The following is a 57,671-nucleotide window of genomic DNA, read 5'->3' as shown; positions in this document are numbered from 1 at the left end:
GTACCTTTAACTACTGAAGAACTTACAGATTATGTAAAGAAGGATAGTCTCCAAGAACTAAAAAGTTCTAAGAAATATCTGGATTCTGTAGATACTGCTCAAAATAAGTTTTCTATTTCCGATTTGCTTTTTGGCTATAGCTATGGAAACTCTTATAAAAAGCAGCGATTTAATATCTCGTCGCCATTGTTTGGAACTCATTACAACACAGTTCAGGGATATAACACCTCTTTAGATGTCTCTTATAGAAAGAATCTGGATGATAATTTCGGGAAATATTGGAGAATCTATTCTAAGATGAATTATGGTTTTAGTGATGATCGTTTTAGAATAAAAGCAGGTTTTCAGAAGAAGTTCAACAATATTTCCAAACCTATTTTAAATATAGAAGCAGGAGTAGAAACTACGCAAATAAATCCTACGCTTCCAATTTCTGAAAGAATAAATGATATTAGCAGTTTGTTCTTCGAACGAAATTATTTGAAATTATACGAAAAACAGTTTGCTGAAATCTCCTATCAGCAAGAGCTTTTTAACGGATTTCGTTTATTTACAGATGTTAGCTATCAGCAACGAAACGCATTATTTAATACCAGTGATAATTCCTGGATAAATCAAGATGATGTTGCATACACTTCCAATAATCCGTTGCAACCGGAGAATTTCGGGAGTGTGCCGTTCATAGATCATCATATTTTCAAAATCAATATATCCGGAAGAATAGATTTTGCACAGAAATATTTGAGTTATCCGGATAGCAAGGTAAATGTTGCTTCTAACAAATTTCCAACTTTATGGCTAGCTTACGAAAAAGGTTTTGGAAGTGATATTTCTGATTATAGTTTCGATCAAGTTCGCGCAGCTCTTACCCAAAACATAAAACTAGGTAATAAAGGGAATTTTGGATATACACTAAAGGGTGGTGCTTTTTTGAATGATAATGAGATAGCATATTTAGATTACCAGCACTTTAACGGCAATCAGACCCGAATTAGAAGCGGTAGTTATCTGAATAAATTCAATTTATTGCCTTATTATAGGCTTAGCACCAAAAACAACTATTTGGAAATGCACGCCGAGCAGGATTTTCAAGGCTGGATCCTTGGGAAACTTCCTTTAATAAATAAACTGAATTATAATTTAATTCTTGGAGCACATGCGCTGTCTATAGAAAATAACAAAGCCTACACAGAGTTTTCTGTGGGGATAGACAATTTAGGATTTGGGAAATATAGGTTATTGAGACTGGACTATGTAGTCTCTAATTATCAAGGAAAAACAGAAGCTGCTTTTATTTTCGGACTTAAATTCTTGGGGATATTTGAGTAAGAAAGATTTTCTTTGAGATTCTTCAATCCATTTCATTCCTTTCAGAATGACAACAAATGACATTTGTCATTCCGACGAAGGAGGAATCTCTGAATGAAAAACTTTATTCTGGGATTCTTCAATCCATTTCATTCCTTTCAGAATGACAGCAAAAGAGACTTTTCATTCCGACGAAGGAGGAATCTCTGAATAAAAAACTTTATTCTGGGATTCTTCACTCCATTTCATTCCTTTCAGAATGACAACACAAGAAACTTGTCATTCCGACGAAGGAGGAATCTCATAAAACAGTAAATGAATATAAAAAAATAAAGACCCAGAAACAATTCCGATAGCTATCGGAACAGGGTGACGAGGTAAAATTGAGACACAAAACCCTCAATGAGGATTTAATTTTTATCCTCCAAAAGAGGAACAAATCTAAAATCACCAAATTCCTTTTTCTCGAATTCCTTAGCAGACTTTCTTACAAAAAGTGTCATTACCTGCACATTTTCACCTACCGGGATCACTAAGCGTCCACCTATTTTTAATTGAGCTAGTAATGGATTTGGAACATAAGGTGCACCGGCGGTCACTATAATCTTATCATAAGGTGCATACTCTTCTAATCCCTTGTACCCATCTCCAAAACTCAAATATTTGGGTCTGTAGCCAATTTTAGCTAAGAATACCTTGGTTTTTCTGTACAATTCTCGCTGGCGTTCTATGCTATAAACCTTAGCCCCTAATTCACATAAAACGGCGGTTTGATAGCCACTTCCTGTACCAATTTCCAGAACGCTATCGCCCTTTTTGATCTCTAATAATTCGGTTTGAAAAGCTACAGTATAAGGTTGAGAAATAGTTTGATCTGCAGCTATGGGAAATGCCTTATCTTGATAGGCATGATCTTCAAAACTACTATCCATAAAGAGGTGTCTAGGGATCTTATTTATTGCAGCCAAAACTTTCTTATCTTTTACTCCTTTTGCCTCTACAATTGCTGCCAATTGTTGCCTTTTCCCCTTATGTCTAAATGTATCCTTCAACTTAATAAATTCCAATTATCGCATAAAATTAAACAATCTAAGCCAAGGCTTCAAGCTAAGTTTTAATTATTATTTAACGATTGTACTAAATCATTTACACTCAAAATGGTATTGGCTTTATGCGAAGAAATGCTATTTTTGTTGAAAACGTAAAAACATGCTAAAAGCTGGTGTATTTGGTGCAGGACATTTGGGGAAGATCCATTTAAAACTGCTCCAACAATCTTCGGAATATGAATTAATAGGGTTCTATGACGGAGATAAGCAAAGAGCCAAAGAGATAGAAGACGAATTTGGATATAAAAGTTTCGATTCTGCTGAAGCTCTTATAGAAGCTGTAGACATGATAGATGTAGTAACCCCTACTATTACTCATTTTGAAACCGCTAAAAAAGCAATCACTGCGGGAAAACATCTTTTTGTAGAAAAACCTATCACCTCCACTTATGAAGAAGCTGAAGAATTGATCAGTTTGGCTAAAAAACATAAGGTTAAAGGGCAGGTTGGTCATGTAGAACGTTTTAATCCCGCATTTACTGCGGTTAAAGATAAAATTGGACAGCCGATGTTTATAGAGGCACATAGATTGGCAGAGTTCAATCCGCGCGGTACAGATGTGCCGGTGGTGTTGGATCTTATGATTCATGATATAGATGTGATCTTGAGTGTTGTAAAATCTAAGGTGAAAAATGTATCTGCCAGTGGTGTTTCGGTAATTAGTGAAACCCCGGATATTGCCAATGCCAGGATTCAATTCGAAAATGGATGTGTTGCCAATTTAACTGCAAGCCGAATCTCTCTTAAGAATATGAGAAAAGCGCGCTTCTTTCAGCGTGATGCTTATATTTCAGTAGATTTTCTTGAGCGTAAATGCGAAGTGGTTAAGATGAAGGATGCGCCTAAAGAACCAGATGACTTTGCTATGATCCTTCAGAATGCTGAAGGAGTGAAAAAACAGATCTATTTTGAGAATCCTACTATAGATACCAACAACGCCATTTTAGACGAGTTGGAATCTTTTGCACAAGCAATAAAAAATAATACAGAGCCTATTGTAAGTCTAGAACAAGGAGCTGAAGCCTTGAAAGTTGCAAACATGGTGATAGAAAGTTTTAAAAAATAAAAAATATAGTATGAAAAATATAGCAGTAATTGGAGCAGGAACAATGGGTAACGGAATTGCCCATACTTTTGCACAAAGCAGATACCAAGTAAATTTAATAGATATTTCTAAGGAAAGTCTTCAAAAAGGATTGGATACTATTTCTAAGAATTTGGATAGAATGCTTGCCAAAGAAAAGATTACAGAGGCTGATAAAAAAGCAACTTTAAAAAATATTAAGACCTTCATCGATATCCCTTCAGGAGTAAAAAATGTTTCTTTAGTAGTAGAAGCTGCTACAGAAAATGAAGATCTTAAATTGAAGATCTTCGAACAATTAGATTCTAATTGTGATGAAGATACTATTCTTGCTACTAACACTTCGTCGATCTCTATTACACAGATCGCATCAAAGATCTCTAATCCATCTCGAGTAATTGGAATGCATTTTATGAATCCGGTGCCGGTGATGAAATTGGTTGAGATCATAAGAGGATACAATACCAGTGATAAGGTTACTAAAACCATAATGAATCTTTCAGAGAAACTTGGAAAGAGCCCTGTAGAGGTTAATGATTATCCTGGTTTTGTGGCAAATAGAATTCTTATGCCAATGATCAACGAAGCTATTGAGACCTTATACACTGGAGTTGCTGGCGTTTATGAGATAGATACCGTGATGAAGCTGGGAATGGCTCATCCAATGGGACCATTACAGTTAGCAGATTTTATAGGATTGGATGTGTGTCATTCTATCCTTGAGGTGATGTACAAAGGTTTCAAAAATCCTAAATATGCGGCTTGTCCTTTATTAACAAATATGGTACGTGCAGGGAAACTCGGAGTAAAATCTGGGGAAGGTTTCTATGATTATTCTGAAAACAGAAAAGCGGAAAAAGTTTCAAACCAATTCAGCTAAAACACTAGTGGCTTAAAAGCTAAGCGGCATTTAAAAATGCTCGCATTATAATTTCTGAAACTAAAAATTAATTGGCGAAAATAGTTCCGTTTAAAGCAGTAAGGCCTACTAAAGATAAGGCAGGAATGGTTGCATCCAGACCCTACGAGGATTATAGTGTGGGGGAATTAAAGGCCCAGCTGGAATACAATCCTTTTTCTTTCCTACATATCATAAATCCCGGCTATAAATTTCAGCACGAAATTACCGGTGAGAAACGCTTTCAGCTGGTAAAGAATAGATATCTGGAATTCAAAGAAGAAGAGATCTTTATTCAGGACCCTTCTGCTTGCTATTATTTTTATAAAATAGTCACCAGAACAAAAATGTTCTCCGGAATTATTGCAGCAGCGAGCGTACAAGATTATGAAGATAATCTCATAAAAAGGCATGAAGACACCATAGCCTATCGGGAGAACCTTTTCAAGGATTATTTAAAAGTAGTAGGTTTTAATACAGAGCCGGTGCTCCTCGCCTATCCAGATTCAGAAGTTATAGACAACCTGATGAAGAAAGTGATGCAGGGAGAACCAGAATATGAGTTTTCTACTTATAATAAGGAAACACATTATTTATGGAAGATCTGTGAACCAGAGTCTGTTAATCAGATAAAATCTGAATTTGAATCTATGCCTACACTTTATATAGCAGATGGTCACCATAGAAGCGCTTCTTCATATTTACTCGCTAAAGAATCTAAGGATGCAAATCCGAATCATACCGGAAACGAGCCTTATAATTACTTTATGAGCTTTCTTATTTCTGAAAGCAAACTACAGATCTACGAATATAATAGATTGATCAAAGATCTAAACGGTTTAAGCAAGGAGGAGTTTTTAATGCAACTGGATCTTTGGTTTAGAATAGAAAGCAGAGGATTAGAAGTATATACTCCTAGTAAAAAGCATCAATTTAATATGTATCTGGATGGGGAATTTTATTCTTTATATCTGCGGAAAACAAATTACGAATTCACTGATTCCTTGAGTAGTTTAGATACATATATCTTGTATCAGAAGGTATTAAAACCTATTTTAAATATTCAGGATCTCCGTGATGATGACAGGATTGCCTACATCCATGGAAGAAATGATCTTATAGAGATCAAGACTCAGGTAGATAATGGTAATTTCGCTGTGGGATTTGGCATGTTGCCTTTAACAATAGATGAAATAAAAAAGGTGGCAGACGAAGGCTTGACAATGCCTCCAAAAAGCACATATATAGAACCTAAACTAAGAAGTGGATTAACGGTTTATGAATTTTAGAACCAATAATTCTTTACAGGATATTAATTACTTAAATTAGAGAATGGAAATTTCCAAAAACATTAAAAAATATAAAGAAGAACTTGGAGAAAAAGTAGCCTTAGTTGCGATTTCCAAAACCAAACCTAACAGTGACCTCCTGGAAGCATACGAGGCAGGGCAGCGTATATTTGGAGAGAATAAGATCCAGGAAATGACAGACAAGTGGGAAAGCCTTCCAAAAGACATAGAATGGCATATGGTTGGGCATGTACAACGCAATAAAGTGAAATACATGGCACCATTTGTGAGTTTAATACATGCCGTTGATAGCCTTAAATTATTAAAAGAAATCAATAAGGAAGCAGAAAAAAATGAGAGAACTATCTCTTGTTTGCTTCAGATTAAAATTGCTGATGAAGAATCTAAATTCGGTCTAGAAGCAGAAGAAGCAAAGGAAATCTTAGCTTCAGATGAAATATTGGAATTGAAGAATATTCAAATAACAGGATTAATGGGATTGGCTACTTACTCTGACGATGAAGCAAAAGTAAGAGGGGAATTCGATTATTTAAGATCTGTTTACATTGACCTCAAGAAAAAGCAACCCCAATTTGAGGTGCTTTCTATGGGGATGAGTGGCGACTATCAAATAGCAGTAACCTGCGGAAGTAATATGGTGCGAATTGGAAGCGCAATATTTGGAGAACGAAGTTATAATTAAGAAGAAAGAGAATTTTTGTACGCAATATTAGACATAGAAACTACCGGTGGTAAGTATAATGAAGAAGGAATTACAGAAATAGCCATTTACAAATTTGATGGTTCTAAAGTAGTAGATCAATTTATTAGTCTTGTTAACCCAGAACAACCCATTCAACCTTTTGTAGTTGGGCTTACGGGTATTAATAATGACATGCTTCGCAATGCTCCCAAATTTTACGAGTTAGCCAAGCGAATTGTAGAAATTACTACAGGCTGTATTATCGTTGCCCATAACTCCAAATTCGATCACAGAATACTAAGATTGGAATTTCGCCGACTAGGTTTCGATTTTGAGCGAAAAACTCTTTGTACCGTAGAATTATCCAAAAAACTAATCCCTGGACAAGCATCTTATAGTTTAGGAAAACTCGTGAAGTCTTTAGGAATCCCTTTAAGCGATAGGCACAGAGCAAATGGAGATGCACAAGCAACTGTAAAGTTGTTTAAAATGCTAATGGCAAAAGATCTGGAAAAAGAGATCCTTAAAGCCTCCGTTAGAAATGAACCTTCCAAACAAATAGATACTAAACTCATTCAGATCATAGATGGATTACCATCTATCACTGGGGTTTACTATTTACATAATGATGAAGGTGAGATCATTTACATTGGTAAAAGTAAGAATATAAGAAAGCGTATCAATCAGCATTTTACTAACGATCAACATAAGTCTAAAGAAGTTCAGAAGGAAGTAGCCTCCGTAAGTTTTGAAGCTACCGGAAATGAATTGATCGCTCTGCTGAAGGAAAATGAAGAGATCAAACAGATTAAACCCAAATACAACAAAGCACTAAAAAAGAATATTTTTAATTATGCCTTGTACCATTTTGTAGATGATAATGGGTATATCAATCTAAAGATCGCAAGATCTGATGCTCGTAAAAAAAGCATTACTACTTTCACAAACTTGCAACAAGCAAAATCTGTACTTCATAACATAGTAGAAAAACATCAGCTTTGCCAGAAGCTAACAGGTTTACACTTGGGAAACGGAAATTGCTTCAGCTACACTATAAAAACTTGTAAAGGTGCTTGTATAAAGGTAGAAACTCCGGAAGAATATAATTTACGTGTATTGGAAGTAATAGCCCTACATAGTTTCCATAATCAAAATATGCTGGTGATAGACCGAGGTAGGGAAATAGATGAAAAAAGTGCGCTTTTGGTAGAAGAAGGAGAGTTTAAAGGAATAGGTTTTTTTAACTTAAACCATCAAATGAATAATTTAGATATTGCACGTTCTATCATCACTCCTATGACCAATGATAGAGATGCTAGGCATATCATCCAGAGTTACTTAAGAAAGAATAGCAAATTAAAGATTATTCAATTTGCTACTCAAGATACTGGAATTTAATACCAATCAATCTTTTTTTTTATTTTTACAATTCTCGGTTTTATTTCTTAATCGTAGAAAATAGCTAACTTTAGAAACAATTAAAAATCTGCTTATTTGGAAAAAATTAACTTCGATAAAGATCATGCTGCCTGGAGAGTAAAGCTTTACCACATTATTTATGGTGCCGACACTCGTTTAGGAAAGTTGTTCGATATTGTGTTATTGGTATTAATCGTACTTAGTATTATCCTAGTAATGCTGGAAAGTGTAGCCAGTTATAATATTAAATTTCACGACCAATTCTATATTGCAGAATGGATAATTACTATTTTCTTCAGTATAGAATATATTCTAAGGATTATTAGCATAAATAAACCTACCAAATATATTTTCAGTTTTTATGGAGTTGTAGATCTTCTTTCTACCATCCCATCTTACATCATCTTTTTTGTGGGAGGAAGTAATATGTTCTTGGCAGTACGAGCCTTGCGTTTACTTAGAGTTTTTAGAATCCTGAAAGTCACTAGATATATTGGGGAATCACAAAAGTTAATAAGTGCTTTAAAAGACAGCAGGGCCAAAATTAGTATCTTTCTATTTGCCGTTCTTATAATTTGCATTATTACAGGTACGTTGATGTATTTGGTGGAAGGTCCGGAGAATGGCTTTACAAATATACCTTTAAGCATCTACTGGTGTATAGTTACTCTTACTACGGTTGGCTTTGGAGATATACATCCTTTAACTCCTTTAGGAAGATTTATCGCTTCGTTTATAATGATTGTAGGTTATGGAGTGATCGCTGTTCCTACGGGAATTGTTGGAGCAGAAATTTCTAAGGACATGAGTAAAGGGGTTGGATTAAAACCTTATAAATGTAAGAACTGTGGAGAAAAAGAGCATAAAGTTTCATCTGAATTTTGTCATAATTGTGGTAAAAAATTAAATGAAAACTAAACTTCTTATTAGTGTTGTTGGGCCAACAGCCATTGGAAAGACATCTTTAAGCATTAAACTTGCCCAAGCTTTTGGTACAGAGATCCTTTCTGCAGATTCCAGACAATTCTATAAAGAAATTCCTATTGGCACTGCCGCTCCCAGCAAAAAAGAACTGGCTGCAGCACCGCATCATTTTATCCACAATAGATCTATTGAAGAGGATTATTCTGTTGGCGATTATGAGCGGGAGGCGATAGAAAAGCTAGACAAACTTTTTAAAGAGCATGAGCTGCTCGTATTAGTTGGCGGCAGCGGACTTTATATTAAAAGTTTAATAGAAGGCCTAGATAATTTTCCAGAGATAGATCAAGAAATTAGAGAACAGCTAAACGACAGGCTTATAAATGAAGGTTTAGAACCTTTAAAAACACAGCTGAAACAACTGGATCCAGAATATTACAATAAGATAGATCATAGTAACCCACATAGAGTAATTCGCGCTTTAGAAGTTTGTATAGGTTCAGGAAAAACCTTTTCCTCTTTTTTAAATCAGCCTAAACCTACCAGGGGTTTTAAAACAATTTCAATTGGTCTTACCGCTCCGAGAGAAGAAATATACGAGCGTATTAATCAAAGAGTAGATATTATGATGGATGAAGGTTTGCTGGAGGAAGCACAAGAATTGTATCCAAAACGCAGGTTGAATGCCTTAAATACGGTAGGCTACAAAGAATTATTTTCTTTTTTTGAGGGCAGGATAGATCTCGAAACTGCTGTAGAAGAGATAAAGATGAATTCGCGTAGATATGCCAAAAGGCAGTTGACGTGGTTTAGAAAAAATGAAGATACTACTTGGTTTAATTATAAAACCCCTTTCTCTGAAATTGAAAATTTCATTAAGTCTGAAATTCATGCGAAATATAGGTAGGCGGAAATTGCTTAAAGCAAATTTTAATGTCATCCCGACAACAGGAGGGATCTCGTTTATTGTTTTTGGTAAGAAAATCCTATTTACAAACATAGGATGACATCTTTTTTTTGTCATCCCGACGACAGGAGGGATCTCATATATTGTTTTGAATAAGAAAATCCCTCGACAGGCTACCATTGACCCACTAACGTGATATCAAGAGATTCTTCACTGCGCTACTCTTCGTTCAGAATGACATCTTTTTTTTGTCATCCCGACGCAGGAGGGATCTCGTTTTTTGTTTATGATAAGAAAATCCCTCGACAGGCTACCATTGACCCATTAAAGCGATATCAAAGAGATTCTTCACTGCGCTACTCTACGTTCAGAATGACATCTTTTTTTTGTCATCCCGACGACAGGAGGGATCTCGTATATTGCTTTGAATAAGAAAATCCTTCGACAGGTTCAGGATGACGCATTACAGTGATATCTGCTTAAAGCTAATCTATTATCACTCTCTTAATTTTCATTCCTTCTGAAGTAAATAATTTTAGAACATACACGGCATTTTGCACTCCGGTAAGATCCATGCGGTATTGAAGATCTGTTTCAGAAAAATCTTTGAATAGAATCATCCTTCCACGAAAATCAAAAACTTCTACTCGCTGGATAGTTACTCCTGCAGGCGTTGCAAACTGAAATGATCCTGATGTAGGATTTGGATAGATAAAGATAAACTCTACCTCTGGTCCCGGATTGATATTACAATCCCCCGTAACAGTAACTGTCGCGGTTGTGCTAGTGAAATTACCACTAGCGTCTGTTGCAGTAAAAATCACCGTGTTCTCCCCTAGTTCTTTACATCCAAAAGTTAGTTGACTTAGACTAAAGCTCAAATTCTCGCAATTATCTGAAGAGCCATCATCCAGCATCTCTGGAGTAATAGTTACAGATCTAAATTCATTTAAAGCTACACTAATGTCTTTAACTCTAAGTATAGGTGAAGAAACATCCTTTACTATCACTTTTACCTCACATGTGTCCTGAATCTCATTGTTAGAATAAGAAAGTGTAACTGTATTCTCTCCCAGATCTTCACAACTAAAAACCTCCTTGTTTATCGAAAACTGAATATCTATAGGTCTGGCAAGGAATAGGACCTCTGCATTTAATGAAGCAGTTCCACTTTCATCTAACTCCAAAGTCACTGATTCTTTACAAATGACGGTATTATCGGTAATTGCTGTTACGGTTATAGTCACAGTTGCTACATTAGAATTTTCTGAGCCATCGTTGGCTACATACTTAAAATTATCTACTCCTGTAAACCCAGTATTTGGAGTATAAGTGAAAGAACCATTTGGATTTAAAACCAGTGTACCATTTAAAACATCTACATCTAAAACCGCAGTTATAACATCGTCTTCTGGATCTGTATCGTTAGAAAGTACTCCATCAGAAGCTGATCGTATTAGTGCCGTTTCAAAAGGCGTGGAATACGTATCAGGATTTGCAACAGGAGCTTCATTCACTTTTTCTCCAACGATGATTGTTACTCGAACAATTGCCGAGTCGAACTGACCATCGTTTGCATGATAAGTGAAAAAGTCTTCGCCCTCAAAACCAGCATTTGGAGTATAACTAAAAGAACCATTTGGATTTAAAGACAGTGTACCATTTAAAACATCTATATCTAAGACTGCCGTTAAAGCATCGTCCTCAGGATCTGTATCGTTAGAAAGTACTCCATCAGAAGCTGATCGTATTAGTGCCGTTTCAAAGGGGTTGGAATACGTATCAGGATTTGCAACAGGAGCTTCATTCACTTTTTCTCCAACGGTGATTGTTACCCTAACTATTTGAGAATCAAACTCACCATCATTTGCATTATAAATAAAAAAATCGTCTCCACTAAAATTAGCATCTGGAGTATAACTAAAAGAACCATCTGGATCTAAAATAAGTGTGCCAAAGGAAACATCGGTATCTAAAATTGCAGTTATAACATCGCCGTCTGGATCTGTATCGTTAGAAAGTAATCCTTCAGAAGCTGATCGTAATAGTTTTGTTTCGAATGGTGTAAAATAAAATTCAGGATATGCAACTGGAGCCTCATTCACTTTTTCTCCAACGGTAATTGTTACCCGAACAATTGCCGAGTCGAACTCACCATCATTTGCATGATATGTGAAAAAGTCCTCGCCATCAAAACCAGCATTTGGAGTATAACTAAAAGAACCATTTGGATTTAAAACCAGTGTACCATTTAAAACATCTACATCTAAAACCGCAGTTATAACATCGTCTTCTGGATCTGTATCGTTAGAAAGTACTCCATCAGAAGCTGATCGTATTAGTACTGTTTGAAATGGAGTGGAATAAGAATCAGGAGTTGAAACAGGAGCCTCATTCACTTTTTCTCCAACGGTAATTGTTACCCGAACAATTGCCGAGTCGAACTCACCATCATTTGCATGATATGTGAAAAAGTCCTCGCCATCAAAACCAGCATTTGGAGTATAACTAAAAGAACCATTTGGATTTAAAGACAGTGTCCCATTTAAAACATCTACATCTAAAACCGCCGTTAAAGCATCGTCCTCAGGATCTGTATCATTAGAAAGAACTCCTTCAGAAGCTGATCGTATTAATTCTGTTTCAAAGGGCGTGGAATACGTATCAGGATTTGCAACAGGAGCAGTGTTAACTTCATCCTCTATAACAACTTGGAAAGTACAAGAAGCAAAATTCCCGGCATCATCGGTTGCTGTTATCGTAATTGTTGTTGTTTCAGTAATTAAATCTTCCATGGCAGGATTCTGCACCAGGGCAAGATCCGTATCGCAATTATCTGTAAATGCAGCAAGATTTCGGTAGTCGGGCAATATAAATGACCCAGCTGTTAAGCTTTCCATCTGATCTTCTGGGCAAGAAACTATAATAGGCTTTTCGGTGTCAAAAGAAGGAGTTCTTCTATATATCTCTAATTCAAATTCCAGTTTAGGAGAAAATAAAGAGCCGCTTAAATCGGTATTGTCAACAAACATTCTATCTCCACATGAATAAAAAGCTAAGTCAATAGGCAATTCCAAATGGTCTTTAAAATAAGGGGATTGTAAATTTTGATTTCTGTCGTAAATTCTTATTCCAAATTCTCTATTTTCAACACCTGCCCTTATTTTACTATATAATTGGAATGCCTCAAAAGTCCCCAAAGATTCAAAATTCAGAAGTTTTTCGAAATCAAGCTTATTCGAATAATCAATTACATGGATAAAATCATAATCATCTACAACAACACTTCCAGGCGATCCCATCCCAGCTAAGGTTGTGAGGTAATTATATGAATTATTAAAAACTATGACCTCCCCATTATTTGCAGTATGACTTATATAAATATTTTTTTGAGAATCGACTCCTATTCTATAGGGCTGCTCTAAAGGATGAGAAGAAGTTCCTTCAAACGTTTTTATGAGTGTTCTACTATTATTATAAACCCGTAATTCGCTGCTTATCGTAGTCTCAGCACCTGATCCATCATTATAAATAACCACATAAATATTATCGTCATTATCTAAAGTTAAACCTAAGGGACGGAAATATGATGTCAGTATTCTATCTGTCTGTACTCCTAGAGGATTAAAAATCTTAACTTTTCCATTATCCGTAAATGGAGCTTGATCTTCATAATCTATCACATAGATATTATCATTACTATCTAAAGCTATATCTAGAGGATCATTGAGTTGATTGGATTGAATTATTTTTTTAATAAATATCCCTTCGGAATCATATTTTAAAACCCCATCCCCAAAGGTTAAGCGATACACATTGCCGTTAGAATCGGTATCAATCGCAATCGTTAATCCGCTATTTTCAGCTTGAGTTACAGTCCCAAATGGAACTGCTTTCAACCATTCATAGCTAGGTGTAACTGTAGATTGCCCCACCACTCCCCATGAAGAAAAAAGCATTAAAAACAACACGCCAAAAAATAGTATGAAATTCTTCCCAAGGTGAGTACCTTGAGTCAGCTGAACCCATAAAATGTTAGCGTAGTTATGTTTCATATCTATTGCTTGGGAATTACAAATATAATGCCGATTCCCATATATTATTGTGCTTGCCGGTTAACTTTAAAATACAAAAGGACTGTATAAAAGATGTATTGCAAATATTAGGTGTAAAATTTTAGGAAAAATTCCTGAAATTAAAAACCCAATAGGTACCTACTTTCTTTTATACAGTCCCTTTAAGAAACTGAATTTTCTTCTGTTTAGGCTTCGCCCTCTTTATTCTTAACTACCAATCTAAATCCTTCCCCGTGAATGTTTAAGATCTCCACATTCTCGTCTACTTTTAGATACTTACGAAGTTTAGCGATATACACATCCATACTTCTGGATGTGAAATAATTATCGTCTCTCCATATCTTGGTAAGTGCCAATTCTCTTGGCATAAGATCGTTCTCATGCAATGCCAACAATCTTAATAGTTCGTTCTCTTTAGGAGATAATTTAATAGGCTCTTTATCCTTATAAGTTAAGAATCTTAACTTAGAATTTAAATGCAAACCACCAATCTGGAATTCAAATTGTTTACTGTCTGCAACACTATCTGTAGCTTTACGCTGCATAATAGCTTTAATCTTCATAAGAAGCACTTCACTATCAAAAGGTTTGTTCAGGTAATCATCTGCCCCTACTTTGTATCCTTTTAATACATCTTCCTTCATCGCTTTTGCGGTTAAAAAAATAATAGGCACGTCTTCATTCTTATCTCTAATTTCTTTTGCAAGAGTAAATCCATCTTTATAAGGCATCATTACATCTAGGATACAAAGATCGAAATCGTCTTTTTTAAACTTCTCAAAACCTTCCATCCCATTTTTAGCATGTGTAACTTCGTAGTCGTTCATTGCTAAATAATCCTTTAGTACCGTTCCAAAATTTGGATCGTCCTCTACTAATAAAATTTTCTTGTTTTCAGTTTCCATATATTATGTTATTAATGGTAATTTAATTATAAATGTACTTCCTTTTCCACGTTCGCTCTCCACATGAATGGTAGCATGATGGTCGTCGAGGATTCTTTTTACATATGCAAGACCTAAACCATGGCCTTTTATATTATGAATATCTCCGGTATGTTCCCGGTAAAATTTTTCAAATATTTTTTTCTGAACCGCTTTGCTCATTCCAGAACCTTGGTCTCTGATCTTCAAAATTATGGAATTTCTAACGTTTTCAGTATAAATATCTATTTTAGGCTTATCTACAGAGTATTTTATAGCATTATCTAAGACATTTACGATCACATTTGTTAAATGATCTTCATTTCCTAAAACCGAAGATTTCAAAGCTCCAAAATGGTTTTTAACATAGCCACTTCTATCTTCCACGATCAACTCTACGTGTGTCAGCGCGTCTTCCACTAATTCATGAAGTTGTAAGCGTTCCTTTTTAAGGTCCAGCTCGTTCTTCTCTAACTTTGAGATCTGCAATACATTTTCTACTTGTGCATTCATTCTCTTATTTTCATCCCTAATCATTTGCAGGTATCTCGCAACCTTGCTTTGATCATTAGCTACTTTCGGATTCTTGATCGCATCTAATGCTAAATTTATAGTCGCAATAGGCGTTTTAAACTCATGCGTCATATTATTTATAAAATCGGTCTTAATCTGCGAGATTTGTCGTTGCTTAATTAATTGCGATAAAGCACTGGAATAGGCAATCACAATAATAAGAGTAAATACTATAGACAAAGCTGCCATTAATATAACAGAAGAAAGTACCACTTCCTTCTTTTCAGTAAAATTAACCAATAGCTGATAATTGCTTTTTCCCGATATATTTACAAATAATGGAACCGAATAAGTTGCAGGGGAATCGAGTATGAAATTATCTGAATGAACTTTAGTCGCTAGGGAATTGGCATAAACGCCATATTCAAAACCAGACTTCAAATTATAATTTTGCAGTTTCTCTTTCAAGGATTTTTCTACCAATTGTTTAGAAAGTCTCTTATGAATTGGTATTTTAGAGGTAAATTCAGAAATATAGGCACTTAACATGTCTTTCTCTACCTCCTCCATTCTCATTAAGCGATCTAAACGTTCCTCTGCAGATATACTCCCGGAAACCTTATCTTTATTCAAAAAATCGTTTACCCTATTGTTTATTAGCTTAGCAAGCTGTATACTATCTGAAGTAGAAACCAAAAAATCAGAAGATTCTTTATGGTTTGTTTCTAACATCTTGTGATAATCTTTATTTGCATTCTCCCCATACTCATTTAAACCGAAATATTGTTCCAGATTGTCACTGTTCAATTTTAATGCTGTGCTATCCTCAAAATCAAAATTAAACCAAAAAGCTTCTAATTCCTTGTTTTGAAGTTCTCTAGAAACATTAATAAGCACCTGTTTAGCATTATAAGAAAACTGCTCTTCCTTATCATCTACGGTGCTTTTTATCCAATACCCCTGAACGAAAATTATTCCAATGAGCGATAAACTCATAAGCACAACAAGGAGGAAGAATAATCGTTTATTCATGCCTCAAAAGTAAGATTTTAACATTTAGAGAATCACCCCTTTAACCAAATGTTAACAAAACTGCGGCTAATTTTTACCAGTGTTTATCAGAATTTCATGAAGATTTCGCACTTGCTCTTTTGTTGAAGCGAGATTTTTATTAATTATCTCGAAATTACATAATTTTCGTTTTTCCTCATCGCTCCATTGATGCTTCATTCTCGCTTCAATTTCTTCTAAAGAACTTTTATCTCGAGCCTGTAATCTTTTAATGCGTTCTTCCATAGGAGCAGTAACTAAAACTACAAGATCACATTTTTTATAGCCTCCAGTTTCAAAGAGAATTGCGGCTTCGTAGATTACGTAAGTGCTGTCTTGTTTGTTTTTCCATTTAAGAAAATCTGAACCAACAGCTGGATGCACAATTTCGTTTAATTGCTGAAGTTTTTCTGGGGAATCAAAAACTTGATCTGATATATATTTTCTCTCTAAATTCCCATCCTTATAGGCCTGTTCCCCAAACAATGAGCAGATCTTAGCCTTAACCTCTGGATTGGTATTCATTAAAGTTTTCCCAGCATCATCAGCAATATAGATAGGCACTCCTAATTCTTTAAAAAAGTTAGCTACAGTGGTTTTCCCACTACCCATCCCACCGGTAAGTCCTACAATCCTCATCTTTTAATTACAAATTGGATTTTTTTCTCGTTAAGTCGAATGTTATTTACTTGTGTTGGTTCTTCTAGAATTTGAGCTATCAGAAATCCGTCACTGTCCTTTGCATTCTTAAAGTCTACAGCAACTAAAAATGACGAGGAGTCAATTTTTTCAAAATCTTTTAAACTCACCTGGTAATAAATAACAACATCTTTAGGAAAGATAACAACATTGGTTCCCTCTGGCACATTCAGTAGCTTTATAGGGATCTCCACTTTCCCTTCTGTAAATTTTTCGGTTCTAACAGAATAATTTACCTCTTCTTGATATAATGAAACCTCCTTGAGGTTCCCAGTTTCCAGTTTCACCTTCCCCTTAACATCATTACTAATATTATTGATCTTTAAAGATTTGGTCTTTATCATTTTTAGCGTATCCAAAATGGTAGCGGCTCCACTTACCATTATAGAATCTGGCTGTAGTTTTATTTCTTCTAATGCTGAATAACCTACCGCAAAACTGAGATCTATGGAGGATAAAATAGCTACTTTTTTAACCGCTCGCTGCTCAAAGCTTATTTTTATATTCTTCTGAAGAAAAACAACTTTTTCATAATCTAGATCTAACTGAGATAAAATAGCTGCTTTTTGTAGCTCAAGATCATAGACCAAAGATTTTCCTTCTTCGCTGGCATCACTAATATCTATGGTGATTTTCTGAGGAAACACTCTGTTCCATGCAATATAAAAACCGCGGTCCCTAATTCTAAGATCCAGTGTTTTTGGAGTATCTCCTACCAGGATTTTATCCTTGGGAAGATTGGTATAGATAATAGGCATTTCTATCACCTCTGTATATTCCTTGGAAAATTGAACAACCACCCATATCACTGCAGAAAATCCAAGAAAAAATGAGAAGGTCTTTAAAGGCCCTCTTTTAATCCATGGTTTTTTGTCTTTTAATTTAGTTTTCATTTGTAAAAAATAGAGTTGGGAATGCTTCCTGAGGTTGCATTTTTAAAAATTTCAGTTTCCAAATAGAGTTTAAAAATCCCACTCCATATCCTAAGAACTGAATGAATGTTGCTATTATTGCAGCAATTCCAATATAACCACTTTTATTTTTTATTCCGGCATCTATTCCAATTATTAAAAAATAGAGCAGATAAAGCCATATTAAAAAAGAAAATCCTAGCAGCCATAAAATAACAGCAAAAACAAATCCAGAAATAAACAAAGTGGGAAACCAAAAAGTGATCTTAGCCGATTGGGGGTGCCAAGAATTTAAAATTGGACGTACCATCCCAAACTTATTCACCTGCGTATAGAATTTATTCCAATCTATTCTTCGTTTGTGAAAGACTACTGCTTTGGGAATAAGGATGGTTTTTAAACCTTCTTTAAGTAACCGCAATGCAAGATCTGGATCTTCCCCAGGGTGTATCAATCCAAAACCACCAGATTCTAAAAATGCTTTTTTAGATAAGCCCATATTAAAACTTCGCGGCTGGAATTTATTTACTGCTTGTTTGCTCCCGCGAATTCCTCCTGTAGTTAATAAGGAAGTCATCGAGTAATTGATCGCTTTTTGAAGATCTGTAAAACTTTCGTGTGCCGCATCTGGGCCACCAAAACAATCGTAATAATTTGTAGATAAAAAAGAATCTACTTCTTGCAAATAATTTTTCGGGAGTATTACATCTGAATCTAAAATAAGGAAATAGTTCCCTTTAGCCAGCTTCATTCCATAATTTCTGGAATCTCCGGGGCCAGTATTCTCTTTGTAATAATAACTGATATTCAATTTGTCTTTGAAGTCTTCTAGTACTTCTTCCGAAGAAATACTAGAACCATCTTCCACAACCACTATTTCAAAACTGCCATCAAAATCCAATTCCTTCATGCTTTCCAGCAACTCTCGGATCTCATCTGGCCTATTGAAAACAGGGATTATAAAGGAATATTCTAATTGCATTTCTTAAAATTACAAACTTAAGTAAAATGATATTTCAATTAAGATTACAAAAAAACTGTCCAAAAGTAATGACTAACGTCAAGCTGAACTTGTTTCAGCTTCTAATTAAGATCCTGAAACTCCCGAAGCCTCGGGACAGGATGACACACAGCAAATACCTTCTGGACAGCTCCTTAATATTATTATGAGAAAACTTAATCCATATCCTTCGTAAAAGTTTCCATTACTTGCTGGCTTACACCCATATTAGAGAATCCACCATCATTGTAAAGATTTTGAAGAGTTACTCTTTTGGTAAGATCTGAGAATAATGAAATCGTGTAATTAGCACAATCTATAGCAGTCGCATTTCCAAGAGGCGACATTTTCTCGGCATACGCGATAAAACCATCAAATCCTTTTACTCCTTGTCCAGCTGTAGTTGGGGTTGGAGATTGAGAAATAGTATTTACTCTTACTTTTTTATCCTTTCCGAAGAAATATCCAAAACTACGTGCGATAGATTCTAAATATGCTTTGTTATCTGCCATGTCATTGTAATCCGGGAACACACGTTGTGCTGCCATATACGTTAATGCCACAATACTCCCCCACTCATTCATTGCATCTTTTTTGTAAAGCGCTTGCATTGTCTTATGGAAAGAAACCGCAGAAACATCCCAACCTTTGGTAGTAAAATCATAATTCATATCTGTATAATGATTTCCTTTTCTCACATTTACAGACATCCCTATAGAATGTAATACAAAATCTAATTTCCCACCCAAGATCTCTTGAGCTTTATCTACTAAATTTTCAAGATCTTCTACTTTCGTAGCATCTGCAGGTATAATTTGAGAATTCGTTTTTTCAGCAAGCTGATTAATGCTTCCCATTCTCATAGCAATTGGTGCATTGGTAAGCACAAAAATTCCTCCCTCTTCATGAACCCGCTCAGCAGTTTTCCAGGCGATAGAATTTTCATCTAAAGCTCCAAAAATAATTCCTCTTTTCCCTTTAAGTAGATTGTATGACATGTATGTTGTTTTTTTTGAGTTGTATTAGCTGGCAAATATAACAAACTTGAATTAATTTAGAAGGGCTTTTGCATGTGCCATCGCCGATTCACTTTTAGTGTTCCCACCAAGCATCATTGCAAGTTCTTCTATCCTATCTTCTGTTGCAAGTTCTTCAATTTTTGTAACGGTAGTTTCGCCGATATCTTCCTTGAATATTTTAAAATGTTTGCTTCCCTTCCCTGCAATTTGTGGTAAATGGGTGATCGCAATTACTTGCATACTCAAGCCCATTTTCTGAAGGATATCTCCCATTTTTTGTGCGATATCTCCAGAAACCCCTGTGTCTATCTCATCAAAAACGATAGTTGGCAACTTACTTTGCGTAGCAAGAATACTTTTCACTGCCAACATGATTCGTGAAAGTTCACCCCCAGAAGCTGCTTTTTTAAGATCATTAAAATCTCCTCCTTTATTTGCAGACAGATACCAATTTAAAATATCTTGCCCATTAGCAAAGAATTCTGATTGTTGTTTAAGCTCAATTTTTAATCGTGCATTTGGCATTCCAAGTTCTGCTACAATTCTTTCTACCGTAGTAATAAAGTCTGGAATGATCTTTTTACGGTTATTATATATATCTAAAGAAATTCTTTCCAATTCCTTTCTGCTTTTTAAAAGATCTTGCTGTAGCTTTTCAAGATCTGCATCGGCATTTTCTGTAAGTGCTACTTTTTCATTTAAGGTATTCGTGATCTCTATTAGTTCCTCTACACTCCCCGCCGCATGTTTCTTCTGTAAATTATGAATGAGTTGCAATTTCGAGTTTACTTGTTCCAATTCCTCAGGATTGGCTTCTACCCGCTCTAAAGAATTCTCCAACTCTTGCGCTACATCGTCCAGTTCTATAATTACACTCTCAATTCTCTCCTGAAGTGCAGCATAGTTCGCTGAAAATTTGGAGATCTTAGAAAGATTTGTTTTCACTTCTTTAAGCCCAAACAGGCTTCCTATTTCCTCTTGCTGGATCTGGTTTACCGCAAAACTTAAATGCTCTGTGAGTGTTTCCACATTACTAAGCTCTTCATATCGTTCTTCCAGCTCCTCTTGCTCTCCAGCCTTAAGTTTCGCTTCTTGCAGTTCATTCAGTAAAAAAAGATTGTAATCATGCTCTTTTAGGGCTTGAGACTGATCTTCTTTTAAAACGCTTAGTTGCAGTTGTAGTTTTTTATGCTCCTTTAATCCTTTTTTATATTTCTGAAGAACTTCTTGATTCTTAGCCAGGGTATCCAACACCTGAAACTGGTATTGGTTTTCCCCTAAACTTAAGGTTTGGTGTTGCCCATGAATATCTATTAAAAAGTCTCCCAATTTTACAAGAACTGGTAAGGTAACAGGAGTATCATTTATAAAAGCCCTGGATTTACCTGAAGCTAAAATCTCTCTTCTAATGATAGTATGCTCCTCAAAATCCAGATCTTCGGCTTCGAAAAACCTTTTCAAAGAGTAATTGGAAATATCAAAAATGCCTTCTATGATGCATTTATTCTTTTCATTTCTTATGGCGCTATAATCTGCCCTTTTTCCCAGCAAAAGGCCTAAAGCCCCAAGCATAATAGATTTTCCGGCACCGGTTTCTCCGGTTATTATGGTAAAGCCCTGCTGAAGATTGATTTTTATATCTTCAATTAAGGCGTAATTTTTTATGGATAATTCGGTAAGCAAGGTGTTATAATTTTGAAGCTAAAGATACGTGAGAATTTCTTCGGAATCAAAAGGGAAATTGCTAGAATTGAAGCTTGCTCCAGTTTTCTGCATATAAAGGAGCTATTTCGTTCAAAGCCTTTTTTAATTCAGTAACCGGAACACTTGGACCGCCACTAAAAACCTGTTCTAATTCCTGAGCTTTAGCATCAAAGAAAACTCTCATTAATAAAGAGTTTGGCCGGCTCTCACTCATCTTCTGTAGATTTAAAATTGAAGCTGCAACAGCTTGTTTTCCTTTTGCCACATCTTTATGCATGGTATCTAAACCTAATCTATGATATTGATACAAAGTTGTTCTATAGCCTAAAAAAGCATTAGACAAAAGATCTGCATTTAATCTATATCTGGAACGTGTTCCATCAGATCCTCTCCAACCAGAAGAATTCCCCTGCTGTGCGGTGGTCACTATTCTGTTTGCTTCTTCATAAAAAGGAGTTCCACCCTCTAATTCAAATGTATCTGCATCTAAGCCTAATATGGTATAAACATAATAAGAGATCACAGAAACCAGGTTCGAAGAATAAGTATTCTCGCTATAATTTAATGGTTCGAATTCACGGTAAGTAAATGTGAATTGTTCGTCGTTAAAATTGAAAACCGGAGAAATTAAAGAAGACCCGAAGACCGGTCTTGAAGATTGCACTTGGATAGTTCCAATAAAAGATTCATTATCGAAACTAGAAATATTTATAAAAACACTGCAATTAATGCGTTCCTGACTTTGGTAAGATGCTCCTGTCCAAGTCGTCTGGTTCAGAAATTCTGACAAAGAAGTTTGCAGGGTTTTAAAAACCGTTAAATTACTTTGCCCGGTCTGTTCTGCATTTACAATTACCTCACAATTAAGTTCCTGTGCGCTCGCAATAGACACATAAAAGAACAAACCTAGTATCAAAATTAATTTACTCATGGAATAAAGATATAACTTCCTTTAATATATCCTGTGCAACTTCAGATTTAGACTTTAACTGGAAATTTTTAATTTCAGTTTTAGAAATTATACTGATCTTGTTTGTGTCCTTTGCAAAGCCGGCGCCAGTATCTTGAAGAGAATTGAGCACGATAAAGTCTAAATTCTTTCTTTCTAGTTTAGATTTTGCGTTCTCTACTTCATTATTAGTTTCTAAAGCAAAACCAATCAGTTTTTGGTGCTGTTTAATTTTACCTAAAGAGGCTAAAATATCTTGAGTAGGAATCAACTCGATGTTCAAACTAGATTCCTTCTTTTTTATTTTTTGATCTATGACTTCCTTCGGCTTATAATCTGAAACTGCTGCTGCCGCAATAACAACATCTTGCTGTACAAAATAAGTATGTGCTGCCTCGTACATTTCCTGAGCACTAGTAACTCGAATAAGCTGAACACTGGAAGACTCCAATTGTAAATAAGTAGGCCCGCTTATAAGAATTACCTGTGCTCCTAATTTTGCAGCTTCCTTGGCAAGCTCAAATCCCATTTTTCCACTGGAATGATTTCCTATAAATCTTACAGGATCTATAGCTTCGTAGGTTGGTCCTGCAGTAATAAGTATTTTTTTATTCCGAAGAGGTAATTGCGATAAAAGGTCTTTTTCCAGAAAAGACACTATATTCTCTGGTTCTGCCATTCTACCTTCTCCCACCAAGCCACTTGCAAGTTCCCCAGATTCTGCTGGGATCATTATATTTTCGTAGGATCGTAAAGTTTCTAAGCTAGTTTTGGTTGCAGGATGCAAGTACATATCCAGATCCATTGCCGGTGCAAAATAAACCGGACATTTAGCTGAAAGATATGCTGCCAGTAAAATGTTATCACTGGCGCCTAAAGCCATTTTAGATAAGGTGTTGGCTGTGGCAGGGGCTATAAGCATAAAATCGGCCCAAAGGCCGAGTTCTACGTGATTGTTCCAAGTGGTATTCTCATCTTCATCTGATGTGAAAGTAGAAATTACCTCATTTTTGGAAAGTGTGGATAAAGTAAGTGGGGTAATAAAATCTTTAGCCGAAGGGGTCATAATAACTTTGACCTGTGCTCCGGCTTTTATAAATAATCTTACCAAGGAGGCTGTCTTGTAAGCAGCGATACCGGCAGTTATTCCCAACAGTATTTTCTTGCCTTCTAGCACTCCCATCTTAACTTATGCTTCAGAAGATTCAGAAGTATCTCTGTAGTAAATTTTATCATCTAACCATTCTTGAACTGCCAAAGAATGTGGTTTAGGCAATTTTTCGTAGAATTTAGACACTTCTATTTGCTCCTTATTTTCAAATACCTCATCTAAGCTATCGTTGTAAGTAGCAAACTCGTCCAATTTCTCCAAAAGCTCTTTTTTGATCTCAGAGTTTATTTGAGTAGCTCTCTTTGCGATCACAGAAATAGCTTCATAAATATTATTTGTTGGAGCATCTACTAAATTCTTGTCAATTGTAGTAGTATTAATTGGCGCATTAATCTTTTTTAAATCCATCATCTATCTTATTAAAAATTTTGTAATCTCGATTCTAAGTCCTGATTATTTATTTGTATCTGTTCGTAATATACACTTCCTTCAGGATAATATTTATTATAGTTAGTGTAATATCCTTTTGCTGTATTCAATCTTTCTTGCATTAAAACCTCGTAACTGTTTATTGCCAGTTCGTAAGCAGAATCGAATCGAAAATAAAAGGCTGCTTCTCTAAAAGGAGAACCAGGATACTCTGTAATAAAATTATTAAATGCTACAATAGCCGACTTATAATTCTCGGTATGGTGATATTGCTTAGCTATCTCATAGGCTTTCTTCTCTAGCTTAATACGTAACTCTGCTACATAATTATTAGCCTGATCTAAAAACTCTCCGTTAGGATATTTATCTATATATTTTTGTAGCTCCCCAATTGCTTTTACCGTCTCTGCCTGATCTAAATTGAAACTAGGAGAATCTAAGTAATAACTTTTTGCGCTTTTAAAAGTAGCTTCTTCTGCTTTATCACTATTTGGGTAGGATGCCACAAAACGCTCGAATTGGTATCCAGCTAATTGGTTATCGCCTAATTGATAATAAGTATCTGCATATAAAAAGGTTAATTTTTCACCTTGAGGCTTCCCTCTATATTGTGGAACTATTTGTTCAAAAATACGAAGTGCTTTCCTAAATGTAGACTTGCTGTTTTCTACAATTGCCTGATTGTAAAGCTCCTCTGCCAATGTGTATTTTTTACCTGCATCGTCGCTCTTTAGTACCTTTTGGTATTCACTGCAAGACGCCAACATTAAAAACACACCCAATAATAATAAACCTTTTTTCATACTTAGTAAAAACATCTTGCAAAAGTACTCTTTTCTATGATATTAAAAAACTTAAAACCTAGCAAATAGCACTACCCAGGTAATCAAGAACCTCGGAGCAAGCCCACGAGATATATCCCTATGTTTCGGGAGAAATATAATTTTAAATTTTCGATACAAACCCGCCTGAATGTTTCGGACAGGCCACGAAGAATTAAAGATTAAAATTGATCTACGAATGCTTGTATTTCCTGCTTTAGTTTATCTGAAACTTTCACTAGCGGTAAGCGAACTACTGGTTTACAAGAATTCTTTGCTTCTAGTAACGATTTAATTCCTGCTGGATTGCCTTCAGCAAAGATCATATCTATAGAAGGCGCTATTTTATAATGCAACTTATAGGCTTCTTTCACCTTCCCATCTAATCCCAAACGAACCATCTGGGAGAATTCTTTCGGCAAACCTTGCCCAATCACCGATATTACTCCGTGACCTCCTGCTAGCACCATTGGTAAGGTGATCATATCATCGCCAGAGATCACTAGAAAATCTTTCGGAACCAAAGAAATAAGTTTCATTGCTTGTACTATATCTCCTGCAGCTTCTTTAACGCCAATGATATTTGTAAAATCTGTTGCTAATCTTTTTATGGTTTCTGGTAAAATATTAGAAGCGGTTCTCCCAGGAACATTATATATAATTATTGGTTTTGCTGAAACCGCTGCCAATGCCTTATAATGCTGATAGATCCCTTCTTGAGATGGCTTGTTATAGTATGGAGAAACAGAAAGAATAGCATCGAATGCATCGAGATCTGTACTTTTAAACTCATTTACCAAAGCCGCAGTATTGTTACCGCCAATCCCTAAAACCAATGGTAATTTCCCATTGTTAGCTTCTATTATTGTCTTTTTAACTAGTTCCTTCTCAGAGTCACTCAAAGTTGCACTTTCCCCAGTGGTTCCAAGAACTACGATATACTCTATCCCATTTTCAATTTGATCTTTCACCAAATTCTTAAGTCCTTCTACATCTACCGTAAAATCCTCTTGAAAAGGGGTGATAATTGCAACTCCGGTACCTATAAATCTATTCATTCTAATTTTTTTTAAAACTGTTTCAAAATTTTTATTAATTCTGAAGCAAAGAGCTCTACTTCATCTCCAGAATTTATAACCACATCCAGGGTTTTCTCGTATTTTGGGTTATTCCCAACTTTTAAACCTGCATTACAAGTTGCCGTTAAAAGATTTAATTCCAAATTGTATTCTCCTGCAAAAGTAATAAGTAAATCGATGTTATTTTTGGTAAACTCCAACAATTCTTTATTATTGAAATTCCCGATAATATTTAAGTCTTCTTCAACAAAAGTTAAGCCATCAAATTCAGGGAAATTCTCTCCTTTTTTCTTAAGTAACAAAACTTTAAAATCTGAATTCTTCAGATTTAATTCTTGTTTCAATTTCAATAAAACCGGCAATGCCATTATATTATCTGAATTCAATAATACTGCAGCAGATGTTATTGGCATTTTAAATTCAACTGAAGAATCTCTGTTAGAATTGGAAATTCTTCTTTTGGCAAGAGAACGTTTAAGGCCTTTAATCATATCTAAATGTAAAAACTTATTTATGTGAAATCATCCAGCTTCAGTCTTTTTTCCGAAGTAATAAAAAAGAGCACTAGAAACAATGCACTTCCCATTCTTATAATACTTTCAGCAATCTCCACACTGATATCCTTAAAGTAGAAAACACCCATATCTCGTAGTATATTGGCAAATATTATACTAATTGCCAAAGAAATAAAATACATAGATTTTTTAGAAAAAGAGTTCAAATAATACACCATTGCGGTAATGCCTAATGCTCCAAGATTAAGATAATAAAAAGTATAAATTGTGGAAGTTACATCACCAGAGATGTATGTTTTCATTTCGTTAATATGAAGCAATAACAAATAAGTATTTAAACCAATTATACTAAAAAGGTATAACACCATAAAATTACTCATGTTTTTTAACTTAAAATGCTTGGTAGCTTCCATAATTAATGGAAGAAAGCTTATTGCCTGAAGAAGCAAGGCGACATCACCAAACACCCAAAATTTATCGAACATTCCCAGAGAATAGGAAATTAGAGTTAGGCCTAGAAATAAGTAGTAATAAACATTATAAGCCTTTCGTTGATGGATGAACCACAGAAAAGCAAAAATATAGTACCCAATATGGCTCACGATATCCAGCCAAAATATATTAGCAATTAATGCATATATACTAGCCATCAATAAGGCGAAAAAGCCAATTGAACATATTATTCTTAATTGCATAGGGATAATTAATACGTTAAGAGGGGACTATTTCCTTGATTTTTTGCTGAATTAGTTTCACTATAACCAATCTACATTAAGATTAAAGATTTTAAAAGTAAGCGTTTTAGAGAAATATCATTTCAAATATCTGTTTATATTTGTGCCTTTTGATTAAACCCTTATTAATGACAATTAGATTCTACTCCTTCTTACTGCTTTTATTGTCCATATTTGCCTGTAAGAACAACGCCCATATTACCTCCTCACCTTCTTCAATAACTGGAAAAAGAATCCCTATTAATAAAACAATTCCTGCCAATCCGGAAATTGAAGCATTTATTAAGCCTTATGCACTTCATTTAAATAACACCTTAGATAGCACTTTAGCCTACAATCCTAGTAATTTAAGCAAAAGTGATGGAAAGCTTAATACTGCTTTAGGGAATATGATGGCAGATCTGGTAATGGAGCAGGCAAATCCAATTTTTAGATCTCGTACCGGGAACAAAATAGACATGGTTCTTCTAAATAAGGGCGGGATCAGGTCTGGAATCGGGAAAGGTGCTGTCACTTCAAGAACGGGGTTTCAACTAATGCCGTTTGAAAATGAGATCGTAGTAGTAGAGATCTCCGGAAAAAAAATGCTTGAAATGCTTAGCTATCTTGAAGTAGCAAAAACTGCACATCCTATAAGCGGACTCGAATTAAAAGTTGATAAAGATTTTAAGACCATAAGTGCAATTATTAAAGGTGAACCTATTAAGGCTGAAAAAATTTATTTCGTAGCAACTTCAGATTATTTACAACAGGGTGGCGACAATATGGTATTTCTAAAAAATCCTATAAACCTGCATAAAATAGACTACAAGCTTAGAAATGCGATCATAGATCATTTCAAAAAAGTGGACACCCTTAAAGCTACTATAGACAAGCGTTACATCCAAATTCTTTAAATAATGAAAAGAAGAAATTTTATTCAGCAAACAGCTGCAACCGGAGCTTTTATAGGATTGGGTGGGTTATCGCTTTCTTTTTCTGAAAACACCAAGAAGCATATTACCATTTTGCACACCAACGATGTGCATAGCCATATAGAACCTCTTGGACCAAATGACCCTAGAAACCCTAACATGGGCGGTGTTGCAAGAAGAGCCACATTAGTAGAGCAAATTAGAGCTGAAAATCCGAATACATTATTACTAGATGCCGGGGATATATTTCAGGGTACTCCGTATTTCAATTTTTATGGAGGGGAATTAGAGTTCAAACTGATGAGTAAATTAAAATATGATGCCGCAACATTGGGGAATCATGATTTTGATAATGGCTTAAACGGACTTCTATCACAGATGCCGCATGCCGAATTCGATTTTATATCTTCTAATTACGATTTCAGCAATACTATTTTGGATGGTCAAACTTCTCCTTTTAAGATTTTCAAGAAGGATGGTGTTAAGATTGGTGTTTTTGGCGTAGGTGTAGAACTAAAAGGATTGGTAAACGAGAGTCTTTATAAAGAAACCAAGTATTTGGATCCTGTGGAGATCGCAACAGAAATGACTCGTATCTTAAAACAAGAAAAGAAATGTGATCTCGTAATTTGCTTATCTCATTTGGGTTATGAATACAAAAATGAATCTAAAATATCTGATGTGCTACTAGCCAAACAAACAAAAGATATAGATCTGATAATTGGTGGGCATACTCATACTTTTCTAGATAAACCTACGATCCTCCAAAATCTTGAAGGTAAAAAGGTATTGGTTAATCAGGTAGGCTGCTACGGTCTCTATTTAGGTCGTATCGATTTTTACTTAGACAATGAGAATAACATAGATGGTAGCGGAGTAAGCATTGGCGTTTAAATCAAGAAAATCGGGAAGACTACAAGGAATTCTCTAAATTTTACTTTAAACTCGAGGCATCCATAGATCCATCAGGACCGGGAATTAGAACCTCTATGAGGGATCCAATTTTTCAAGGAACGCATCTTCACTTAAAATTTCTGTTCCAAGTTTTTCTGCTTTTGCTAATTTACTAGGCCCCATATTTTCTCCTGCTACCAGATAATTGGTTTTTGCAGAAATAGAACTGGAAACCTTTCCTCCATTATCTTCTATTAATTTCTTAAGGTCTGTTCTGGAAACCTTAGAAAACACACCTGAGATCACAAAAGTGTTTCCCTGTAAAATATCGGTTTGGTTGGCTAATTTTTCGGCAGATATTTCTAATTGCAATCCAAAATCCATCAGTCTTTTAATAGTATTTCTATTTTCTTCTGAAGCAAAAAAATCGATAACACTCTGCGCTATTCGCTGTCCAATTTCATCTACATTTACAAGATCTTCTGTAGTTGCCTGCATTAAATTTTGAATACTTTTATAATGCTTGGCCAGTTTTTTAGCCACAGTTTCTCCCACATAACGAATTCCTAATGCAAACAATAAACGCTCGAACGGAATCTCTTTAGAGTTTTCAATTCCAAGGATCAAGTTATCTGCAGATTTATCTGCCATTCGTTCCAATGGTAAAACATCCTCTTTTTTCAAGGTATAGAGATCGGCATAATTATGAATTAATCCGGCCTTTACCAATAAGGCAACTGTTTCTCCACCAAGCCCTTCAATATCCATAGCTTTTCTGGATATATAATGCTGAATTCTCCCAACTATCTGGGGGAAACATCCATTATCATTAGGGCAATAATGATGCGCCTCACCTTCTGCTCTAACCAGATCTGTCCCACATTTAGGGCATTGCTTAATGTATTGAGTTTCTTCGGAATTCGGGTCACGTTGTGTGAAATCAACTCCAATGATCTTAGGGATGATCTCTCCTCCTTTTTCGACAAAAACAGTATCTCCCTCTCGAATATCTAATTTCTGAATCTGGTCGGCATTATGCAGGGATGCTCTTTTTACAATAGTCCCCGCTAACTGTACAGGATCTAAATTAGCCACAGGTGTAATTGCACCTGTTCTCCCTACCTGATAAGTTATCTCTCGCAATACCGTCGATTCCCGTTCCGCTTTAAACTTATATGCTATTGCCCAACGTGGAGATTTTGCAGTGCTTCCCAATTCCTCTTGTTGGTGTAAATTATTCACTTTTACTACCACTCCATCTGTTTCATAAGGCAGATCGTGTCTATGAATATCCCAATACTGGATAAATTCAAGGACCTCATCTATATTTTTCGTCAGCTTAGCTTCCTTGGGCACTTTGAATCCCCAATTTCTAGCCTTTTCCAAACCTTCGTATTGATAGCTTAGATTTAAATTTCGGCCAACAAGACTATAAAGCAAACAATCTAAAGGTCTTTTTGCAACCTCGGCACTATCCTGCATCTTTAAACTTCCCGAAGCAGTATTTCTAGGGTTGGAATAAGGTTCCTCCCCAATTTCTACTCGTTCTGAATTCATTTTTGCAAAACCTTCATAAGGCAAAACAATTTCTCCTCGAATAGCAAATTTGTCGGGGAAATCTCCTTTCAAATTTAATGGCACCGTTCTTATTGTTCTTATATTATTGGTTACATCATCTCCTTGAACACCATCTCCGCGAGTAACTGCACGTATTAATTTCCCTTTTTCATAGGTTAAACTTATGGATGCGCCATCGTATTTTAATTCGCACACATATTCCAATTCCCCGTCCACCATTTTTTTAACTCTGGCTTCCCATTCCTCCAATTCCTCTTTAGAATAGGAATTAGAAAGTGATTGCATAGGAAAATCATGAACTACAGTTTCAAAGTTCTTTGTAATAGCTCCACCAACGCGCTGGGTAGGCGAAGAAGCATCAAAGAATTCAGGGTTTTTATCTTCCAGATCTTGTAATTCTTTCAATTTCATATCAAAATCGAAGTCACTAATTTCCGGGGAATCCAACACATAATATTGGTAATTATGTTGCTCCAATTCGTTACTAAGTTGCTTGATCTTTTCTTCTGTAGTCATTTATAAAAGTTATGCTGAATAATTATTTTGACAAAGGGTCTATCATCTTCAATTTTTTACCTGAGTATTGAAGCTTATATTCCTTTTCGTTATGTTCTAATTGAATTTTAAATTCTGAATTATAGGCTGTATCACCAGTAGGAAACCAAGTTATGAGCTGGCTATTTATGGTAATTAACAATCCTTTATTATCTCCAATGGCACAAAATTTTTCGAAATCCCCATCAAAAACCTCTAAGCCTATTTTAGCACTTAAAAACTGGTGTTTTTCTTGAATATCTTCAGTTGCTAAGCCAATCTCACTGATGCCCAAAATACTTTTTTCCGAAAAGCTTTCGTCTGATTTGCCATTAAAATATCGTCGTGAAATAAATTCCATAATATTCTTATCTTCATCATAAAAATAAAGGGATTTCGCATTCCAGCCCTTAAAATCTATAATTTCTAGATCCTCGTATTTCAAAACTTCCAGTTTACTCTTTAACCATTCTAAAGCTTTTTCTTCTGCTTTATCTGGAATATGAAAGGCAATATGATAAGGCGTAAAACTTTCAGCTTCCTGAAAATTCAACACAGAATAACCAAGTTGTAATTCGAAAGAGTTTAATGTAGAATTAAGTATTTCAAGACCAAGAACATCCTTGTAAAACTGTTGTTGCTTTACGATATTCTTACAACCTACATCTAGTCTTGTGATCTTCATTATTTGTTTTATTGTTGTCCAGTCAAACTGAGCTTGTCGAAGTTTCTATGTTCCTCACCCTGAACTAGTTTCAGGGTCTCTCTTCTGGATTGGTTTGGATGCTGAAACTCCCGAAGCTTCGGCACAGCATGACGATAAATCTGAATAAAGTTGATTAAAATAATTATAACAAAACCAGGCAATCAAATTTTTTATCTTCATAGTTCATTTTATTGCTATACTGTCAAACTGAGCTTGTCGAAGTTTCTTGAAAGCTAGGCTTCGACAGGCTCAGTGTGACAAGCTCCCATTAACATAATTAGCGCTCAATTAGACCAAACATATATCATCTAGGAAACCTATGTCTGATTTTTGTTCATCCATTTAGGCACCGGCATTGGCTCAAAATGTCTCATTTTATCTATTAACTCTTCAATATTATTAGCTACTAAAACCAGATTCATATTAGATTTTTTTAGTAAACCTTTTGCTACCATTTTATCCATCATCTCCAAAAGATCATCATAATAATTATTGCTATTTAAGATCCCAATAGGATGTTTATGCAAGCCTAATTGCCCCCAGGTAAGAATCTCAAAAAGTTCTTCCAGAGTTCCAAATCCACCGGGTAATGCAATAAAACCTTCACTTAGATCATGCATCTTCAGCTTGCGCTCGTGCATGTTCTTTGTTGTAATAAGCTCTGTTAAACCGTTATGCACTACTTCTTTTGTTTTCAAAAAATCTGGGATCACTCCAGTTGCTGATCCATTATTGTCTAAGACTCCTTTGGCAACTTGTCCCATTAAGCCTAGTTTGCTCCCACCATAGACCAATTTTATATTACTCTTAGCCAAATATCCTCCAACATGGTATGCTTCTTCAAAAATCACAGAATCTACACCATCACTACTGGCGCAAAACACTGCAATACTTTTCAAGTTGTTCTTATAGTTATTATGAGTTTTCAAATAGGAAACAGTTTTAAAAATTAGATGTTATTGTTTTATTCCTTTTATCATCCTGAAATTACCGAAAATATCCTTTTTAAGAGTGGTTTTAAACCCGAATTCTTTCAGTAATTTTTCAGTTTCTTTGGCGAGAAATTGATTTATCTCAAAATACAAACTTCCTCCTTTATTTAAACTGGTTTGTGCAAGATCAGTAATAGCTTCGTAAAAAATAAGCGGTTCATTATCCCGAACGTACAGCGCTCCTTCTGGTTCGTTTTCAAGGACATTCCTGTTCATTTCCTTTTTCTCCAGATCCCGAACATATGGTGGGTTAGAAACTATAATATCAAAAGAATCTAGGGATTTATTTAAATGAAGAATATCTTGGTTTTCAAGTTTCACTTCCACACCGTTTGCTTCGGCATTATTGGAAGCTACTTTTAAGGCTTCTTTAGAAATATCTAAAGCTGAAATCTTTGCATTTGGTAAATTCTTGGCCAAACTAATTGCAATGCATCCGCTTCCTGTACCAATATCCAATATTTTTATAGCTGAAGTGTTATTATCAGAAAGGTCTGAAAGGATCCAAGAAACTAATTCTTCTGTCTCCGGCCTTGGGATCAACACATTTTTATTTACCTGAAATTTTAGTCCGAAGAATTCAGTTTCTCCTATAATATACTGTATTGGTTCATGTCGCTGTAGTTGCAGCAAAATCTTATCAAAAAGCTTTATTTCTTCAGAAGATAACTTCTTTTTAGGATTCAGGGCCAACTCCAAACGAGTCACACTTAAATAATGCGCTATTAGAATATTGAAAAATGAATTGATCTCCTCTAAAGGATATTCATTTTTCAAACCAGTACAAAATTGTTTTTTATAATCTAAAAGTAACAATACTCAGAAGCGTTTTTTAATTAAGACCAAAGAAAACTCTACTTATCTAATCTAGATCTTTGAGCATCCACATGGTACAGTTGTAATGTCCTGTATCTCCCATTGGCTTCTCTAAAGAATTAAATCCTGAACGACTGTATAGTCGGCGGGCATCTTCCATGTATGGTAAAGTTTCAAGGTAGCATTGCTTGTAGCCCATTGCCTTTGCATAATGCAGACAAGTATTCATCATTGCAGCTCCAATACCTCTACCTCGAGCAACTGGTAAGAAATACATTTTTTGTAGCTCACAAACTGTTTCTTCGCCATTTAGTAATGGACCAATTCCTGCGCCTCCAATAATTTCACCTTTTTCTTCTACAATAAAATATTGCATCTTGTCTTGATCGTAGGTAGCAAACATATCGTCCAACGATTTGTCCTCATAAGCAGTGCCCACTTTAGGTACTCCCATTTCTACTAAAACTTTTCTCACCACCTGTGCAACACTCTGGTTGTCTTTAGGTTGAATCTCACGAATCTTAAAACTGCACATTCTTACTAATTAATCTTATTTTTGTGGTGTGAAGATACACGAAAAATATATAAAAAGGTGCATACAATTAGCTGAAAATGGAATAGGAACCACCTACCCTAATCCTATGGTTGGAAGTCTTATAGTTCACAACGATAAAATCATTGGTGAAGGCTGGCATCGCCAAGCAGGAGAGCCCCATGCAGAGGTGAACGCCATAAATTCTGTTAAAGATAAATCACTATTAAAAAAGGCAACTATCTACGTAAGTTTAGAGCCTTGCTCACACTATGGAAAAACACCTCCTTGTAGCGATTTAATAATTGTTAGCGGCTTTAAAAAGATCGTGATTGGAAGCATAGATCCTTTTCCTGCAGTTTCTGGTAAAGGCATTAAAAAACTGATGGACGCAGGTTGCGAAGTTATTTTGGGGATTTTGGACAAAGAATGCAATGCCTTAAATAAACGCTTTTTTACATTTCATAAACACCAAAGACCCTATATTATTTTAAAATGGGCACAAAGCATAGATGGCTTTTTAGCACCTATTTCTTCTGAAGAAAATCATCACCGAGAACCCGTTTGGATCACTAATAACTACTCCAAGCAACTAGTTCATAAATGGCGGAGCGAAGAGACTGCTATTTTAGTGGGTACCAACACTGCTGTTATGGACAATCCAAAGTTGAACACAAGACTTTGGGAAGGAACAAATCCTGTAAGGATACTCATAGATAGGCGATTGAGATTAACAGGGGATTCTGCACTTCTAGACGAAAGCACTAAAACCATTGTGATTTGTGAAGAGGAGGCTCACAAAACAAACCCTAAAACTTCTTCTGAAAATTTAATCTTTGAAACCATCGATTTCAACAAAGATGTCACTGCCGAAATTTGTAAGATCCTGTATAAACATAACATTCAATCTATAATTATTGAAGGAGGAACTAGAACCATACAGTCTTTTATAGATTCTGGTCTTTGGGATGAAGCTCGCGTATTTACTGGAGATGCACATTTCAAAAGAGGGATTAAAGCTCCCTTACCACCAGGTACATTTAAAGAAAACAACACTCAAACAGGAGATACTTTAAGAATTTATTCCAATGATTAAAACTATTATATTCGATTTTGGCGATGTATTTATCAACCTAGACAAACCTGCAACCTTTAGAGAGCTCCAAAAACTAGCTATTAAAGAGCTTCCAGAGGATATGCTTCATATTAACAAGGAATATGAGATGGGCCTAATTTCTTCGGAATCATTTATTAGTTCCTATATAAATAATTTCTCATCCCTATCACATGAAGGAATTATTGCTGCTTGGAACGCAATCCTAGTGGATTTTCCAAAATACCGATATCACTTTATAAAAAAACTTGCAGAAGAGAAGAACTACCAACTAATACTTTTAAGCAACACCAATGAGATTCATATAGATTGGGTCAAGGAAAAAGTTCCATTTTTTGAAGAATTTAAATCTTGTTTCGATGCGTTTTACTTATCTCATGAAATAAATTTAAGGAAGCCAAATTCAGATATTTTTGAATTTGTACTTAATAAACATCAACTAAAAGCTGAAGAATGCCTATTTATTGATGACGTTTTAGAAAACACCACAGCTGCCGAAAAATTAGGGATTCATGTTTGGAATCTAGAGCCAACTCGAGAGGATGTTATTGATCTATTCACTACCAATAAAGCACTATTTTGATATATCTTCTATTAAGTATCCTTTCTTCAAGTATCATTTTTGTTGTTTTTAAATTATTCAAACGATTTGAAATCAATACCCTCCAAGCAATCATCTTTAATTATTTTATTGCGTGTTCAGTCGGGTATTTTGGATTTGTAGAAGATGCCAACATTAGCGAAATTCCATCTAAACCTTGGTTCTATGGCACCCTGATACTTGGTCTTCTATTTATTATCGTCTTCAATCTAGCAGCAATAACAACACAGCGTAGTGGACTTTCGGTCGTTTCTGTAGCCACAAAAATGTCTGTAGCAATTCCTGTATTATTTGGGATTTTATATTTCAATGAAAGCACAGGAGTTTTAAAAGTATTAGGGATCATTCTGGCATTAATAGCTGTTTATCTGAGTTCTATAAAAGCCAAAACAGGGATTGCTATCAAGAAAAAAAATCTCATTTATCCAATCTTGGTATTTATAGGTAGTGGGCTCATAGACACTCTTATTAAATTTATAGAATCTGGATATGTAAATGAGACCGACGTTGCCCTTTTCTCTTCTACTATATTTTCTGTAGCAGGAACTATTGGGATTTTAGTATTGATTTTCCAAGGACTAACCGGGAAATTAAGGATCACCGGAAGAAATATACTTGGAGGTATCGCTCTTGGTATTCCAAATTTCTTTTCCATTTATTTCCTTGTAATGGCACTTAGAAATAACGGATTTGAAAGTTCAACAATCTTTACAATAAATAATGTGGCGATAGTTTTGGTTTCTACTTTACTTGGAATTATATTATTCAAAGAAAAATTAATAACCAAGAATTGGATTGGGATCATTCTAGCAATTATTAGTATTCTTTTGGTCGCAAATAGCTGAATTTAAATATTGTGAAAGACACTTACCAAAGCATCACCAAAGCTTCTGAAGAAGTTATTTTCAAGGATCGGAATTCAAAATTCTTTGGATATGCCTTTCCTATTAAAGCTGAAAAGGAAGTAAAAGGAATTATTGAAGATCTTAAAAAGAAACACCATCAAGCAAGGCATTGGTGTTATGCCTGGCAGTTAGGAAAAGAAGAACAAGATCATCAGTTTAGAGCTAATGATGATGGGGAGCCGTCCAATTCTGCCGGAATGCCCATCTATGGACAAATTCAATCTTTTGATGTCACCAATATTTTAATTGTGGTTGTACGCTATTTTGGAGGTGTAAAACTAGGCGTTGGCGGATTAATAAATGCTTACAGAACTGCCGCGCAAATGGCTTTGGAAGAAAGCAATATCTTAAAACGCACCATAGACGATCTATACTTGCTAAAATTCGATTATCCGGAAATGAATGTGGTTATGCGAATTATAAAGGAACACAATCTTAATGTGATAGATCAGCAATTAGCATTGGACTGTAAAATATTTATTTCAGTAAGAAAAAAGGAATCTGAAACTATTTTCGAAAAATTTTCTAGTGTTTACAAAGTCGAAATTAAAGAGTTAGAGCATTAATTCTTCAACTTATCTAAAATATATTCTGGGCATCTAATTGGTTTTCTAGACTGCATATCCATAAATACTAAAACCGTTCTTGCCGTTGTTAGCAAATCTCCTCCCTGATTATAGATTTCATAATCGAATTCAATTTTAACACTTGGAGTTTTCATTAGTTTTGTTACAATTTTAAGTTCATCATCAAACAATGCTGACTTAATAAATTTAAAATGTAATTCATAAACAGGTAACATCACCCCCTCTTTTTCCATAGATTTATAGGAGACTCCTAGTTCATCAAGCCAGTCCAGGCGTGCTATTTCTAGGTAATCTGCGTAATTACCATGATGCACCACACCCATTTGGTCTGTTTCTGCATATCTGACCTTAACATATGTATTATGACTTTTCATAGAATTTTATCGGGATAAGTTAGATAGGTTTTTGTACATTCATCAAACGAAGTAAGTATGCATAAAATTTTCTTAAAATTCAAGGGTGAAAGCATTTTTTTATTAGATATTTTGTTCACATATTTGTTCTGCGAGAAATTAAAGCCCAATTTGTGCTTACCAATTTTCAATGATCTACTAACCAATTTATAACCAAGTAATAAGCATGTCAAAAACTGCGCAATCAGTTTGGAATAGCTGTCTAGCTTTTATCAAAGATAACATTACCCCCCAAGCTTATAAGACTTGGTTTGAACCTATTCAAGCAGTAAAACTTACGGACTGTGCATTGAGCATACAGGTGCCCTCTAAATTCTTTTATGAATGGCTGGAGGAACACTATGTAAAACTTCTAAAAGTTTCATTAACTAAAGAGCTAGGAGAAAAAGCAAAGCTGGTATATGTTATTAAAATGGAAAACACCTACGGGAACAAAATTCCATTTACAGAGAAAATACCTAGCACACAACGAAGCCAAATGACTTCTCAAGAAGTAGACGTACCAATTAAGAATAAAAATCCAGAGCTAAGAAACCCCTTTATTATTCCGGGGATTAGAAATGTTAAAATTGAATCTCAGCTTAATCCAAATTATAGTTTCGAAAACTTTCTTGAAGGTGACTCTAACAGGCTTGCACGTTCTGCAGGTTTAGCAGTATCTAATAAACCAGGAGGGACTTCTTTCAACCCTTTATTGATCTTTGGAGGTGTGGGACTTGGAAAAACGCATTTATCCCATGCTATTGGGGTAGACATTAAAGATAAGTATCCAGAAAAGACGGTTTTATACATCTCTGCGGAAAAATTTACGCAACAATACATCGAGTCTGTTAAAAAGAATAATAGAAACGATTTTATTCATTTCTATCAGATTATAGATGTGTTGATAGTAGATGATATTCAGTTACTATCTGGTAAGGCGGGAACTCAAGATGTGTTTTTTCACATTTTTAACCACCTTCACCAAAACGGGAAACAGGTTATTCTAACCAGTGACAAGGCACCTGTAGATATGCAGGATATCGAACAACGCTTATTATCTCGTTTTAAATGGGGGCTTTCAGCAGAATTACAACATCCAGATTTTGAAACTCGCGTTTCAATTATTAAAAATAAATTATATCGTGATGGTGTAGAAATGCCTGATGATATCATTGACTTCTTAGCGAATAATATAAAAACCAATATTAGAGAACTAGAAGGTGCGATCATATCACTTATCGCACACTCTTCTTTCAATAAAAAGGATATTACGCTAGAATTGGCCACAAAGATCGTAGACAACTACGTTAAAAATACTAAACGAGAAGTTTCTATAGATTATATACAAAAGATCGTTAGTGATTATTTCCAAATGGATGTAGAAACACTTCAGTCTAAAACCAGAAAAAGACATATCGTACAAGCGAGACAACTTGCTATGTTCTTTGCCAAGAGGTTAACAAAGGCCTCACTAGCAAGTATAGGAAGTCAGATTGGCAAGAGAGATCACGCCACAGTACTTCATGCATGCAAAACGGTGGATAACTTAGCTGCTACGGATAAGCAATTCAAGAAGTTTGTAGAAGACCTTAACAAAAAACTTACTCTTTAATTTATATTTTATGAAAACCAACGTTTTAATGGTGTGTCTAGGAAATATCTGTAGATCTCCACTAGCCGAAGGTATTCTAAAGTCCAAAACAGACCCTGAAAAAGTCTATGTAGATTCTGCAGGCACAGGTGATTATCACATAGGCGATCTGCCAGATACTCGCTCTATAGCTATTGCAAAAAAGCACAAATTGGATATCACTTCACAAAAGGGAAGACAATTTGGTGTTCAGGATTTCGATCAATTCCATCATATTTACGTCATGGACACCTTTAATTATGCAGATGTGATCGCATTGGCAAGAAATGAAGAAGACAAAAAGAAAGTGAAACTTATATTGGATGAAATTTTTCCTGGTGAAAACGTAGATGTTCCGGACCCTTATCAAGGTTTAGCTGAAGGTTTCAAAAACGTTTACAAAATGCTAGATGAAGCTTGCGGGATTATCGCCAATAAATTGGAAGAAAAGCACTAGCCCAAATAACATCTAAATTTAATTATGAGTAATTCTATCTTTAAATTCTCAGGAAAATTATATTTAATTCCAACCACTTTAGGAGAGTCTAAAATTTCTGAGGTTCTTCCAGAATCAATAGGAACTATAATTGAAAAAATAGATCATTATATTGTAGAGAACGAAAAGACTGCACGAAGATCTATAAAGCTAGTACTTCCGGAAAAATCACAATCTTCATTAAAACTAAACGCTCTAAATAAATTTACCGATGTTTCCATTTTGTCTACATTTTTAGATCCTTGCAAAGAAGGAGTAGATGTTGGCTTGCTTAGCGAAGCTGGCTGTCCAGGAATTGCAGATCCGGGCGCCGAAATAGTGAAACTGGCACATGAAATGGGAATTCAAGTAATTCCTTTGGTTGGCCCCTCTTCTATTCTTTTGGCTATGATGGGTAGCGGAATGAATGGTCAAAGCTTTACTTTTAACGGCTATTTACCAATAGACAAGAAAGAGCGAAAGCAAGAGCTGAAAACATTAGAAAGAATCTCATCAGAAAGAAACCAGGCACAACTTTTTATTGAAACACCTTATAGAAATAATCAGTTAGTGGAAGATCTGGTACAAATATTAAATCCTGCTACCAAACTCTGTATTGCCTGTGATTTAACACTTGCATCAGAATATATAATCACAAAGTCTATTCTGGATTGGTCTAAAACAAAAGTAGACCTTCATAAAAGGCCTACCATGTTTATAATTCAAAAGGATGTTTAAGAAATAGCTATTATCGCTTTTGCTTTTCTTTCTGGCTGAACAAAAGAAGTATCATATCCTGAAAACTTTTTCATATAATAACCAAGAGTGGTTCCAAAAGCATCACTAAAAGCCGTTGCTCCCCAACTTCTAAGGTATTTTTTCACACTTCCAGGACCTGCTAAATGCGCTGCAGCTAGTATTCCAGATTCCGTAATAAGAATTCCGTTTATTCTTTTACCTTCAAACCTTTTTATATCTCTCTTTAAAATCCATTTATTTCTAGATGCGTTTGCATAAAATGCCGCTTCTTGTAATTCTGGAGTATCTATGAATAATTGAGTATCATAAACTCCAATCAATTTTAAAGTTCCTTTCCCAAATTGGTATTTCCCCATATAACCATATTGGTTAATGGTTTTATAATTACCTCGAGATTCTTTAAAACCCAAAGCTTCTTTAAAACCAACATAAGATTTCCCCAATTGAGGCGTTACCTTTATAACCTCTACGGTTTCTTCTGGTATTTCCTCTGTATTGGGAACAGTGTAGTCTAAAGGTTTAAGGGACGAGGTGACATACATATCTAAATTTGCAGCTTCCTTTGTGGAAAAACTAAAAAATATAGCACCTGTTAAAATAGGTAGAATTGAAAATTTTGCAACTTTCTTTCTCATAATGTTTTGATTCTGAGAAGCAATTGGTAATAATATACCCTTCTCAATTTCGCCGTGCAAATATACAATAAATTTTAATAATCTGACCAACAGCTTGTTAAACAAAATTTAACTTTCCAATGGCTCTCTTAAATATTTTAACTAACTGGTAACTAACAAGATAAAGCTGTTACAATAACTTCCCGTTTATTCTACTTTTTATAATCGTATTAATTAATTTTTTTTTGAAGAATCTAAAAGCATTTTCCTCCCTAAGGATTCAAAAAAAATCACACAGAATAAGAATCTTTTCACCCTATGGATTACTTTGAAAATTATATTTTTCGTTTTAATATTAATTTCATTCTTGTATAGCAGTTACTATAGTATAATATTCTCTATAATTCTATTTTTAATTAGCCAAGGAGCCAACTCAAGCAATGCTGTTTATGAAAGTACTTTGAACGATTGCGGTTTCGTGGAAGTATTTCGATTGGAGTAAGAAAATAAATTATTCAGGAAGATGGATTCTATGAGATTTTCCACATTATAGAATATAAATCCTTTGCAGTAAACTTTAATATGTCCTTAGACCAGATAAAAAACCAACCATATTGCTTGGTATAGAATTAGGAATGATTCAACGTCCAAAACATCTTTATCCTTCCCTAGCTGCACTAAGCGAATTGGATAACCACTTAGGGCATGCCATTAATTATATAAAAGATGAAATAAAGCTAGGATCAGATATAAATGATAAAATAAAATCATTGGTTTACCGAGGATTGGGCTGTAAGTTTAATTCAGATGCTCTTTGAGTAGAATGAAATCTATTTTTGAGATGATTCATTGATGATTTACGTAGAATTAACTTGTTATAATCACACTAATATATCTGAATAAATTTAATAAAACGATGAAATAGTAACACTAAATTATTATTAAATAAGAAATATTTTTTAAATTTTATAATAAAAAAGCGCGATAATATGAAATTTTAACTAATTTTCCATTAGAAAGATAGAGACACAAATCGTCTTCAACCCTACTTCATCTTCTCAGAATCTAGAATTACTAACCAACATTCATATAAGATGAAAACGATTAAACTATCTCTGCTTGCAATTTTATTTCTTGCTTTTTCTTCATGTTCTAAGGACGATGACAGCAGTTCAGTTTTAACTCTTCCATGATTGTAGGTGAATGGAATCTTAGTTCCCTTAATTATGCTGGCAAAACGGAGGTGAATTTTCAGGAGACAAATCACACTACCACCTATTCTGGTGTTGCTGAAAACATTGATTATAGCTTAACATTTAATGCTGATAACACTTTTAAGTCTCAAGGTGGTTATGATGTTAATTTAACTACTGAAGGAATTAGTCAAATATTTTCAATAAGTGAATTTAGTTCTAGTGGAGACTGGTCCATAGATGGAAATATATTGAAAACTTCAACGAATTTTGCCCAAATGAGCAACAATGACATGACGGCAGCAGAATCAGCTGGAGAAGTGATCATTCAAGAAATGACTGAAAATAGAATCGTTTTAACTGTGGATCAAGTATCAAAATTTAATGAATCAGGCTTTGAAAATATTGCTACCATAAGTGGAGAATATGTTTTAACTAGATAAAAGATGAATCAAATTATTTCAAAGCACGTTTTAAAAACGTGCTTTTTTTATTTCTATAAGTTTATCTCTTAACCCCTTGCTTATTGATCCATTGCACATAAGCTTGTTTATTTCTATTATGCTGTGCTAAATTTTTGGCGAATTTATGATAGCCGAAATTCTCCACATCTGCCACGAAGAAGAAATACTCATGCTTTCCGTAGTTTAAAACAGCATCTATAGAAGAAATGTCGGGCATAGCAATGGGACCGGGAGGAAGCGTGATATTGATATAGGTGTTGTACGGAGACTCCAGCTTAAGATCTTTATAAAGCACTCTTTTTATAATCGTATCGAAATTCCCGGATTGTTCTTTTACAGCGTAGATAACCGTGGGATCTGCTTCCAATTTCCAACCATTATTAATTCTATTCATATACACCCCAGCCACCTTCGGTCGTTCATCTACTTTTGCCGTTTCTTTCTGTACAATTGAAGCCACTACTGTAACTTGATTTGGAGTTAAACCAATTTCTTTAGCTTTATCCAATCTCTCCTGATTCCAAAATTTTTCGTATTCTTTAAGCATCCGCTCTCTAAAACCCTCTGCAGAAGTATTCCAAAAGAATTCATATTTGTTAGGGATATACAATCCTAATGCCTCTTGTTTGTTCAAATTATTGGCATTTAAAAAAACATCATCTTGCATAGTTTTTAATAAGGAAATACTATCTGCTTCAATCTGCACTGCAATTCTTCCCGCAAGTTCTTCTAATCTTTCTTGATTATTGAATACAACAGAAACGGGTGTGTTCTGGCTTCTAAGCACATTCACAAGATCATTGTTATTCATGCCCTTTTTCAGAATATACTTTCCTGCTTTTATATTTGCAGCGTATCCCTTTTTCTGAGCTACGGCGTCAAAAGAAGATAGATCATCGAGCAATGGACGCAAACTATCAATAGCTATTTGATATGTGGCACCTGTTGGAATATAAACTGTTGCCGTTTTGTTTTCGAATTTAGTATTCGGTGAGAAAATTGAATTATATACAGAATAACTGAATATACCTAATGCTACAAGCCCAAGAAGGGCGATGATCCAAAGAATTTTTTTAATATACATTATTTATTAATTGGTAAAGAATTTCGTCCTTAAATTTTCCATTTACTAAAATCCAGTCTTTCTTAATGCCCACAGCTTTAAAATCGCATTTTTCAAATAACTTTATACTGGCTAAGTTATCTATAGTAACATTTGCATATAATTGATGTAAGCATAAGTGAGTAAAACAATAATTACTAATCAATTTTAAAACTTCCGCACCATAGCCCTTCCCTCGGTTTTCATCACTAACAATTAGAATTCCCAGAGCAGCCCTGCGATCTTTAGGCTCTAGATCGAATACATCTATTAATCCTATTGGCGTGTTATCAAGCCTACAGATCATTAATCGAAGCTGTTTTACATCAAAAATATCGCGATGGGAATTTTGCAGGTATTTTTTAATCAAAAATCGGGAATACGGCACCCTGGTAGAACTTATCTCCCAAAAATCTTCAGAGTTTTCCACCTCCTGAATAAAATCAAGATCTTCGGGCTCCAATGCCCTTAAATATACTTTATCGCCTTTTAAGGTTAACATTCAAACTCTCCTTTAAAAACTTTTGCAGTTGGTCCAGTAAGCCAGATATTATGATATGCACCGTTATTATTTTCAAAAGATACTTGTAGCTTCCCTCCTGGCGTTTCTAAATTAATAGTATTAGCAACGGTTTTACCTATTGCATTTACAGCGAGCGCAACGGCAGTAACACCAGTCCCACAAGAATAGGTCTCATCCTCTACCCCTCTTTCATAAGTCCTTACCAAAAAAGTATCTATATCTGTTTGTTGAACAAAATTTACATTTGTCCCTCCACAAGATTCATATTTTTCTGAATATCGAATGGCTGCCCCATCTCGTTTTACGTTGATATCTCCAACTTCTTCTGAAAACAAAATATGATGTGGAGAGCCGGTATCTAAAAACAATTCCTCTTCATTTATCCCTTTTGCTAATACATCTTGCATTTTCAAACTCACAATATTTCCATCTATAGTTGCCTCATGAAGACCATCTATTGCAGTAAAAGTTGCTTTATCATTAATAATTCCAAGAAGTTTTGCAAATGCCACCAAACATCTTCCGCCATTTCCACACATGCTACTCTGGTTTCCATCAGAATTATAATATACCATCTTAAAGTCTTCAGAAGATATTTCAGAATTTTCCAAAAGTATTAAACCATCAGCTCCTATCCCAAATCTTCGATGACAAAGGTCGTGTACTAGTTTGGTATTATTTTTGGAGAATACATCATTGCGATTATCAACCATTATAAAATCATTTCCTGTGCCGTGGAATTTGTAAAAAGGAATGTTCATGAATGCAGATTTGAATAAAACAAATATACAACAATCACACAAAAACTATCGCTGTACATGTAGGCATTTAGGCCCATTTTATTTGACAGTAGGTTGATTAGTTTTTAATTAAAAAAATAAAGTAGCAATGAAACAATTTATTAAATTACTTGGTGTTTCCATACTAGGTGGTGTATTAACACTAGGCTCTTACAAACTGATCATTGATGAGGATGAATCTTTTTTTGAGCGATCTCCTATAGAACAAGAATCTTCATCGTTTATTCCAGTTTCCAATTCTAATAATATCTACGGAACAAATGCAGATTTTACTGAAGCTGCCGAAAAAACAGTTCACTCTGTAGTTCATGTAAAAAATGTTGCTGTTTTTGATAAGCCAAGTAGTGTTTGGGAATATTATTCTCGAGGGGGAAATACCGGCAAAGCATTACAAGGAACAGGCTCTGGAGTTATTATCTCGCCAGATGGTTATATAATTACCAATAACCACGTAATAGATGGTGCTGGAGAAATCGAAGTGACGCTAAACAATAATAAAACCTATGTTGCGAAATTAATTGGAACAGACACCAAAGCAGATATTGCACTTATTAAAATTGATGCGACAGAGCTGGAATACATTCCTTTTGGAAATTCCAACAACGTTAAATTAGGTGAATGGGTTTTGGCAGTAGGGAATCCTTTTAATTTAACTTCTACTGTAACTGCGGGAATTGTAAGCGCAAAAGCAAGGGATTTAAATACTAATAATGCTAGTCCGCAATCTTTTATTCAAACCGATGCTGCAATAAACCCTGGAAATAGTGGCGGTGCACTGGTAAATATAGCTGGTGAATTAATTGGAATCAATACCGCTATCACTTCACAAACCGGTAGTTATATTGGTTATGGTTTTGCAGTTCCTTCTAATAATGCTAGGAAAATTGTTGAGGATATTATGGAATATGGAAATGTGCAGCAAGGAATCTTAGGGATTAGAGGACAAGACGTAAATCAGTTCATTTCAAAACAATCAGATCTTTCAACATCGCAAGGTGTTATTGTAGAGGATGTAGATTCTGGTAGTGGAGCCGCACTAGCAGGTATAAAACAGGGAGATGTGATACGACAAATAGATAATATTGAAATTAGAAAAATGTCTGACCTGACCGGATATTTAGGATCTAAAAGACCCAAAGATGTGGTGAAGGTGAAAATATTAAGAGATGGAAGGGAAAAAGAGGTCGATGTAAAATTAGCTAAATACGAAACATTTGCCATCACAGCAATAGGCTTGGAAGTTACAAATACTTCTAAAGCAGATCTTAAAGAATATAATACCTCAAATGGCGTAAAAATTTCCAGAGCATTGAAAAATGATAAACAATCTCAAGCTTTAATTGGAATAATCATCACAAAAATAAATAGTCAGAAAGTAAGTAGCGTAGAGGATGTTAAAGGAATAATAAATTCGAACACTTCCGAAGAGCCTATCAGCATTACATTTGTGAATAAAGAAGGAAAAGAACAAACCTATATTTGGAGGTAAAAAATCCCACTGAATAAAAATAACCTACTGGAATAATTTCAGCAGGTTATTTTTTTTAGAAATATTTCACGAAAACGTTTGAAATCTATACTTTTGCACCGTTTTAAAAACACAATGTAACTCAACAAAAAAATGGGATTTAACGAAGTTTACGAAAAAGAACTTGCTTTTCAAGCAGACCGCAGACGTGCCTCTGTGGAGTTTATTAAAATAATAAGCGATCTATGGTATGACAAATCCATAGAATTGGTTTTATTCAGAAATCCACTGATCAATAGAAATGTAAGTGACATTCTTAACCTACATGAATATGCAGGGGCTTTTGTAGAAAAGCCGATCTCAATTTTCGATTCTGTCGAAATTGCTCAGGCTATAAAAGACCTAGATCTTCCGCCAGCAAAATTAGATATTGGAAAACTTACTTACGAGTATCACTTAGAAGATGTAGATTATAATAACGCAAAGGCTTTTATTGCCTCTAAATTAAAAGATGCCAAAGATTACCAGGATATCACTCCCAAAGACGTGGTGCTTTATGGGTTTGGAAGAATTGGTAGATTAGTTGCTAGAGAATTAATGACCAGAACGGGAGTTGGTAGCCAACTAAGACTTCGAGCTATTGTAACTCGTGGAAAGGTAGATGCAACTGTTTTAGAAAAAAGAGCTTCTCTTTTAAGAAATGATTCTATTCATGGAGATTTTTCAGGTACTGTTAACGTAGATGTAGAAAACTCTGCTTTAGTAATTAATGGGACTACTGTTCATATTATTTCAGCGAACAATCCAGAAGAAATAGATTATACAGAGTATGGAATTGACGATGCTCTTATTATAGACAATACGGGTGCATTTAGAGATAAAGAAGAATTATCCAGGCACTTAAGCTCTAAAGGAGCTAGTAAAGTGTTAATTACAGCACCAGCAAAAGGAATTCCAAATATTGTTCACGGTGTTAATCATACGGAACATGACCCAGATGAGGTCTCGATTTTCTCTGCTGCTTCTTGTACTACCAATGCTATCACTCCGGTTTTAAAAGCTATTCAAGATTCCTTAGGTGTTGTTCATGGCCATTTAGAAACTATTCATGCATATACCAACGATCAAAACTTGGTAGACAATATGCATAGTAAATATAGAAGAGGTCGTGCCGCAGGATTAAATATGGTAATTACCGAAACTGGAGCTGGACAAGCAGTAGCAAAAGCATTGCCCGTTTTTGATGGAAAATTAACTTCTAATGCAATTAGAGTACCTGTTCCTAATGGATCTTTAGCAATTTTAAATCTTGAAGTGGAAGCTACCACTTCTGTAGAAGGCGTAAATGCTATTCTTAAAAACTACGCTTTGGAAGGAGAGTTGGTAGAGCAAATAAAGTATTCTATAGATAATGAGTTGGTTTCTTCAGATATTGTTGGTTCCTCTGCTCCTGCAATTTATGATAGTAAAGCAACCATAGCAACTGCCGATGGGAAAAATATCGTACTATATATCTGGTATGATAATGAATATGGATATAGTCATCAAGTAATTAGATTAGCAAAATACATCGCTAAAGTAAGACGTTTTACTTATTACTAGGCTTCTTATCCTTCTCAGAAAATAAACTTATATAAAAAGGTTCAGAAATTTCTGAGCCTTTTTACATTTATCTAATGTTAAATTATATTCAGTTTTATAACTTTATTTTTGAATAAGTCGCGTTTTATAACATAATTAAATCTTTAAGAAACAAGGCCCTTAATAACTTCCTTGAAGATGTGATTATTAAACCACATCAAGCTAACTTGCATAAATCAAGTTAAATGGCAATAAGTATTTTTTAGGAACGTTGATAGGAGTACCAAACAAAAAACAATAAAATGAATAAACTATTATTATTAGGATTAGCGACCCTCTTTTTTACATTTTCAGCAACTGCCCAGGAAATAGAAGAAAGTGAAAATCCTGTGGAAGATGAATTTACAAGAATTATTGAAGGATCTAATGATTATCAGGGTTACAAAGTTGTAGACTACAACGATCTAGTGAAACTGAAACAGAATACTGCAAATTTTATCTCTAATTTAAATAATGAAATTGTCACTCAAAAAAATACTATAGATCAACAACAAAAAGAGGTAATTCAGTTAAAAAATAATTTAGAAAGCACTCAGGATAATTTAAAAGAAGTTACTGCAGAAAAAGATGCGATCACGTTTTTAGGAATGCCATTTAGCAAAGGAACCTATATGGCACTTATGTGGGGAATTGTAGCGATCTTGATCTTATTCTTGCTTTTCTTTATATTCCAATTTAAGAAAGGTCATGCACAAACTTCGGAAGCTAGAAATAATCTAATCGCGACCGACAAAGAGTTCGATGAATATAAAGCAAAAGCGCTCGTAAAAGAGCAACGATTAGGTAGATTATTGCAAGACGAAAGAAATAAAGCAAGTGACAGATAAATAAGATTTCTTCACAAGATTTAGCTTATACATATTTCGCATCTTTGCACTCTTAAAATAAACCAGCATGCGCATAGATATTATAACAGTTGTCCCTGACATTCTTACCAGTCCTTTTGAAGTTTCCATATTAAAGCGAGCTATAGAAAAAGGACTTGTAGAGATACACTTACACAACCTTAGGGACTATGTAACTGATAATTATAAGCAGATAGACGACTACCAATTTGGTGGTGGCGCAGGAATGGTAATGATGATAGAGCCAATAGATAAATGTATTACTGATTTAAAATCTCAAAGAGATTATGACGAAGTGATTTACATGACACCCGATGGAGATAAATTTGACCAGAGAACTGCAAATACACTTTCCTTAAAAGAAAATATTATAATTCTTTGCGGCCACTATAAAGGAGTAGATCAAAGAGTACGAGATCACTTTGTAACAAAGGAGATTTCTATTGGAGATTATGTACTATCTGGTGGCGAATTAGCCGCTGCAGTAGTTTGCGATTCGATAATTAGATTGATTCCTGGAGTTTTAGGAAATGAAACTTCAGCACTAACAGATTCTTTTCAAGACGACCTGTTAGCGCCACCGGTCTATACGAGACCTGCAGATTATAAAGGATGGAAAGTACCAGAAATTTTAACCTCTGGAAATTTCCCTAAAATAGAATCATGGAGAGAAGATCAATCCTATGAAAGAACAAAAAAATTACGCCCAGATTTATTAGGAGAGGAATAATTTGAAATTCTGCTTGTTTATAGTTTAAAATTATCTAGTTTTGCACTCGTTTCTATATTAACCTCTGGCGAGATCCGTGAATGTTGGTTTAGACTTTATTAAAAATATTAATTATGGAATCCCTAATTAAATTCGTTCAAGACGAATTCGTTACTAAAAAAGAATTTCCTGAATATTCTGCAGGTGACACAATCACTGTATACTATGAAATTTCGGAAGGGGCTAAAACTCGTACCCAGTTTTTTAGAGGTGTTGTAATTCAAGTTAAAGGAACTGGTACTTCAAAAACTTTTACCATTAGAAAAATAAGTGGTACAGTTGGGGTAGAACGTATATTCCCGGTTAACTTACCTGCATTGCAAAAAATTGAAGTTAATAAACGTGGTGCCGTTAGAAGAGCTCGTATTTATTACTTTAGAGGTCTTACAGGTAAAAAAGCCCGTATCAAGGAACAAAGAAGAAGATAATTATCTTTCTCTTGAGAAAATAAAAAATCCCCTTAATTGGGGCTTTTTTATTGATTTATTTTAATCAAATCAGCTAAAGTAAACCATTAAATTAATTAACAAAAGTTGACAAGCACCCATCATAACCTATTGAAAACTAAATAGTTAAAATTCTTGATTTTACTGAAAATTGATTGTACATTTATATGTACCTTAAAAATAAAGAGGATGACAAAAGGATTTCTCTATTTTAAATAAGGTGCTGTAAAGTTATTTCTTTACACGGGTTCTTATCTTGTATATAACGTATATTTTGCCAAGCAAAAGCAGTTTGAAAGATTTGACCGTTTTTGATATAATTTAATCGCGTTTGTGAGCAAATTATGTCATTTGCAGTAACGCACGAAGTAAGTTGTATTAATTGACTTATGAATGATCTTTAGTGATTCAGCGGTAAAGCGTTACTTCATTTGAAGCCATTTCAATATACAAGGTATGTTGAAATGGCTTTTTTATTATTAAATTTTCCCTAAAACCGAAGTTTTAGCCTTTCCCTACCTATGATAAAAATTCTAAAATACGTATCTTCGCGAGACTTAGGATTTTACATCCTAAATTTTTAAAAATCCATAAATAAATAATAAACCTAATAGGTAATCGGAATTTTATTCCAAAGCAATATTCGGCTTATTCAAAAATAAATAATTATATGAATCAAAGATCAAAAATAGTTTATACAAAAACAGATGAAGCCCCAATGTTGGCGACATTTTCTTTATTGCCAATAATTAAAACTTTTACCAATTCTTCTAATATAGAAATTGAGGCAAAAGATATTTCTTTAGCTGCTAGAATACTAGCTAGCTTTTCTCATGATCTACCTGAAGGACAACGAGTACCAGATGCATTAAAAGAATTAGGAGAATTAGTTACAAAACCTGAAGCTAACATTATAAAACTTCCAAATATAAGCGCCTCAGAACCTCAATTAGAAGCAGCTATCAAGGAACTTCAAGAAAAGGGATTTAATTTGCCTAACTATCCAGGTGAGCCAAAAAATGAAGAAGAAAAGAATATTAAGCAGAAATACGACAAGGTTAAAGGTAGTGCTGTGAATCCAGTTCTAAGAGAAGGTAATTCAGACCGAAGAGCTCCAAAAGCGGTGAAGAATTATGCTAAAGAAAACCCGCATTCTATGGGCAAATGGGATTCTAATTCAAAAACCCATGTTGCTACTATGAATTCTGGAGACTTCTTTCATAATGAAAAGTCTTTAACTCTTAATCATTCTGATGTCTTAAGTATAGAATTAGAAGACGCTAATGGGAAAACTACCATCTTAAAAGAAAATTTAAAAGTTCTTGATGGGGAAATTATCGATGCTACCGTAATGAGTAAATCGGCACTCATATCGTTTTTGAATGAACAGATTGCTGACGCTAAAGAAAAAGACGTATTGTTTTCTCTACACATGAAAGCAACAATGATGAAGGTATCCGATCCAATAATTTTTGGTCATGCTGTACGCACATTTTTCAACGACCTTTTTGAAAAATATAACGATACCTTTGATAAAATTGGCGTGAATGTGAATAGTGGATTAGGAGATCTATTAAATGCACTATCAGATTTACCGGAAAACCAGAGAAAAGAAATAGGAGCCGATTTAAAGGAAGGTTTCAAAAATGGCCCTTCTCTAGCTATGGTAAATTCAGATAAAGGAATTACCAATCTACATGTGCCTAGTGATGTAATTATTGATGCCTCTATGCCTGCAATGATAAGAACTTCCGGTAAAATGTGGAATTCAAAAGGAGCTCTCCAAGATACAAAAGCTGTGATTCCAGACAGCAGTTATGCTGGGATCTACCAAGCTACCATAGATTTCTGTAAAGAAAATGGAGCCTTTGATCCTACTACAATGGGAACTGTTCCTAATGTTGGGTTAATGGCACAAAAAGCAGAAGAATACGGATCTCATGACAAAACCTTTGAAATTTCTTCAAATGGATCTGTAAAAGTAAAAAACTCTAAAGGGGAAGTAATTCTTGAGCATTCAGTAGAAGAAGGTGACATCTGGAGAATGTGTCAGGTTAAAGATGCACCTATTCAGGATTGGGTTAAATTGGCAGCTTCTAGAGCTAAAGCTTCCGGAATGCCAGCTATTTTCTGGTTAGATAAAAAGAGAAGTCATGATGCCGAAGTAATTAAAAAAGTTAATAAATATTTAGCTGAAGTAAGTACTGAAGGTCTTGACATTCAAATAATGGCTCCATTTGAAGCAACCAATTACACTCTTAAACGAGTAAAAGCTGGACAAGACACTATTTCTGTAAGTGGAAATGTACTTAGAGATTACTTAACAGATCTTTTCCCAATTTTAGAGTTAGGAACAAGTGCGAAAATGTTATCTATAGTTCCTTTAATGAACGGTGGTGGTTTATTTGAAACTGGCGCGGGTGGATCTGCTCCAAAGCATATCCAACAATTCCTAAAAGAAGGACATTTACGATGGGATTCCTTAGGAGAGTTTTTAGCATTAGCGGTGTCTTTAGAACATTTAGGTCAAAAATTCGATAATAAAAAAGCCTTAATTCTTTCGGAAACCTTAGATGAAGCTACTGAAGAATTTTTACGTAACGACAAATCTCCATCTAGAAAGGTAAATGAATTAGATAATAGAGGAAGTCATTTTTATTTAGCTCTTTATTGGGCTCAGGGATTAGCGAGGCAAGATAAGGATCAATCCTTAAAAGACGAGTTCACGAAAATCGCTATGCAATTAGCAGAAAATGAAACAAAAATTCTTAAGGATCTAATTGATGCTCAAGGTAAAAAAGTAGATATTAAAGGCTACTATTATCCTACTGAAGATCTAATTGGTAAAGCTATGAAACCTAGTGAGACCTTGAATAATATTATGGGAAAATAAAAATCTCGATTTTAATCCCTCATTGAGGGTTTAATTCCCCGAGGCCTGCCCGATACGTTCAGGCGGGCTTGCCTCGAATTTATAAAAGTATTTTTCAAATCGTACCTCGTGGGCTTGCCCCGAGGTTCTTGATTTACTTAGAAAGCCCTGATGAAATACATTCAGGGCTTTTTTTATTCATTAAAGATCTTCGCTAAACATTATAGAATTGTTTCATAAGAACGCCATTGTTTTTATGTGCATTAAACTACAAATCCTATATTTACTATAAAAAATAGTTTGGCAAAATTATTCTCAACATTATTCATTTTCTTCTTTAGTTTCCTTCAAGCTCAAGACACCTTCACTATTAATGGTGTGATAAAAGATGACTCCAATAATGAAACATTATATGGGGTTAATATATTGATCACCAATTTAAATACAGGTGTTGTTAGTAACGAATATGGTTTTTATTCTTTAAAACTTCCAGAAGGTACACACAACTTAGTGATTTCATATCTAGGGTATCAAGAACAAGCTATTACAATAGAAATTGATAAGAATAGTACCTATAATTTTTCATTAGTAGAAACTTCAGAAAGTTTAGATGAAGTTCTCATTACTAATGATACCCAAAGATCTAATATTCGAGGGCCAGAAATGAGTGTGAACAGGTTAGATATAAACACCATTCAAAAATTACCCGTTGTATTTGGCGAGGTAGATGTTGTTAGATCCTTATTATTATTACCAGGAGTTTCAAATGCAGGAGAAGGTTCTTCGGGGTTTAATGTAAGGGGGGGCGCTGTAGACCAAAATCTTATCCTGTTAGATGAAGCTACCATATACAATTCCTCACATTTGTTCGGTCTTTTTTCTGTTTTTAATCCAGATGCAATCAAAAATTTGAAATTATATAAAGGAGGAATTCCAGCAAAATATGGTGGTAGAGTTTCATCTGTACTAGAGATCTTTCAAAAAGATGGTAACAGTAAAGAGTTTAAAGCGAATGGGGGAATAGGAGTAATCTCTAGTAGGCTTTTAGCTGAAGGTCCCATTGTTCAGGACAAAGGTTCTTTTTTAATTGGAGGTAGAAGTTCCTATGCGCACCTATTCCTAAAATTAACTGATAATGAAAACACTGCCTATTTTTACGATCTAAACACAAAGTTGAGTTATAGATTAGATAACAGTAACACCATCTTGTTTTCCGGTTATTTTGGTAGAGATGTATTCAACATAAATGATAGCTTTAAGAACACTTATGGAAATGCAGTCTTCAACCTAAGGTGGAACCATGTTCTTACAGATAACATTTTCACCAATCTTTCAGTAATTTATAGCGATTACTATTATGGTCTAACCCTGGATTTTGTAGAGTTTAATTGGAATAGCGGCATTAAAAACCTCAATTTAAAATACGACTTCAGTCAGTATATAAGTGACAATCTTAGTCTGGAATACGGAATTCAGAACACCTATTATGAATTTAATCCGGGAGAGATTGAGCCAAGCACACCAACATCTGGTATTATAGATAATAAATTAACCAAAAAATATGCTTTTGAAAGTGCTCTGTATTTATCAGCCGAACATCAAATTAGTAATAAATTAACTGCAGAATATGGTTTACGATTTAGCAATTTCTTTAGATTAGGCCAAGATGAGCTTAATATTTATGATAATGATCAAGCGGTAGTTTTCAATAATGATTTTAAAATATATGAAGAGGCAGAACCAATTGGTTCCAAAAATTTGAAGAAATCTAAAGTTGAAAAATATTTCCATGTATTAGAACCAAGAATAGCTTTGGCTTATAGTCTCAATAACAACCAATCTGTTAAAATAAGTTACAATAGGATGGCCCAATATTTACATCTTATTACCAATACCAGCTCTCCTACTCCATTAGATATTTGGGCTCCTAGTGGTAAATATATTGATCCTCAGATCCTCGATCAGGTTGCATTAGGATATTTTCAAAACTTAAGAGAAGATGCTTATTCTATAGAAATTGAAGGATTTTATAAAAAGATCAAAAACAGGATCAACTATATAGATGGTGCAAATCTTATTGCAAATAATGCAATTGAACAAGTTATATTACCAGGAAAAGCAAGAGCTTATGGATTAGAATTATTATTAAAAAAGAATAAAGGGGATTTCACTGGTTGGTTTGCTTACACATTGTCAAAATCAGAACAGAAAACACCTGGTAGAACAGCATTAGAAACCGGAATTAATAATGGTTCATGGTATAATACGGCTTATGATAAAACCCATGATGTATCTATAACTGCTAGTTACGAATTAAGTGAAAAGTGGCAAATAAATAGTAACTTCAATTATCAAACTGGATTACCAACCACGTATCCAAATGCTCAATACACATTCGAGAATTTAGTGATTCCTGTTTATTCTGCAAGAAATAGTGAACGTTTACCCGCATATCACAGACTAGATCTTTCAGCAACATATACACCACCGAAAAACAAAAATAGAAATTTTAAATCTTCGTGGAACTTTGGCATTTACAATTTGTATGGAAGGAAAAATGCAGTTTCTTTAAGCTTTAGAAATAATGACGATACGGGCATGAACGAAGCGGTTAGACTATCTCTCTTTGGTATAATACCCTCAGTAACCTATAACTTTAAGTTCTAGAAAATGAAAATAGCTCATAATATCTTATTACTAATATTAATTATAATATGTTGTTCCTGTGAAGAAGTTGTTCAAGTAGATTTGCAAGAGTCTTCACCCAGACTTGTAGTAGAAGCTTCCATTATTTGGGAGAAAAGGAGCAATGGAAACTCCCAAATTATATATTTAACTAGGACAAGCCCTTATTTTGATTCAGAAATTTCTCCTGCGAAAGATGCCATAATTGAAATTGTATCTTCTTCTGGAGAAACATTTAAATTCATAGAGGAAGATTCAGGCATTTATGTCAACACAAATTTCCTACCTGAACTGAATAAAGAATACCAATTAACTATCCGGTATAACAACGAAATTTATTCCGCTACCGAAAGTATGATTCCTGTAGTTGATTTAGAGGAAGTGGAACAGACCCTTAATGGTGGTTTTAGTGGAGATGACATTGAGTTAAAAGCGTATTTTACAGATCCTGCTGAAATTTCTAATTATTATTTATTTAAATTCTTTTTAGATGATATCTCTGTTCAAATTAATGATGATGAATTCACGAATGGCAATAGAACCTTTGCATATTTTTCTGATGAAGACCTGAAGGTTGGAGATATAGTCAATTTCGAAATTCAGGGAATTTCAGGAAGATTTTATGAATATCTTTATATTTTAAGTTCTCAAGCTGGGGAAAACAATGGAGGTCCCTTTCAAACCCAGCCAACCACAGTTAGAGGTAATATAATTAATGAAACTAATCCCGATAATTTTGCATTTGGTTATTTTAGACTTTCACAGTCAGACAATCTCGAATATACGATCCAATAACTACTGGAAAAATCAATAACCTCGGGGCAAGCCCACGAAGAATGAATTGGAAAATACTTTTAAAAATTCGAGGCAAGCCTCGGGGAATTAAACCCTCAATGAGGGATTAAATAAAAATATTATGAAACACACTAATAAAGAAATGCTCGGCAAAGGCATCAAATATTTAGCAGGAGCTTTACCCTTAACTTTATTAGGCCCTGTTGTACTCTATTCTGCTTTTCATAATAAAGAACATCCATATTATATTGCCGTTCTAATATTTGGTCTATTGGCTTTTATTGGGGCTATTATATTAATGTTTCTTGGAATTCGCACCATCATGAAAGCCCTATTTGATTAAAATCATCCACCAGATAAAATTAACAGCATTGAAATTCTTGCTTTTACCTCTTTATTACCAATAAGTTATTCCAATTCTTTTATGGCGTCCCACCTCGGCTTCGCCTTGTGCCGGGCTTTCCGAGCTACACGATAGCTTGCTCCAATCCCTGGCCGGACATCCTAAGGATGCTTCAGCATTTAGGGAACGGAGGATCCTTAATTCAGTACATTTTTTTGGGTTCTCTGGGCAAGTCAATTTTTAATAAAAACTTTTAGATATAAAAAATTCTGAGATTTAAATAATATAGGTTGATTCCAGCCCTGCAAGGGTTGCAAACCCTTGCAGGGCTTATTCCAAAATAGGCAGTTGATTAATTAAACAATAACAGTAAAATGCTAAAATTTTAGGGCACCGTTTAGAGGAGATGGATCAAGGAAAAAACTTGGGGAGAAATGTATCTTTGCAAGCAAAACACTTAGAACTTGGATAAAGAATTAGCCCGCTATTTATTGCCAGAAGGCATATT

The 57,671-nt window shown here is 34.7% G+C and carries 54 protein-coding genes (1 of these 54 only partly in view); 28 read left to right on the top strand and 26 right to left on the bottom strand.

Annotated features, from left to right (window positions below; all coding sequences use genetic code 11):
• On the top strand, window positions 1-1,329 hold the 3' portion of the coding sequence (locus H033_RS0108615) for a DUF5686 and carboxypeptidase regulatory-like domain-containing protein (protein WP_026837953.1). The gene continues 1,155 nt to the left of window position 1, outside the view; only the last 1,329 of its 2,484 coding nucleotides appear in the window; its start codon lies off the left edge, out of view; its stop codon occupies window positions 1,327-1,329.
• A gap of 389 nt (window positions 1,330-1,718) precedes the next feature.
• Here H033_RS0108615 and H033_RS0108610 read toward each other — a convergent pair whose 3' ends face one another.
• Window positions 1,719-2,360, bottom strand: coding sequence for a protein-L-isoaspartate(D-aspartate) O-methyltransferase (locus H033_RS0108610; RefSeq protein WP_026837952.1), 642 nt, complete (start codon window positions 2,358-2,360; stop codon window positions 1,719-1,721).
• Between the two features lie 157 nt (window positions 2,361-2,517).
• Here H033_RS0108610 and H033_RS0108605 point away from each other — a divergent pair, with 157 nt between their 5' ends.
• The 7 genes from H033_RS0108605 (at window position 2,518) to miaA (ending at window position 9,638) form a co-directional block, all read left to right on the top strand.
• The gene (locus H033_RS0108605; protein WP_026837951.1) at window positions 2,518-3,483 is read left to right on the top strand and encodes a Gfo/Idh/MocA family protein; all 966 of its coding nucleotides are present in this window, start codon (window positions 2,518-2,520) and stop codon (window positions 3,481-3,483) included.
• Between the two features lie 10 nt (window positions 3,484-3,493).
• A complete protein-coding gene (locus H033_RS0108600) occupies window positions 3,494-4,381 on the top strand; it encodes a 3-hydroxyacyl-CoA dehydrogenase family protein (RefSeq protein ID WP_026837950.1) in 888 nt (295 codons plus the stop codon).
• A 71-nt stretch (window positions 4,382-4,452) separates the two neighbouring features.
• Entirely contained in the window at window positions 4,453-5,688 is a 1,236-nt protein-coding gene (locus H033_RS0108595; RefSeq protein ID WP_026837949.1) for a DUF1015 domain-containing protein, read from the top strand.
• A gap of 43 nt (window positions 5,689-5,731) precedes the next feature.
• A complete protein-coding gene (locus H033_RS0108590; protein WP_026837948.1) occupies window positions 5,732-6,391 on the top strand; it encodes a YggS family pyridoxal phosphate-dependent enzyme in 660 nt (219 codons plus the stop codon).
• A gap of 15 nt (window positions 6,392-6,406) precedes the next feature.
• Window positions 6,407-7,789, top strand: a complete 1,383-nt coding sequence (locus tag H033_RS0108585) for an exonuclease domain-containing protein (protein WP_026837947.1) — start codon at window positions 6,407-6,409, stop codon at window positions 7,787-7,789.
• Between the two features lie 96 nt (window positions 7,790-7,885).
• Window positions 7,886-8,728, top strand: coding sequence for an ion transporter (locus tag H033_RS0108580; protein WP_026837946.1), 843 nt, complete (start codon window positions 7,886-7,888; stop codon window positions 8,726-8,728).
• Complete coding sequence (gene miaA / locus H033_RS0108575) at window positions 8,718-9,638, top strand: tRNA (adenosine(37)-N6)-dimethylallyltransferase MiaA (protein ID WP_026837945.1); 921 nt, start codon at window positions 8,718-8,720, stop codon at window positions 9,636-9,638. Before H033_RS0108580 ends, miaA begins: the two co-directional genes overlap by 11 nt.
• Window positions 9,639-10,123: 485 nt before the next feature.
• Here the strand turns inward: miaA and H033_RS20940 are convergent, their stop codons facing one another.
• The 15 genes from H033_RS20940 to H033_RS0108500 all read right to left on the bottom strand — a co-directional run bounded on the left by H033_RS20940 (window position 10,124) and on the right by H033_RS0108500 (window position 27,132).
• On the bottom strand, window positions 10,124-13,693 hold the full coding sequence (locus H033_RS20940) for an Ig-like domain-containing protein (RefSeq protein ID WP_051227845.1): 3,570 nt from the start codon (window positions 13,691-13,693) through the stop codon (window positions 10,124-10,126).
• A gap of 206 nt (window positions 13,694-13,899) precedes the next feature.
• Window positions 13,900-14,619, bottom strand: a complete 720-nt coding sequence (locus H033_RS0108565) for a response regulator transcription factor (RefSeq protein ID WP_026837943.1) — start codon at window positions 14,617-14,619, stop codon at window positions 13,900-13,902.
• Window positions 14,620-14,622: 3 nt separating this feature from the next.
• Complete coding sequence (locus tag H033_RS0108560) at window positions 14,623-16,182, bottom strand: sensor histidine kinase (RefSeq protein WP_026837942.1); 1,560 nt, start codon at window positions 16,180-16,182, stop codon at window positions 14,623-14,625.
• Window positions 16,183-16,248: 66 nt separating this feature from the next.
• Window positions 16,249-16,839 carry a dephospho-CoA kinase gene (gene coaE, locus H033_RS0108555; RefSeq protein ID WP_026837941.1) on the bottom strand — a complete coding sequence of 197 codons (591 nt, stop codon included), beginning with the start codon at window positions 16,837-16,839 and terminating at the stop codon, window positions 16,249-16,251.
• Complete coding sequence (locus tag H033_RS0108550; RefSeq protein WP_026837940.1) at window positions 16,836-17,792, bottom strand: CdaR family protein; 957 nt, start codon at window positions 17,790-17,792, stop codon at window positions 16,836-16,838. Before H033_RS0108550 ends, coaE begins: the two co-directional genes overlap by 4 nt.
• Window positions 17,782-18,792 (bottom strand): glycosyltransferase, encoded by a 1,011-nt coding sequence (locus H033_RS0108545; protein WP_026837939.1) that lies wholly within the window; start codon window positions 18,790-18,792, stop codon window positions 17,782-17,784. The genes H033_RS0108550 and H033_RS0108545 overlap by 11 nt, the downstream gene beginning before the upstream one ends.
• Window positions 18,793-18,986: 194 nt before the next feature.
• Window positions 18,987-19,808, bottom strand: coding sequence for an enoyl-ACP reductase (locus H033_RS0108540; RefSeq protein ID WP_026837938.1), 822 nt, complete (start codon window positions 19,806-19,808; stop codon window positions 18,987-18,989).
• A 51-nt stretch (window positions 19,809-19,859) separates the two neighbouring features.
• Complete coding sequence (gene recN, locus H033_RS0108535; protein WP_026837937.1) at window positions 19,860-21,512, bottom strand: DNA repair protein RecN; 1,653 nt, start codon at window positions 21,510-21,512, stop codon at window positions 19,860-19,862.
• Between the two features lie 61 nt (window positions 21,513-21,573).
• Window positions 21,574-22,464: a DUF4835 family protein gene (locus H033_RS0108530; RefSeq protein WP_026837936.1), complete on the bottom strand. Its 891-nt coding sequence runs from the start codon at window positions 22,462-22,464 to the stop codon at window positions 21,574-21,576.
• Window positions 22,457-23,665, bottom strand: coding sequence for a bifunctional phosphopantothenoylcysteine decarboxylase/phosphopantothenate--cysteine ligase CoaBC (coaBC, locus tag H033_RS0108525; RefSeq protein ID WP_026837935.1), 1,209 nt, complete (start codon window positions 23,663-23,665; stop codon window positions 22,457-22,459). Before coaBC ends, H033_RS0108530 begins: the two co-directional genes overlap by 8 nt.
• Window positions 23,666-23,671: 6 nt before the next feature.
• A complete protein-coding gene (locus H033_RS0108520; protein WP_026837934.1) occupies window positions 23,672-24,001 on the bottom strand; it encodes a DNA-directed RNA polymerase subunit omega in 330 nt (109 codons plus the stop codon).
• Window positions 24,002-24,012: 11 nt separating this feature from the next.
• Window positions 24,013-24,840 carry an outer membrane protein assembly factor BamD gene (locus tag H033_RS0108515; protein ID WP_026837933.1) on the bottom strand — a complete coding sequence of 276 codons (828 nt, stop codon included), beginning with the start codon at window positions 24,838-24,840 and terminating at the stop codon, window positions 24,013-24,015.
• 185 nt (window positions 24,841-25,025) lie between these two features.
• Window positions 25,026-25,901: a 4-hydroxy-tetrahydrodipicolinate synthase gene (gene dapA, locus H033_RS0108510; RefSeq protein ID WP_026837932.1), complete on the bottom strand. Its 876-nt coding sequence runs from the start codon at window positions 25,899-25,901 to the stop codon at window positions 25,026-25,028.
• Window positions 25,902-25,912: 11 nt separating this feature from the next.
• On the bottom strand, window positions 25,913-26,413 hold the full coding sequence (locus tag H033_RS0108505) for a DUF6913 domain-containing protein (RefSeq protein ID WP_026837931.1): 501 nt from the start codon (window positions 26,411-26,413) through the stop codon (window positions 25,913-25,915).
• 20 nt (window positions 26,414-26,433) lie between these two features.
• Window positions 26,434-27,132 (bottom strand): hypothetical protein, encoded by a 699-nt coding sequence (locus H033_RS0108500; RefSeq protein WP_155827755.1) that lies wholly within the window; start codon window positions 27,130-27,132, stop codon window positions 26,434-26,436.
• 167 nt (window positions 27,133-27,299) lie between these two features.
• Here H033_RS0108500 and H033_RS0108495 point away from each other — a divergent pair, with 167 nt between their 5' ends.
• Window positions 27,300-28,067, top strand: coding sequence for a 5'-nucleotidase C-terminal domain-containing protein (locus H033_RS0108495; RefSeq protein WP_026837929.1), 768 nt, complete (start codon window positions 27,300-27,302; stop codon window positions 28,065-28,067).
• Between the two features lie 3 nt (window positions 28,068-28,070).
• A complete protein-coding gene (locus H033_RS0108490; protein ID WP_026837928.1) occupies window positions 28,071-28,979 on the top strand; it encodes a bifunctional metallophosphatase/5'-nucleotidase in 909 nt (302 codons plus the stop codon).
• A 93-nt stretch (window positions 28,980-29,072) separates the two neighbouring features.
• Here the strand turns inward: H033_RS0108490 and ligA are convergent, their stop codons facing one another.
• From ligA to H033_RS0108465, 5 genes are all read right to left on the bottom strand, one after another.
• Window positions 29,073-31,073 carry an NAD-dependent DNA ligase LigA gene (ligA, locus tag H033_RS0108485; protein ID WP_026837927.1) on the bottom strand — a complete coding sequence of 667 codons (2,001 nt, stop codon included), beginning with the start codon at window positions 31,071-31,073 and terminating at the stop codon, window positions 29,073-29,075.
• A gap of 22 nt (window positions 31,074-31,095) precedes the next feature.
• On the bottom strand, window positions 31,096-31,776 hold the full coding sequence (locus tag H033_RS0108480; RefSeq protein ID WP_026837926.1) for a VOC family protein: 681 nt from the start codon (window positions 31,774-31,776) through the stop codon (window positions 31,096-31,098).
• 338 nt (window positions 31,777-32,114) lie between these two features.
• Window positions 32,115-32,726 carry a TIGR00730 family Rossman fold protein gene (locus H033_RS0108475; RefSeq protein ID WP_081661825.1) on the bottom strand — a complete coding sequence of 204 codons (612 nt, stop codon included), beginning with the start codon at window positions 32,724-32,726 and terminating at the stop codon, window positions 32,115-32,117.
• Window positions 32,727-32,753: 27 nt separating this feature from the next.
• Window positions 32,754-33,566 (bottom strand): peptide chain release factor N(5)-glutamine methyltransferase, encoded by an 813-nt coding sequence (prmC, locus tag H033_RS0108470; RefSeq protein WP_231367579.1) that lies wholly within the window; start codon window positions 33,564-33,566, stop codon window positions 32,754-32,756.
• 85 nt (window positions 33,567-33,651) lie between these two features.
• A complete protein-coding gene (locus tag H033_RS0108465; protein ID WP_026837923.1) occupies window positions 33,652-34,140 on the bottom strand; it encodes a GNAT family N-acetyltransferase in 489 nt (162 codons plus the stop codon).
• Between the two features lie 28 nt (window positions 34,141-34,168).
• Between H033_RS0108465 and ribD the strand changes: the two genes are divergently transcribed.
• From ribD to H033_RS0108445, 4 genes are read left to right on the top strand one after another with little or no spacing between them, the layout of a single operon-like run.
• Window positions 34,169-35,233, top strand: coding sequence for a bifunctional diaminohydroxyphosphoribosylaminopyrimidine deaminase/5-amino-6-(5-phosphoribosylamino)uracil reductase RibD (gene ribD, locus H033_RS0108460; RefSeq protein WP_026837922.1), 1,065 nt, complete (start codon window positions 34,169-34,171; stop codon window positions 35,231-35,233).
• The gene (locus H033_RS0108455) at window positions 35,226-35,834 is read left to right on the top strand and encodes an HAD family hydrolase (protein WP_026837921.1); all 609 of its coding nucleotides are present in this window, start codon (window positions 35,226-35,228) and stop codon (window positions 35,832-35,834) included. Before ribD ends, H033_RS0108455 begins: the two co-directional genes overlap by 8 nt.
• Window positions 35,831-36,697 carry an EamA family transporter gene (locus tag H033_RS0108450; RefSeq protein WP_026837920.1) on the top strand — a complete coding sequence of 289 codons (867 nt, stop codon included), beginning with the start codon at window positions 35,831-35,833 and terminating at the stop codon, window positions 36,695-36,697. The genes H033_RS0108455 and H033_RS0108450 overlap by 4 nt, the downstream gene beginning before the upstream one ends.
• Window positions 36,698-36,708: 11 nt before the next feature.
• Window positions 36,709-37,323, top strand: coding sequence for an IMPACT family protein (locus H033_RS0108445; RefSeq protein WP_026837919.1), 615 nt, complete (start codon window positions 36,709-36,711; stop codon window positions 37,321-37,323).
• On the opposite strand, the gene H033_RS0108440 is transcribed toward H033_RS0108445, so the two are convergent.
• Window positions 37,320-37,718 carry an acyl-CoA thioesterase gene (locus H033_RS0108440; protein WP_026837918.1) on the bottom strand — a complete coding sequence of 133 codons (399 nt, stop codon included), beginning with the start codon at window positions 37,716-37,718 and terminating at the stop codon, window positions 37,320-37,322. The genes H033_RS0108445 and H033_RS0108440 overlap by 4 nt on opposite strands.
• A gap of 205 nt (window positions 37,719-37,923) precedes the next feature.
• Here H033_RS0108440 and dnaA point away from each other — a divergent pair, with 205 nt between their 5' ends.
• Genes dnaA through H033_RS0108425 form a run of 3 tightly spaced genes read left to right on the top strand, consistent with a single transcriptional unit; the run spans window position 37,924 to window position 40,582 of the window.
• Window positions 37,924-39,351: a chromosomal replication initiator protein DnaA gene (gene dnaA / locus H033_RS0108435; protein WP_026837917.1), complete on the top strand. Its 1,428-nt coding sequence runs from the start codon at window positions 37,924-37,926 to the stop codon at window positions 39,349-39,351.
• A gap of 10 nt (window positions 39,352-39,361) precedes the next feature.
• On the top strand, window positions 39,362-39,826 hold the full coding sequence (locus H033_RS0108430) for a low molecular weight protein-tyrosine-phosphatase (protein ID WP_026837916.1): 465 nt from the start codon (window positions 39,362-39,364) through the stop codon (window positions 39,824-39,826).
• Between the two features lie 24 nt (window positions 39,827-39,850).
• The gene (locus tag H033_RS0108425) at window positions 39,851-40,582 is read left to right on the top strand and encodes an SAM-dependent methyltransferase (RefSeq protein ID WP_026837915.1); all 732 of its coding nucleotides are present in this window, start codon (window positions 39,851-39,853) and stop codon (window positions 40,580-40,582) included.
• Here H033_RS0108425 and H033_RS0108420 read toward each other — a convergent pair.
• Window positions 40,579-41,238: a hypothetical protein gene (locus H033_RS0108420; RefSeq protein ID WP_026837914.1), complete on the bottom strand. Its 660-nt coding sequence runs from the start codon at window positions 41,236-41,238 to the stop codon at window positions 40,579-40,581. The two genes, H033_RS0108425 and H033_RS0108420, sit on opposite strands and share 4 nt — an antisense overlap.
• Window positions 41,239-41,831: 593 nt before the next feature.
• Between H033_RS0108420 and H033_RS0108415 the strand changes: the two genes are divergently transcribed.
• Together H033_RS0108415 and H033_RS0108410 are read left to right on the top strand one after the other, a co-directional pair.
• On the top strand, window positions 41,832-42,035 hold the full coding sequence (locus H033_RS0108415) for a hypothetical protein (protein WP_026837913.1): 204 nt from the start codon (window positions 41,832-41,834) through the stop codon (window positions 42,033-42,035).
• Between the two features lie 371 nt (window positions 42,036-42,406).
• On the top strand, window positions 42,407-42,853 hold the full coding sequence (locus H033_RS0108410) for a lipocalin family protein (RefSeq protein WP_026837912.1): 447 nt from the start codon (window positions 42,407-42,409) through the stop codon (window positions 42,851-42,853).
• A gap of 61 nt (window positions 42,854-42,914) precedes the next feature.
• On the opposite strand, the gene mltG is transcribed toward H033_RS0108410, so the two are convergent.
• From mltG to dapF, 3 genes are read right to left on the bottom strand one after another with little or no spacing between them, the layout of a single operon-like run.
• Complete coding sequence (gene mltG / locus H033_RS0108405; RefSeq protein WP_026837911.1) at window positions 42,915-43,958, bottom strand: endolytic transglycosylase MltG; 1,044 nt, start codon at window positions 43,956-43,958, stop codon at window positions 42,915-42,917.
• On the bottom strand, window positions 43,948-44,478 hold the full coding sequence (locus H033_RS0108400) for a GNAT family N-acetyltransferase (RefSeq protein WP_026837910.1): 531 nt from the start codon (window positions 44,476-44,478) through the stop codon (window positions 43,948-43,950). Before H033_RS0108400 ends, mltG begins: the two co-directional genes overlap by 11 nt.
• Complete coding sequence (dapF, locus tag H033_RS0108395; protein WP_026837909.1) at window positions 44,472-45,260, bottom strand: diaminopimelate epimerase; 789 nt, start codon at window positions 45,258-45,260, stop codon at window positions 44,472-44,474. Before dapF ends, H033_RS0108400 begins: the two co-directional genes overlap by 7 nt.
• Window positions 45,261-45,387: 127 nt before the next feature.
• On the opposite strand from dapF, the gene H033_RS0108390 reads away from it, so the two are divergent.
• The 9 genes from H033_RS0108390 to H033_RS0108350 all read left to right on the top strand — a co-directional run bounded on the left by H033_RS0108390 (window position 45,388) and on the right by H033_RS0108350 (window position 57,163).
• Entirely contained in the window at window positions 45,388-46,788 is a 1,401-nt protein-coding gene (locus tag H033_RS0108390; RefSeq protein WP_026837908.1) for a S1C family serine protease, read from the top strand.
• A gap of 132 nt (window positions 46,789-46,920) precedes the next feature.
• Window positions 46,921-48,369 (top strand): glyceraldehyde-3-phosphate dehydrogenase, encoded by a 1,449-nt coding sequence (locus tag H033_RS0108385; RefSeq protein WP_026837907.1) that lies wholly within the window; start codon window positions 46,921-46,923, stop codon window positions 48,367-48,369.
• A gap of 281 nt (window positions 48,370-48,650) precedes the next feature.
• Window positions 48,651-49,235: a hypothetical protein gene (locus tag H033_RS0108380; protein WP_026837906.1), complete on the top strand. Its 585-nt coding sequence runs from the start codon at window positions 48,651-48,653 to the stop codon at window positions 49,233-49,235.
• A 67-nt stretch (window positions 49,236-49,302) separates the two neighbouring features.
• The gene (gene trmD / locus H033_RS0108375) at window positions 49,303-49,983 is read left to right on the top strand and encodes a tRNA (guanosine(37)-N1)-methyltransferase TrmD (protein WP_026837905.1); all 681 of its coding nucleotides are present in this window, start codon (window positions 49,303-49,305) and stop codon (window positions 49,981-49,983) included.
• A gap of 113 nt (window positions 49,984-50,096) precedes the next feature.
• Window positions 50,097-50,450, top strand: coding sequence for a 50S ribosomal protein L19 (rplS, locus tag H033_RS0108370; RefSeq protein ID WP_026837904.1), 354 nt, complete (start codon window positions 50,097-50,099; stop codon window positions 50,448-50,450).
• Between the two features lie 688 nt (window positions 50,451-51,138).
• The gene (locus tag H033_RS0108365) at window positions 51,139-53,361 is read left to right on the top strand and encodes an NADP-dependent isocitrate dehydrogenase (protein WP_026837903.1); all 2,223 of its coding nucleotides are present in this window, start codon (window positions 51,139-51,141) and stop codon (window positions 53,359-53,361) included.
• A 279-nt stretch (window positions 53,362-53,640) separates the two neighbouring features.
• Window positions 53,641-56,007 carry a TonB-dependent receptor gene (locus H033_RS0108360; RefSeq protein WP_034886172.1) on the top strand — a complete coding sequence of 789 codons (2,367 nt, stop codon included), beginning with the start codon at window positions 53,641-53,643 and terminating at the stop codon, window positions 56,005-56,007.
• A gap of 3 nt (window positions 56,008-56,010) precedes the next feature.
• Window positions 56,011-56,820: a DUF4249 domain-containing protein gene (locus H033_RS0108355; protein ID WP_026837901.1), complete on the top strand. Its 810-nt coding sequence runs from the start codon at window positions 56,011-56,013 to the stop codon at window positions 56,818-56,820.
• A 121-nt stretch (window positions 56,821-56,941) separates the two neighbouring features.
• Complete coding sequence (locus H033_RS0108350) at window positions 56,942-57,163, top strand: DUF6095 family protein (protein WP_026837900.1); 222 nt, start codon at window positions 56,942-56,944, stop codon at window positions 57,161-57,163.
• The last annotated feature ends 508 nt before the right edge of the window (window positions 57,164-57,671 follow it).

The organism is Gillisia sp. JM1, from assembly GCF_000424645.1.
In the GTDB taxonomy this organism is placed as follows: domain Bacteria; phylum Bacteroidota; class Bacteroidia; order Flavobacteriales; family Flavobacteriaceae; genus Gillisia.
The sequence above is the reverse complement of the archived record's forward strand: the minus strand, read 5'-3'. Positions and strand labels throughout refer to the sequence as shown.

What these genes read in the sequence shown, in the direction of transcription:
- H033_RS0108605 (WP_026837951.1), top strand. Translation starts at nt 2,518, where the DNA reads ATGCTAAAAGCTGGTGTATTTGGTGCAGGACATTTGGGGAAGATCCAT.
- H033_RS0108600 (WP_026837950.1), top strand. Translation starts at nt 3,494, where the DNA reads ATGAAAAATATAGCAGTAATTGGAGCAGGAACAATGGGTAACGGAATT.
- H033_RS0108590 (WP_026837948.1), top strand. Translation starts at nt 5,732, where the DNA reads ATGGAAATTTCCAAAAACATTAAAAAATATAAAGAAGAACTTGGAGAA.
- miaA (WP_026837945.1), top strand. Translation starts at nt 8,718, where the DNA reads ATGAAAACTAAACTTCTTATTAGTGTTGTTGGGCCAACAGCCATTGGA.
- H033_RS20940 (WP_051227845.1), bottom strand. Translation starts at nt 13,693, where the DNA reads ATGAAACATAACTACGCTAACATTTTATGGGTTCAGCTGACTCAAGGT.
- H033_RS0108565 (WP_026837943.1), bottom strand. Translation starts at nt 14,619, where the DNA reads ATGGAAACTGAAAACAAGAAAATTTTATTAGTAGAGGACGATCCAAAT.
- H033_RS0108560 (WP_026837942.1), bottom strand. Translation starts at nt 16,182, where the DNA reads ATGAATAAACGATTATTCTTCCTCCTTGTTGTGCTTATGAGTTTATCG.
- coaE (WP_026837941.1), bottom strand. Translation starts at nt 16,839, where the DNA reads ATGAGGATTGTAGGACTTACCGGTGGGATGGGTAGTGGGAAAACCACT.
- H033_RS0108550 (WP_026837940.1), bottom strand. Translation starts at nt 17,792, where the DNA reads ATGAAAACTAAATTAAAAGACAAAAAACCATGGATTAAAAGAGGGCCT.
- H033_RS0108545 (WP_026837939.1), bottom strand. Translation starts at nt 18,792, where the DNA reads ATGCAATTAGAATATTCCTTTATAATCCCTGTTTTCAATAGGCCAGAT.
- H033_RS0108540 (WP_026837938.1), bottom strand. Translation starts at nt 19,808, where the DNA reads ATGTCATACAATCTACTTAAAGGGAAAAGAGGAATTATTTTTGGAGCT.
- H033_RS0108530 (WP_026837936.1), bottom strand. Translation starts at nt 22,464, where the DNA reads ATGAGTAAATTAATTTTGATACTAGGTTTGTTCTTTTATGTGTCTATT.
- coaBC (WP_026837935.1), bottom strand. Translation starts at nt 23,665, where the DNA reads ATGGGAGTGCTAGAAGGCAAGAAAATACTGTTGGGAATAACTGCCGGT.
- H033_RS0108520 (WP_026837934.1), bottom strand. Translation starts at nt 24,001, where the DNA reads ATGGATTTAAAAAAGATTAATGCGCCAATTAATACTACTACAATTGAC.
- H033_RS0108515 (WP_026837933.1), bottom strand. Translation starts at nt 24,840, where the DNA reads ATGTTTTTACTAAGTATGAAAAAAGGTTTATTATTATTGGGTGTGTTT.
- dapA (WP_026837932.1), bottom strand. Translation starts at nt 25,901, where the DNA reads ATGAATAGATTTATAGGTACCGGAGTTGCAATTATCACCCCTTTTCAA.
- H033_RS0108505 (WP_026837931.1), bottom strand. Translation starts at nt 26,413, where the DNA reads ATGATTAAAGGCCTTAAACGTTCTCTTGCCAAAAGAAGAATTTCCAAT.
- H033_RS0108500 (WP_155827755.1), bottom strand. Translation starts at nt 27,132, where the DNA reads ATGCAATTAAGAATAATATGTTCAATTGGCTTTTTCGCCTTATTGATG.
- H033_RS0108495 (WP_026837929.1), top strand. Translation starts at nt 27,300, where the DNA reads ATGACAATTAGATTCTACTCCTTCTTACTGCTTTTATTGTCCATATTT.
- H033_RS0108490 (WP_026837928.1), top strand. Translation starts at nt 28,071, where the DNA reads ATGAAAAGAAGAAATTTTATTCAGCAAACAGCTGCAACCGGAGCTTTT.
- ligA (WP_026837927.1), bottom strand. Translation starts at nt 31,073, where the DNA reads ATGACTACAGAAGAAAAGATCAAGCAACTTAGTAACGAATTGGAGCAA.
- H033_RS0108480 (WP_026837926.1), bottom strand. Translation starts at nt 31,776, where the DNA reads ATGAAGATCACAAGACTAGATGTAGGTTGTAAGAATATCGTAAAGCAA.
- H033_RS0108465 (WP_026837923.1), bottom strand. Translation starts at nt 34,140, where the DNA reads ATGTGCAGTTTTAAGATTCGTGAGATTCAACCTAAAGACAACCAGAGT.
- H033_RS0108455 (WP_026837921.1), top strand. Translation starts at nt 35,226, where the DNA reads ATGATTAAAACTATTATATTCGATTTTGGCGATGTATTTATCAACCTA.
- H033_RS0108440 (WP_026837918.1), bottom strand. Translation starts at nt 37,718, where the DNA reads ATGAAAAGTCATAATACATATGTTAAGGTCAGATATGCAGAAACAGAC.
- dnaA (WP_026837917.1), top strand. Translation starts at nt 37,924, where the DNA reads ATGTCAAAAACTGCGCAATCAGTTTGGAATAGCTGTCTAGCTTTTATC.
- H033_RS0108430 (WP_026837916.1), top strand. Translation starts at nt 39,362, where the DNA reads ATGAAAACCAACGTTTTAATGGTGTGTCTAGGAAATATCTGTAGATCT.
- H033_RS0108425 (WP_026837915.1), top strand. Translation starts at nt 39,851, where the DNA reads ATGAGTAATTCTATCTTTAAATTCTCAGGAAAATTATATTTAATTCCA.
- H033_RS0108420 (WP_026837914.1), bottom strand. Translation starts at nt 41,238, where the DNA reads ATGAGAAAGAAAGTTGCAAAATTTTCAATTCTACCTATTTTAACAGGT.
- H033_RS0108410 (WP_026837912.1), top strand. Translation starts at nt 42,407, where the DNA reads ATGATTGTAGGTGAATGGAATCTTAGTTCCCTTAATTATGCTGGCAAA.
- mltG (WP_026837911.1), bottom strand. Translation starts at nt 43,958, where the DNA reads ATGTATATTAAAAAAATTCTTTGGATCATCGCCCTTCTTGGGCTTGTA.
- H033_RS0108400 (WP_026837910.1), bottom strand. Translation starts at nt 44,478, where the DNA reads ATGTTAACCTTAAAAGGCGATAAAGTATATTTAAGGGCATTGGAGCCC.
- dapF (WP_026837909.1), bottom strand. Translation starts at nt 45,260, where the DNA reads ATGAACATTCCTTTTTACAAATTCCACGGCACAGGAAATGATTTTATA.
- H033_RS0108390 (WP_026837908.1), top strand. Translation starts at nt 45,388, where the DNA reads ATGAAACAATTTATTAAATTACTTGGTGTTTCCATACTAGGTGGTGTA.
- H033_RS0108385 (WP_026837907.1), top strand. Translation starts at nt 46,921, where the DNA reads ATGGGATTTAACGAAGTTTACGAAAAAGAACTTGCTTTTCAAGCAGAC.
- H033_RS0108380 (WP_026837906.1), top strand. Translation starts at nt 48,651, where the DNA reads ATGAATAAACTATTATTATTAGGATTAGCGACCCTCTTTTTTACATTT.
- trmD (WP_026837905.1), top strand. Translation starts at nt 49,303, where the DNA reads ATGCGCATAGATATTATAACAGTTGTCCCTGACATTCTTACCAGTCCT.
- rplS (WP_026837904.1), top strand. Translation starts at nt 50,097, where the DNA reads ATGGAATCCCTAATTAAATTCGTTCAAGACGAATTCGTTACTAAAAAA.
- H033_RS0108365 (WP_026837903.1), top strand. Translation starts at nt 51,139, where the DNA reads ATGAATCAAAGATCAAAAATAGTTTATACAAAAACAGATGAAGCCCCA.
- H033_RS0108355 (WP_026837901.1), top strand. Translation starts at nt 56,011, where the DNA reads ATGAAAATAGCTCATAATATCTTATTACTAATATTAATTATAATATGT.
- H033_RS0108350 (WP_026837900.1), top strand. Translation starts at nt 56,942, where the DNA reads ATGAAACACACTAATAAAGAAATGCTCGGCAAAGGCATCAAATATTTA.